Genomic DNA, 51,172 nt, shown 5'->3' with positions numbered 1-51,172 from the left:
CGGATCGTCTCCACCAGGTCCTTGGTCTTCTCGTCCGTGGGGCTGGTCGACGGGGTGGCCCGGAAGACCGCAGTGTCGCCCGCCTGGTTGAAGCGGGCCTGCGAGATCGACACGATGCCGTCCGTGTTGCCGATGCGGTCGCCGATGACGCGCACCGCGGCGCGCGGGTCGGCTGCTCCCCTCGCGTCCACGACGATGGTCAGCGGGCCGTTGAAGCCGGGGCCGAAGCCCTCGGCGAGCGCGTCGTAGGCCCGCCGCTCGGTGGTGGCGGTGGACTTGGCCTCGTCACCCGGCATGCCCAGCCGCAGCGACGCCATCGGCACGGCCAGTGCGCCCAGTCCCAGCACGCCGAGAATCAGCACCGCCACAGGACGACGCAGCACGAAACGAGCCCAGCGTGTGCCCAGGTTGCCCCGCCCGCCCGCGCCGGGCGCACCGCCGCTCGGGAGCACGACCCGGTCGCGGCCCCGCGTGCGTGCCTTGCGGGCCTTGCGGGCCAGCACCGCGTCGGGCCAGAACCCGAGCAGTGCGGGGACGACCGTCAACGCGACCAGTACGGCGACCGCGACGGCCCCCGCGGCGGCCAGGCCCATCTTCGTCAGCGTCGGGATCCCGACCACCGACAGGCCCGCCAGTGCGATCACCACGGTGACCCCGGCGAATACGACCGCCGACCCGGCGGTGCCCACCGCCATCCCGGCCGCCTCCTGCGGTGCCCGGCCGCGCTCGCGCTCCTCGCGATAGCGGGACACCACGAACAGGGCGTAGTCGATGCCCACCGCCAGGCCCAGCATCGTCCCGAGGGTGAGCGTGTCCGCGGACAGGCCCAACGGGCCCGCCGCCAGCAGGATTGCGAACAGGCTCACGGCGACACCCAAGACCGCGGTCAGCAGTGGCAGGCCCGCGGCCGCCAATGAGCCGAACGTGAACAGCAGCACGACCGCCGCCGCCGAGAGGCCGACGATCTCCGCCACTCCGCCGGGCCCGCCGCCGCTGTCCATCGCCGACCCGCCGGTCTCCACCGCCAAGCCCGCCGCCCGCGCCTGGTTCGCCGCCTTGTCCACCGCCGCCCGACTGGCGTCGGTGACCTCGGCGGACTCCACCTTGTAGGTGACGGTCGCATAGGCCGTCGAACCGTCCTTGCTGACGGCCTTCGACTCGAACGGGTCCGCGACACCGGCCACTTGCGGGCCTGCGCCCAGCGAGCGCACCGCGTTGTCGACGGCCTTCCGCATGTCGCCCTCGGTCACCTTCCGCCCGCCCGGGGCGACGAAGACGACCTTGGCGGTGGCGCCGTCCGCAGCCGTTCCGGGAAAACGCTCCTCCATGAGATCGAACGCCTTCTGCGACTCGATCCCCGGCAGCGAGAACTCCTCGTCGGAGGGCCCCGACGCCTGCGCGGCGCCGACCGCGACCACCACCAACATCCCCAGCCACACCAGCAGTACCCGGCCGCGCCGCCGAAAGGCGCCGCGACCGAGCCGATACAGAAAAGTCGCCACGTCAGGGTCTCCATATCCACGAGCGATGACCGCTCAAGGCTCGCCCGGGAAGACCCGTTCCGTCGTCATGCGGCTACAGACACCGCGACCTACCGAAACCACACGACCGACTACTGAAATTGCAGTAGGCGCCCACCGCCGACGGCATGTCCCCGGGACACCGGCGAACGCCACACTTCACCCACCGCGGGCGACCTGAGGCGGCCATGTCACATCCAGCCGGCGAGGCGATGCCGCGGGTGGGCTGTTGTGGCGGTGTGGGAAGACCCGGTCGGCCCGGTTGCCCCGCCGGGCCGACTCGGCGGGTTCGGGTGGCCTGGGGGCGGAGGTCACCCGGGGGTGTCGGGCGGGGGGAAGGAGTGGTCGAGGAAGGACGTCCAGGCCGACTGGACCCTTTCGTGGTGGTCCCGGGTGGTGGCGGCCAGGTGGTCGAGGAGGAGGCCGCGGAGGACGGCGAGGACCAGGGTCGGAGGAACCGGGTGGTCGGCCAGGACGCGCCGGAGTGGGGGGAGCCAGTCGTTGAGGGACTTGCCCGCGAAGTCGGACCAGGGGCCTTCGGGGCTGTCGAAGGAGCGGACATAGCCGTCGAAGAACAGGCGCAGTGCGCCGCGGCGTTCGGGGGCGATCAGCCAGGTCCACAGCAGGTCCAGGGTCTGCCGGGCGGTGCCGCGGTGGCCGTCGGCGCGTTCGACCAGGGCGAGTTGTTCGGCGCGGCCGACGTCGAGGATCTCCCGGATCAGGCCCTCCTTGGCGCCGAACAGGTAGAGCAGTACGCGCGGACTGGAGCCGATCGCCTGAGCCAGTGGGCGCAGCGAGAGTTCGGCCAGCCCGTGCTCGGCCACGTAGGCGACGCTCGCGGCGAGCAACTCGGCGCGGCGGGCGGAGGTGGGGGGTTTCGCGTCGGCGGCCATCCGCATATCCTCTACTGAAACGACTGTTTCAGTGAAGGGTATCGAGAGCATGACCTCGACACCGAGCCCGCGCGCTGTGACCATTCGCGACGCGACCCGTCCCGGCGACCTGGGCGCACTCGCCGCGCTGCACGGCGTGCTGTACAGCCGCGAATACGGCATGGACACCACGATGGAGGCGGGCGTCGCCGCGGGTATGGCCGAACTCGTGTTGGCCCGTGCCCGGGAGGGGGACGACGGACCCGGCCGGATGTGGGTCGCGCAGGACGGGGAACGGGTGCTGGGCGGCGTCGGGTTGACCCGTGAGCAGGACGGGTGGATGCGGCTGCGCTGGGTGATCCTGGACCCGGCCGCGCGCGGTCGGGGTGTGGGCGGTGCGTTGCTCGACACCGCGCTGGCCGAGGCCCGTCGGCGGGACGCGGTCGGCGTGTACCTGTGGACCATCGCGGGCCTGGGCGCCTCCAGGCACCTGTACGACCGGGCCGGTTTCACGCTGACCGAGGAACGCCCGGCCCGAGCCTGGGGGATCGACGCCGTCGAGCAGCGTTTCGACCTGAAGTTGTGATCGGCGCCGATCCCGGGACCACTCCGGGATCGGCGCCGCGATGCCGGGTCAGCCGACGATCGTCACCTCCGTCTCGCGCAGGTGATCGGGGTCGGACAGTAGGTCGATACCGACGATCAGGCCGTCCACGACGGTGAAGCCGAAGATCACCCGGGGTTTGCCGCCCGGTGCCCAGACGGCGCCGACGATGCCGTCGATGAGCGCGGTCCGTGCGCCCCGGGCCCGGCCGGCGAAGATCTCCGCGACCGCCGTCGCGCCGCGCGCCTCGGTCGTCGCGCCCGCCCGGGCCGCGGCCCCGTCGGCGCGTGCCACCACGTCCGGGTCGAGCAGGGCCAACAGCGCCTGGAAGTCGCCATCGCGCGACGCGGCGAGGAAGGCGTCGACCACCTCGCGCTGCCGGGTGGGGTCGACGTCCGGGTCGCCCGGCGAACCCTGGACCCGGCGGCGCGCCCGGCTGGCCAACTGCCGAGTGGCGGTGGGGGTGCGGTCCACGATCGTCGCGATCTCGTCGAAGGGCAGCGCGAACATGTCGTGCAACACGAAGGCGAGGCGCTCGGCGGGCGCCAGGGTCTCCAGCACCACCAACAGCGCGAGGCCGACCGAATCGGCCAGCACCGCCTCGTGCTCGGGATCGGTGCCCTCACCGGGGTCGACCACCGGGTCCGGGACGTGCGCGTCCAACGGGTCCTCGCGACGGGTCCGGCGCGACCGCAGCATGTTCAACGACACCCGGGCGACCACCGTGGTCAGCCAGCCGCCCAGATTGTCGATCTCGCTCACGTCGGAGCGACTGAGCCGGATCCAGGTCTCCTGGACCGCGTCGTCGGCCTCGTTGAGCGAGCCGAGCATCCGATACGCCACCGCCCGCAGATGCGACCGGTGCTCCTCGAAGCGGCCCGCCAGGAACTCGTTGTCGTCCATCGGTCTCACATTCCCGTCGTGTCGTGTCACAGCCCTGACCGACGAAACCCGATGGATGTGACCGACCCGGCGATCACCCGGACGACCGATGGCGTCCGGCCGCCCCGCGCCGACCGACCCGCGCCGACCGCGACTCGACCCGCCCGACCACAACTCGACCACGCCCGCCTCAACGCAGCGGCAGCGTCACCCACACCGTCTTGCCGCCGGCCGTGTCCGGCTGGATCCCCGCGTACCCGCCGGCCTCGGCGACCAGGGCCTTGACGATCAGCAGGCCGCGTCCGCTGTCGTCGTCGACCGTCTCCAAGAGCGCCTTGGGGCAGAACGGATGTCGATCGTGCACCCCCACCTGCACGCCACCGTCGTCGGTGCCGCACACGGTGACGCCGATGGCCGGCGTCAGCACCCCCGCGTGCCGGATCGCGTTGGTCACCAACTCGGACACGACCAGACGCAGCGTGTCCACGAGATCGCCGTGGGCCGGCATGCCCCACTCGACGGCGATCGCGACCACTTTGCGCCGGGCCGCGGACACTTCCGCCTCGTGCGGCGGCAGATCGAACCGACACACCGGATGAGCATCGTTGAGCACGGTCATACCGCGCCTCCCGATCCGGTGGTGGTCACGCGATGGACGGACACGGCACCGTGACGGCGCCCGGTGTGGCTCATGATGTCCCCGATGGCGGGTGTACGGATCTTCCGAGGGAATTCCCTCGGAGCGTACCGATTCCGGCGCCCGGTGCGTCCAGTTTGCGACACTTCACACTCCACTCGGCGGGGCGTTCGGGGGCGTGCGCGCGCGAAACGCCCTGGCGAGCGCGCCGTTCGCGCCCGACGCGCGCCAGGGGTGACCGACCGGGGTCCACCCGTACGCGTGACACCCGCTCCCGCGCGTCCACCCCCGGGTTCGGCGCCGGTTCCGCCTCCGGGCCCGGCGCCGGCCGAGTCCGCCGCTACGCAGTGGCGGGATGTACGCCCGAGCCTTCCAGGTGCGGTCGGACCAGAACCTTGACGTGCTCGTCCGGCCGGCCCAGCGTGTCGATCGCGGCGGCCACCCCGCCGAAGCCCACCTGCCCGGTGACCAGCGCCGCCGCGTCCACGCTGCCCGCGGCGATCCGGGCCAGCGTCTTGGGGTACTCCTCGGGCGGATAGGTCAGACACATCTTGACCGTGAGGTCCTTGTAGATGCCCACCACGGGTCGGAACGTGTCCTCGGTCATGCACACTCCGATCAGCAACACCGTCGCGCCCCGCGGTGCGGCGTAGGTGATGCGATCGAACATGCCGGCCTTGCCCGAGCACTCGAAGACGGTCAGCGGTTGCCCCGGCTCGGCGATCTCGCGCCACGCGACGAACGGGTCCCGCTCGGCCGGGTCGACCACGACGTGGGCGCCGAACGCGCGGGCGAGTTCGCGGCGCCGCGGCGAGGGTTCGGAGACCACCACGGGCGCCACGCCGCGCTCGATCAGGCCGGCGATCGCGCCGAGGCCGATCGGCCCGGCACCGATCACGATCGCCGCGCCGCCCTTCTCCGCGCCGGAGCGGGCCACGTTGCCGAAGCCGACCGCGAGCGGCTCGGTCAGCGCGGCGATGTGCGCCGGCACGTGTGAGGGCACCTTGACCAGGGCCGCGGCCTGCATCACCATGCGCTCGCCGAAGCCGCCGGGGAAGGCGTTGGAGTAGCCGATGGTGCGCAGTATGCCGCCGCCGTCCAGTGCCCAGGGCAGCCCGACCACGACCTCGCCCTCCTCGAAGCCGGTCACGCCCGGGCCGGGCCGCACCACCCGCGCGGACAACTCGTGGCCCATCACCAGGTCGGCGTCCGGGTCGAAGACGAACGAGGGCGTGTCGGAGTCGATGGACGCCTGGAGGAACTCGGCCGTGTGTTTGTACGCGGACAGGTCCGAGCCGCAGATCCCGCAGGCCACCGTCTCCACGAGGACCTGCCCCTCGCCGGGTTCGGGTGCCGCGATGTCCTCGACCGTGAACGCGCCGCCGCGCAGTACCGCTGCTCGCATGATGGGCAATCTCCCTGTCGGGTCGACGGGTCGACCGATTCACCGGGTACCGGGTTGCCGGGCCGTCGAACGAACGTGTGTCGGTGGGTTCAGGAGGCGGCGGGCGGCGTCATCGCGGCGACGACCGCCTGACGCAGCGCGCCGATGAAGCGCTCGCTGTTGTCGTTCGCCCAGGCCATCGAGTCCTGTCGCGGGCGGTTGGCGCCGGTGAAGTGCGGGACCACGTACTCGGCGAACAGTTCGTAGCTGCGCCGCTTGTCCGCGGGCCGCGCGATCGGCAGGTCGAGCAGGAGCAGCGTGCCGAAGCCGCCGGACCGCTCGGCCATCGCGGTGATCCGTTCGATCGCCTGCGCGGGTGTGCCGATCATCGCCACGCCGAAGGTCGGAAAGCCCTCGCCGGTCCACTGCGCCACGGCCTGCCCGGGCGTCGCGCCCCAGGGCATGGTCATCCCGGACAGCCCCTGGATGTAGTCGACCAGGTGGTGCACGCCGTACTCGGCCTGCTCGCGCGCGGCCTCGGTGGTCTCGGCGAGGTGCATCGGCACGACCAGGCGCCAGCGCTCGCGGTCGGCGACGTGGCCGTGCTCGGCGCAGGTCTTGGCGTACACGTCCCAGTTGCCGGCCAGCGCCGCGAAGCCGGACGGGTCGGCGGCGGCGAGCGAGAGCAGGCCCATGCCGTGGGTGCCGGCCTGTACCGACCCGGACGGCGAGACGGTGGAGGCGCATACGGTCTCGATGCCGGCGCGCGTGTACGGGCCCAGGTGCAACCGGGCCTGGTCCAGGGTGAACCAGTCGGTCCGCATGGTCACCGTCTCGCCGCGCAGGAGCGGGACGATCGCGGCCAGCGCCTCGGCCATCATGCCGCGTTGGCGCATCGGGTCGATGCCCATCATGAAGGCGTCCGAGGCCAGTTGGCCGGGCCCGGAGCCGAACATCACCCGCCCGCGCGATTGCAGGTCGAGCTGCACGATGCGGTCCGCCAGGACCAGCGGGTGGTGGTACGGCAGCGAGTTGACGCCGGTGCCGAGCCGGATCCGGGTGGTGCGTTCGGCGGCGGCGGCGATGAACACCTCGGGCGAGGCGATCGTCTCGTAGCCGGCCGAGTGGTGCTCGCCGATCCACGCCTCCTCGAAGCCGAGCGCGTCCAGGTGTTCGACCAGGTCGAGATCCCGGCGCAGTTGCAGCGCGGGGTTGCCGTCGATGCCGTGGTAGGGGGCGATGAACGCGCCGAAGCGGGTCGGCGGGGCGGCCTCTGACACGGGCGACCTTTCATAGGACACAAGAACCTGCTTGGATGAGTTATGTCCTACATGGAGGATGACGAGGAAACAAGGGGTACGCCCGCCGGTCGCTCGGCCCCGCGTACCCGGCGCACCGCCGACGGCGGGCCCAGCGCCCGCACGTTGTTGTTGACCGTGCTGGGGGAGTACGTGCGCTGGCCCGGGCACGACGGAGTGTGGTCGCCGACGGCCGTGGCGGCGCTCGGCGCGCTGGGTGTCCCGGAGGCGGCCACCCGACGGGCGATCACCAGGCTGACCCGGGAGGGGTGGCTGGTGGCCCGGGCCGAGGGGCGCTACACCCGGCTGACCATCGCGCCGTCGCTGTATCGGCTGCTGACCGGGTGGACCGAGCGGCTCGCCCGGGCGACCCGCGAGACGCCCTGGTCGGGGCAGTGGCAACAACTGCTGTTCCGCCCGCCGGCGGCGCTGCGCGAGGCGCGCGCGGTGGTCGAGGAGCAACTCGCCTTCGAGGGCTTCGGCGATCTGGGTCGGGGGGTGTGGATCGCGGCGGACCCGGGTGGGGTGGGCGCGCTGCGGTCGCTGATCGCCGAGCGCGGCCTGACCGGGCACGCGACCTGGATGACGTCGAGCGTGAGCGACGCGGAGCGGGAACGGGCCCTGGTCGAGCAGGCCTGGGATCCGGCCGCGATCCGGGTGGTCCTGGAGGCGTTCGTCGACCGGTTCGCCGGTGCGCGGGCGAGCACCGACGCGGAGGCGTTCGAGCTGCGCACCCGGCTGGTGCACGCGTGGCGGCTGACCTTCGAACGCGACCCGCGCCTGCCCGCCGCGCTGCTGCCGGCGGATTGGCCGGGTGCGGCGGCGAGCGACCTGTTCGTGGCGACGTGGCGCGAGATCCACGAGCCGGCGCAGCGGTGGTGGGCGCGGCTTGATCGGGATCCGCGGCTGGGCTGAACCGGCGTGGCGCGGTTGCGTGTCGATACCCCCTGCCCCTATCTTCATCTCATGCTCGTATGAAGAGCTGTTCAGACGTTACGATGTCCGAGTCGAGACGACGGTGGACGGGGACGGGCCCGACGGTCAGGTGGGCCGGACGCGGGCGTGGACGTGAAAGTGGAGGTGACCCGGTGGCGCAGCCGGTGGACGCGGACCTGGTGGACTCGGTGCGATCACGCCTGCCGGACGGCCCGCACCTGGCCGAGACCGCGGACGTGTTCGCGCTCCTGGGCGACCCCGGCCGGCTCACCCTGCTGGTCGCGCTCCTGGAGGGCGAGCTGTGCGTACGCGACCTGGCCGCGGCATGCGGTCAGGGCGAGTCGGCGGTCTCGCACCAACTTCGGCTGCTGCGCGCACACCAGGTGGTGACGGTGCGTCGGGCGGGCCGGTTGGCCTACTACCGCCTCGCGGACGCGCATGTGCGCCTGCTCCTGGACGTGGCGCTCGCGCACATCGGCCACGCCCCCGCCACCGATCACACCGGCTGCGCGAACGAGCTTCCCGGAGGGACTCCATGACCATCCGCGACCACGACCACGGCCCGGACGCGCCCGGGTCGGCGGCGCCGACCCGCGAGCCATCCGCGGCCCACGGCCGTCACGACGGGCACGACGGGCACGACCACGGGAGATCCGGGCACGCCGGTCACTCGCACGGCGTGGCCGCGGACGCGGATCGGCGCTACCTGACCGCGGCGCTCGTGCTGATCGGCGCGTTCATCGTGGTCGAGGTCACGGTCGGCATCCTGGCGAGCTCGCTCGCACTGATCACCGATGCCGGCCACATGGTCACCGACGCGTTCGCGATCGGCCTCGCGCTGGTGGCGATGCGGCTCGCCGCCCGGCCGGCGCGTGGGCGCTGGACGTACGGATTCAAGCGCGCGGAGATTTTGTCCGCGCAGATCAACGGCATCACGTTCCTGGTCCTGGCGGCGTGGTTCACCTACGAGGCGGTCCGTCGGCTGATCTCGCCGCCCGATGTCGAGGGCTCGTTGGTGATCGTCACCGCCGCGGTCGGAATCGTGATCAACGTGATCGCGGCCTGGCTCATCTCGCGCGCCAACCGCTCCAGTCTCAATGTCGAAGGCGCCTATCAGCACATCCTCAACGACCTGTGGGCGTTCATCGCCACTCTGATCTCCGGCATCGTGGTGCTGGCCACCGGCTTCGCCCGGGCGGACGCGATCGCGTCGCTGATCGTGGCGGCGCTGATGCTCAAGTCCGGTATCGCGCTGGTGCGCGAGTCGTGGCGGATCTTCCTGGAGGCGGCCCCCGCCGGCATCGAGCCGGACGTGGTCGGGGCGGACCTGGCCTCGGTCGAGGGCGTCACCGAGATCCACGACCTGCACATCTGGACCATCACATCCGGCTTCCCGGCGCTGTCCGCACATGTCCTGGTCGAACCCGGGGACGACTGCCACCGGGTGCGCGACCGGCTCCAGGAGCGGCTGCGCGAGCGGTACGCGATCACCCACACGACGCTTCAGGTCGACCACGCCGACCCGGCGGTGCTGGCGATCGGCGCGACGCGTGGGCACTGCGAGGATCCGCACGGGACGGTGCACACGCCCTGACGGTCGGCGCCGACAGCCGGGGAGCCCGCACACCGCTCGGCGGTGTGCGGGCTCCCCGGTTTCGGTGCCTCGTCAGTTCGAGGCGGCGGCCCGGACCGTGCGCAGGCGCTCGGAGCGGAGCTGCTCGTGCCAGTGGTCGCCCAGCGGGGTCAGCGGCACGCCGGTGGCCCAGGTGAGCAGCAGGTCGGCGAGCGCCGGGTTGCGCGACATCACCGGACCGTGCATGTACGTGCCGATCACCCGACCCGCGTACGCGCCCTCGGTGCCGTCGCCGGTCCCGTTGCCGTTGCCGTGGGTGACCCTGGCCAGCGGCTTGGCGCCGGGGCCCACGTGGGTGACGCCCTGGTGGTTCTCGAACCCGGAGAGCACCGGCAGGCCGAGCGCGGGGTCGACCTCGGCCAGCACCTCGCCGACGCAGCGCTTGCCGGGCGCGCCCCGGCCGGAGCGTACGTCCAGCAGGCCCAGGCCCGCCTCGGACTGGTCCAGGTCGTCGATGAACTCGTTGCCGATGATCTGGTAGCCCGCGCACACCGCGAGCAGTGCGGCGCCGGCGCCCACGGCGGTGGCCAGCCCCGGGTCGCGGCGCAGGCGCTCGGCGGCCAGCCGCTGCGGCCGGTCCTCGCCGCCGCCGATCAGGTAGATGTCCCCGGAGGTGGGGACGGGCTGGTCGGAGCGCACGTCCACCCGCTCGACCTCGATGCCGCGCATCAGCGCGCGGCGCTCCACGATCAGCGCGTTGCCCTGGTCGCCGTATGTGCTGAGCAGGTCCGGGTAGATCCAGACCAGGCGCAGCCTGCTCTCACCGATCATGCCTGTGCCGCTTCCTTGATCGTCTTGCGCAGCTGTTGGAACGCCGTGTAGTTGGCGATGACCTCGATCTGGCCGGGCGGCGAGGCCGCGACCGCCTGAGCGAGCGTCTCGAAGACCTGGAACTGCAGGCCCGCGACCTCCAGCCGGACGGCCAGGTCGAGTCGGCGCTGACCCAGAACGAACAGCGGGCGGCCGGCGAGCTGGGTGAAGTCGACGTCCCAGATCCACGAGGTGTCCTTGCCGTCCGCGTCGAGCGCGTTGACGGACAGGATGACCGGGGTGGGCGGCGGGTCGATCAGCGAGAACGTCTCGACCCAGCCGGCCGGGTTCTTCGCCAGCAGCAGTCGCAGCTTGCGACCCATGTAGTCGACCACGTCGTAGCGGCCGGCGACGGCGGTGACGTGCTTCATCCGCTCCAGCGCCGCCTCCACCGGCACGCCGAACAACGATGCGATCGCCGCGGCGGTGACCGCGTTGGCGCGGTTGGCCCGGCCCGGCAGTTGCAGGTGCAGCGGCCACACCCGACCGTCCGGGTCGACCATGCGGTCGCCGGCGAGCGACCAGGTGGGCGAGGGACGACGGAAGTCGCACTGCGAGCAGAACCAGTCGTCGCCCGGACGCTGCATCACGCCGCCGCACTGCGGGCAGGACCAGGAGTCCTCCTGCCAGGTCTGCCCGGCGGCGACCCACAACACGTCCTTGCTGGAGGACGCGGCCCACACGATCAGCGGGTCGTCCGCGTTGGCGACCACGATCGCGTCGCGTCCGCTCAGACCCTCGCGCCATTTCTCGGCGAGCATCCGCGTCTCCGCGGCCCGGTCGAGCTGGTCGCGGGAGAGGTTGAGCAGCGCGATGGCGACGGGATCGGAGTCGCGGGCGACACCCGCGAGGTACTTCTCGTCGACCTCGATCACGCCGTAACGAGCCTCGTTGCCCGCGCCCGCGAGGGCGGAGGTGATCCCCGCCGGCATGTTCGCGCCCAGCGCGTTGGACACCACGGGACCCGCGGCGCGCATCGCCTCGGCGACCAGGCGCGTGGTGGTGGTCTTGCCGTTGGTCCCGGAGATCAGCACCACCTGCAGCCCCACCGACAACTGCGCGAGCAGGTCCGGGGCGAGCCGCAGCGCGAGCTTGCCGCCGATGACCGAACCGCTGCCCTTGCCGGCGCGTCGCGAGATGGCCGCGGTCACCCGACTCGCGGTGATCGCCAATTTGGAACGCGGCGGCAACGCCTCGGAGGTGCGCTGCGGCGCACCCCCCTGGCCGGGAACGCTATTGCCTGACATCGAAGAAGGTTCCTCCAAGCGACGGCCCCGACCGGCGGTGGCCCATGACCGGTTGTACCGGCCGCCACCCTATAGGCGTGGACGCGCGGGGTGGTTGTCGTGGTTGCGCCCCCGGTCGGGTCGGGCGGACGTGCCCGCCCGACCCGCCGGTTGCGCGGGCTGTGGGAGTTGGGGTTTCGCGGCAGCCGGATGAGCCCGCCCCGGCCTCGTGGCCCGGACGGCCTTGTTGGTGCTTTGGGGTTACGGGAGGCGCCAGTCCACCGGTTCGGCGCCCTGGGCGACCAGGAGGTCGTTGGTGCGGGAGAACGGGCGGGAGCCGAAGAAGCCGCCGGCGGCCGACATGGGGGAGGGGTGCGCCGACTCGACCACGGCCGCGCCGGGGCCGAGCAGGGGACGGGCGTTGCGGGCGTCGCGGCCCCACAGGATCGACACCAGCGGGGTGCCCCGGGCGGCGAGCGCCTTGATGGCCTGCTCGGTGACCTCTTCCCAGCCCTTGCCGCGGTGCGCCGCGGGGCGACCGGGGGCAGTGGTCAGGGCGCGGTTGAGCAGCAACACGCCCTGGGCGGCCCACGGGGTCAGATCGCCGTTGGTGGGCATCGGCAGGCCCAGGTCGCGGTTCATCTCGGTGAAGATGTTGATCAGCGAGCCCGGTAGCGGCCGCACCTCCGGGGCGACCGAAAAGCTCAGCCCCACCGCGTGTCCGGGGTTGGGATAGGGATCCTGGCCCACGATCAGCACGCGCACGTCCGCGAACGGTTGGGTGAACGCCCGCAACACGTTCGCGCCGGCCGGGACGTAACGCCGTCCCGCGGCGATCTCTCCTCGCAGGAAGTCGCCCATGGCGGCCACTCGACCCGCCACCGGTTCCAGGGCCTTCGCCCATCCTGCCTCGACAATTTCGCCCAACGGCCGCGCCACCATGGGAGTTGAGCATAGGGCAAGCGGGTGACAGCCCCGGCACGCCTGCCGCGCCGACCGGGGTACGGGCGTGCGGGCGGGGGGACTTGATCCATTTCGGGGGGAGACACGGGGAGATGGGAGAGCGTCGTGGGGCGGTCGGTGCCGGCCGAGTCGGCGGATCGCGGCGGCGTGGACCGAGTCCGGTGACGGGTGGGTGGCCGCGGGCACCCGGCGCGGCGGGGCCGTACGGGCGCCCGAAGCGGTTCGGCCCCACCCGCCGCCACTCAGTCGATCAGGCCCGTCACCGTGTCCCAGGCATCCTCGGCGTCCGTACCGGCCAGCGCCAGGGCCACCGCCGCCTCACCCGCGGCCAACGCGAACACCGCGGCCACCCACGTGCGTTCCGCCGGGGTCAGGCGGCGCCACTCGATCGCGCCGCCCGCCCCGTCGACCAGATCCGAGGCCACCACCAGCCAACCCCACTCGGCGCCGCCTCGGCCGTTCGCCAGGGCGCGCAGTACGCCCGTGCCCAGCAACACATCCCGCGCGCCCAGACCTCGGCCGAGCAACGACGCCTCCCGCGCCGCGGTGGGCCGCAACCACACCCCGCCACGCGGAGCCACCATGGCCACCACTCCGGCGGCGACTCGTCCCGCCGCCAATATTGCCGCCACCCGTCCGGCCGACCCGGATATCGCCCCCGAAACCGCCACCGCTGCCCCTTATCGACACTTGCTCGCACCCCCCGGCCCATCGACCGGCGGCCCACACCGTAGCGGTGCCCCGGATCGCGGCCCTCGCACCCCCACCACGCAGACGACCCCCACCGCGGTTTCCACCCACCGCCGAACCCGGCCCACCGGGGCAAGCCGACGGCGAGCCGGGCGAGTTGGTTCGGATGAGGCACGAGCGGCGGCGGAGCGCGATGGGACGCGAACGTGTGGTGGGACGGGGTCCGTGGGTGAGCGGGCGTGGTCGACGCAACCCGGCCGCCGCGCCGAGGAGGGGGCATGGTCGACCGCGTCGCGGTGGTCCGCCTGCTCGGGCGGCCGGGTCGGCGGCCGCCTTCGAGATCGATCCGGGCCCGGTCCCACCAGGGGACCGGGCCCGGATCGAGGCCGCGTCAGTCGCGTACCGCTCCCTCGGGGCGGTAGACCATCAGGCGGCGGCCCTTGGCGATGCGGAGTTGGGAGGCGCCGGGGCGGACTTCGCCGTCGACGGCCAACTCGGCGCCCTCCTGTATCTCGGACAGGCGCACCGTGCGGGCCGTGGACGCCTCGTAGACGCGGGAGGTGCCGAGTGTGCCGGACAGGACGGCGGCCACCAGGCGGGTGCGGGCCAGCGGGCGGGAGGCGTCGACGATGCGCACGTCGAGGAGGCCGTCGGTGAGGTCGGGGCGGTAGGTGGGCGCGAAGCCCTCCGGGGCGTATTGGCCGTTGCCCAGGAACAGCAGCCACAACGAGCGCGGGCGGCCGTTGACGCGCATCTTGACCGGACCCGCGTCCCGGAGCACCCGGACCAGGCCCACCAGCATGGCCGGCCATTTGCCGATCTTGCCCTCCAACTCCTCGCGGAAGCGCACCAGGTCGGGGTAGACGCCGAGCGAGAAGGTGTTCAGGAACAGCTCCGGACCCAGTTCCTCGCCGTTGTCGGAGAAGGGGTGCGAGTGGTCGCGCTGCAACTCGGCGACGTCCACCAGCACCGCCTCACCCGCCGCGAGCGCCAGCGCGGTGTCGTCCAGCCGGGCCAGGCCCAGGTCGGCGGCGAAGTGATTGAGCGTGCCGGCCGGGAAGACCGCGAGCGGCATGCCCCGCTCCAGGGCGATCCGCGCCGCGCAGTTCACGCTGCCGTCGCCGCCCGCGACGCCCAGCACCTGTGCGTCCCGGGCCGCCTCGCACAACAGCGCGACCAGGTCGCCGTTCTGGCCGCGCTCGACGACCTTGGCGCCGGGCAGCAGTTCGCGCAGGCGCTGTGCCGTGTCGCCCTCGGGGCCGGCCGAGGAGTTGACCACGACCACCAGGCCGTCACCCTCGACCAGCGCCGGCACCTTCCCGCGCGGCTGCGGTGCGGATGCCGCCTCCACCGGCCGGGTCGGCCACCAGCGCAGCGTCACCGCCGCCAGGCCCGCGCCGAGTGCCGCGCCCGCCAGTACGTCACCCGGATAGTGCACGCCCGTGTACACCCGGGAGAAGGCCACCGACCCGGCCAGCGCGCCGGCCGCCACACCCAACGGACGTGACTCCAACGCGACGCCGGTGGCGAAGGCCGCCGCGGACGCCGCGTGCCCGGACGGGAACGAGGTCGTCCACGGCTGCCGGCTGAGCCGGCGGGCCATCGGCACCGCGTCGATCACCGGCCGGGGCCGGCGTACCCAACTCTTGAGGACCACATTGGTCACGGTCGACGCGAGCGCCACCGAACCCAGCCCGCGCAAAGCCGCCCGGCGCCCGCTGCGTCCACCGGAAAGCGCCATCCCCGCACCGGTCACCGCCCACAGACGCGAATGGTTGGCCGCGCGAGACAAGGCGGGCAGCGCCTTGTTCGCCCACGGCACATGATGCGTTGCCACCCACGCGAAGGCCGCCCGGTCGGCGGCATGGATCTTTCCCATGGCGCCATGAGTACCCGCAACCGGTCGCGCACACCACGACCTGCGTCACATCCGGAGAGCCTCGGACACCTCGGACAGTTCCGCCCGATACTCGATGCGTTCGAGCCACTCGACGGGCCACCCGGCCAGGCCGTGTACGGCGCCGATCATCGCGCCCGCCAACGCGGCGATCGAGTCCGAGTCGCCGGAGGTGGCGGCGGCGCGGGCGAGCGCCGATCTCGGGTCGTCCGGATACAGCGCGACACACAGCACGGCCGTGGCCAACGACTCCTCCGCGATCCAGCCGGCGCCGGTGACGTGGCACGGATCCGAGCGCCGATCCCGCTCCCGCAGGGCGCGGTCCAACCGGTCCAGGACGCCCAGGCATTCGTCCCAGCCGCGCGCGATGAAGCCCTCCGGCGTGTCCGCGAACGGGCCGCGCCACAGGTCCTCGCCGAGCCAGTCGGCGCGGTAGACCTCGCGCTGCGCCTCGGCGTGCGCACGCAGGTGGGCGGGCAGTTCGGCGATCGGCACACCGGTACGCAGCGCGTACACCGCGGTCGCGGTCAGGTCCGAGGCGGCCAGTGCGGTGGGGTGGCCGTGGGTGACCGCCGCCTGGAGTTGCGCCGCGCCGCACCGGGCGGCCTCGTCGAGGTGGTCGACCAGGCCCAACGGGGTGACCCGCATGTTCGCGCCGCAGCCCTTGGAGCCGCGGCGGGTCGCGTCGAGCCAGGTTCGACCGGCGGCCAGCTCCGCGCACGCGGACATGCACGTGTGCCCCGGCGCGCGGGTGTTGTCCGGGGAGTCCCACCAGGCCAGGAACCGCTCGATGACCAGCGGTGCGAACCGGTCGGCGGTCAACGCCGGCGCGCCCGCCCGCGCGTCGATCAGCGCGTGGGCCACCGCCAGGCCCATCTGGGTGTCGTCGGTGACCAGGGCGGGTGTGCCCTCGAGGTCCATCGGGCCGGGCAGTTCGTACCGGCGCACGATCTGCGCGTAGGACAGGAACTCCGTCGGCGCGCCCAACGCGTCCCCGTACGCCAGTCCGAACATGCTCCCGCGCACTCGCTCCGCGTTCCCCGCCATGTGGCACCACCCTTCGTCGAGGTACAGCCTGCCGGCCGGACGGATCCTCATCCGGGCCGGGCAACCGGGGCAGGGGGCGGCGAGACGCGGTGGGCCGGCGGCGGGTGCGGCGATCGGGCGCGGCGTGGGCGCGAGGGCCGCGCGGGCGGGGCCGCGGGTGAGGCTTGCCCGAGCGGACCGGTGGCGCGGGGGTGAGGCGGCGGGTGGCGTGATGGTCGGGCTCGGCGCGGACGCGGGAGCCGGCGGAGGCGGCCGCCGGGGCGTGGTCGCGAGTGCGTGCGCGAGTGGGGCATACCCTCCCGGGAGGGTTCGAAATGGTTGCCCCGGGGCGAAGCTTGAGGGCATGGACGTACTCTCCGGCCGCATCCTGTTGCGCCCCATCGACCTCGATCGTTCGCTGGCCTTCTACCGCGACGTGCTCGGGCTCGCGATCGCCCGCGAGTTCGGGACCGGGATCCATCGCGGGACGGTGTTCTTCCTCGGCGGCGGCTTCCTGGAGGTCTCGGGCACCGCGGCGGAGGCCGGGCCCGGGTGCGCGGACCTGCGGTTGTGGCTCCAGGTACGGGACTTGGTCGCCACCCACAAGGAACTCCTGGGCAGGGGTGCCACCGTGCTGCGCGAGCCGCGTCGGGAGGAGTGGGGGTTGGACGAGATGTGGATCGCCGATCCCGACGGTGTGCGGATCTGCGTGGTGCAGGTTCCGGACCGGCACCCGATCCGCTATCGGCCGGGCATCTGAGCGGTCGCCCGCAGCCGGCGCGCGCACCGTGGGACACGGCGGCGGATGGCGCTCGCGAACCCCGATCGGCCCGTGCCCCCGGGCCTCTTGACGCCCCCTGGCGGCGACGACACACTCAAGCTACCAGCGGGTAACCATTCGACGATGTCCGGGGGCCCACCACCCATGACCGCCTTCAACCTCGCCCTGAACGAGGACCAGACCACCATCCGCGACTGGGTGCACACCTTCGCCGCCGACACGATGCGCCCGGCCGCCGCGGAATGGGACGAGCGGGAGGAGACCCCCTGGCCGATCATCCAGGAAGCCGCCAAGGTCGGACTGTACTCCCTCGACTTCTTCACCACCCAGGCATTCGACCCCACCGGTCTGAGCATGCCGCTGATCATGGAGGAACTCTTCTGGGGCGACGCGGGGTTGGGCCTGTCGCTGACCGGCACCGCGCTCGCCGCGGCCGGCCTGGTGGCCAACGGCACGCAGGAGCAGATCATCACGTGGGCGCCGGAACTGTTCGGCACCGCCGACGACATCCGGGTCGCCGCGTTCTGCTCCTCCGAGCCCAACGCCGGCTCCGACGTCTCCTCGATGCGCACCCGAGCCACCTACGACGAGGCGACCGGCGACTGGATCCTCAACGGGGTCAAGACCTGGGCGACCAACGGCGGCATCGCGCACGTGCACGTCGTGGTCGCCACCACCGATCCCGCCCTGGGCTCGCGCGGCCAGGCGAGTTTCGTGATCCCGCCGAATACGCCCGGACTGTCCCAGGGGCAGAAATTCAAGAAGCACGGGATCCGCGCGTCGCACACCGCCGAGGTGATCCTGGACAACGTCCGCGTTCCCGGCGACTGCCTGTTGGGCGGCAAGGACCGGTTGGACGAGCGGCTCGCGCGGGCCAGGTCCGGTACGTCCGCGCGCTCGAACGCGGCGATGGCCACCTTCGAGTCCTCGCGCCCGGCGGTCGCCGCGCAGGCCGTGGGCATCGCGCGCGCCGCCTACGAGGTGGCCCTGGAGTACGCGCAGGTCCGCGAGCAGTTCGGCCGGCCGATCATCGACAACCAGGGCGTCGCGTTCACCATCGCCGACATGCGCACCCGGATCGACGCGGCCCGGCTGCTCACCTGGCGGGCCTCGTGGATGGCGGCGACGAACCAGCCGTTCACCGCGGCCGAGGGCTCGATGTCCAAGCTGTACGCCGGCGAGACCGCCAAGTGGGTGACCTCCGCCGCGATGCAGATCCTCGGCGGCAACGGGTACACCCGTGAGTACCCGGTCGAGCGCATGCACCGGGACAGCGCGATCTACACGATCTTCGAGGGCACGAGCGAGATCCAACGGCTGGTCATCGCGCGGACGTTGTCCGACGTGCCGATTCGCTGAGTCCGAGCGCGGGCGGCGCCACGCGCCGGCGCGGCGCCCGACCCGTGCCGTGGCCGGGCGCCGCGCCGAGCGTTTCGGCGGGCGTGCTGCTCGGCCGGTCAGCGAAGTGGTCCCGGCTCCGGCTCCGGGTGCGGCTCGTCCGGGGCCGGCGGCGAACCCGGGTCGGGCGGCAACGGTTCGGGGCCGGGCTCCGGCAGCGGGTGCGGCGTGGGCATCGGCGGCACCGGGGGCAGTGGGTCCGGCCATGGGTCGGTCACGGCGACCTCCTGGACAAGGGTCGGTTCCGGGCGGGCCCGGACACGTCGCGGCGGCGACGTCACCTTGCGAATACCCGCGCCGACGCCGACCCACCTCCGGCCACGTCGAGCATGCCGGCGAACGCGCCGGCGAGCGCGCGTTCCATCGCGTCGCCCCGCGGTCGGGTCATCCGACGAAATCCACCCACGACGCCCTCGACGAAGCGCCGCAAAGCCGGGCGGAAGCCGCATCGGTGGGTCAGGAAGAACGTCGAGCATCCCCTGGTTGCACCTAATCTGAAGGCCCTCGTTCGAACAGGAGAACCCCATGGGCGGCCAGGTCCCGATCAGCGAAACCCCCCTCCCGGGCATCGGTACGCAGTACACGCTGTCCACCGTCGCCGGCCGTGCCATCTCCGTGGTCGCCGGGCGGGACGGGGTGCGTCGGATCGCCTTCTACAACGTCGACGACCCCGACGCCTGCGGGCCGGGCGTGCGGTTGACCCGGGCCGAGGCCGTGGCGCTCGCCGAGCTGCTCGCCGAGGACTGACCCACCGGCCCGCGGACCCCCCTCCCCCCGCGTTCGAGCCGCAGACCGTCCTGCCCCTGCGAACACCGCGAGCACAGCCCCACCATGCACCCAGCGACACTGCTCATCGAACTCGGCGCCATCATCCTGGGCCTGTCCATCCTCGGTCGGGTCGCCACCCGGATGGGGATGTCACCGATCCCCTTCTACCTGCTGGGCGGCCTCGCCTTCGGACACGGCGGCGTGCTCGACCTCTCGCAGAGCGACGACTTCATCGAGATCGGCGCCGAGATCGGCGTGGTCCTGCTCCTGCTGCTGCTCGGCCTGGAGTACACGGCCGGCGAACTGGTCACCAACCTGCGCGCGGCCGCGCCCGCCGGAGCGATCGACGCGCTGCTCAACGCGGTCCCCGGCTTCCTGGCCGGGCTGCTGCTCGGCTGGGGGCCCACCGCCGCGCTCGCCCTGGCCGGCGTCACCTGGATCTCGTCGTCCGGGGTGATCGCGAAGGTGCTCGGCGACCTGGGTCACCTGGGCAACCGGGAGACCCCGGTCGTGTTGTCCGTGCTGGTCATCGAAGACCTCGCGATGGCGCTCTACCTGCCCATCCTCACCGCGCTGCTGGCCGGCGTCGGGCTGCTCGGCGGCTCGCTCACCGTGGCCATCGCGCTGGGCACGATCAGCATCGTGCTCTTCCTCGCGCTCAGGCACGGCGGCCGGATCTCCAAGGCACTCTCCAGCGAGGAGCCGGAGTTCCTGCTGCTCGGCGTGCTCGGCCTGACCCTGCTCGTGGCCGGCGTCGCGGACAAGCTCCAGGTCTCCGCGGCCGTCGGCGCCTTCCTGGTCGGCATCGCGATCTCCGGCGACGTGGCCGAACACGCGCAAACCCTGTTGGCGCCGCTGCGCGACCTGTTCGCGGCGGTCTTCTTCGTGTTCTTCGGCCTGTCCACCGACCCGGGCGCGCTGCCGGGCGTGCTGCTGCCCGCCGCGGCGCTGGCGGTGGTCACCGCGCTGACCAAGATCGCCACCGGCTACTGGGCCGCCGCCCGGGCCGGCATCGCCAAACCCGGCCGCTACCGGGCGGGCGGCGCACTCGTCGCGCGCGGCGAGTTCTCCATCGTGATCGCCGGCCTGGCCGCGACCTCGGGCGTCGAACCCCGGATGGGGCCGTTCGCCGCCGCCTACGTCCTCATTCTGGTGGTCGCCGGCCCCTTCACCGCGCGCTACGCCGAACCCGTGCTGCGCCGGCTGTTCGGGCCCAAGCCCGTGCCCGCCCCGATCGAGGAGGACGACGACGATCTGACGCCGCGGTAGCCGCGGGTCCCGCGCCGGCCCCGACCCGGATCACGCCGTCAGGGTGCCGCCGACCACGTGCACCGATCGGCCGATCCAGGCGTCGGCGCGGATGGACGCCAGTACGTCCGGGTGCGTCGACGTCGCCACCGACCGCACCCCGCCCGTACCCTCGACGACCGCGATCGCCACCGCCGGTTCGCCCTGCTCGAACGCCACCGTGCAGCCCACCACCTCGGCCGCACCCGCGTAGTCCGCGTCCACCGGGCGGCTCGGCAACTGCGCGCGCACCTCGATCGCGCGAAAGCCGCCCGCGGCCGGGCGGTCCGACCACAGCGCGCCGGCCTGCTTGGTGACCATCCCGGACACGCTCGTCACCAGCCCGTCGCCGCCCGCGAGCACCCGTCGGGTCACCTCGACCGTGGCCTGCAACGCGTAGTTGTTCAGCGGCCCGCCGGCGAACGCCATCCCGCCCGTCACGGTCAGCTCCCGGCCGGCGCGCCCGGTCAGGCCCAGCTCGTGCCGCTGGATCCGGACCGCGGCCGGGAAGCAGCTGTACAGGTCCAGGTGCGTCGCGTCGAACACCCCCGCGCCCAGTGCCGCGCCGACCGCGGCGAACCCGGGCGAGCGGTCCAGGTCCGGTCGGGCCACCAGCGGCACCATGGTGTTCGCCTCGGCCGCCGCCGTCGGGAACACCCACCGGTCGCGGGCCACCCCGAACCGGCGCGCGGCCTCGGCCGAGCACAGCAGCAGCGCGGCGGCCTGGTCGACGTTCATCTGCGAGCAGTGCCACTTCGAGTACGGGCTCGCCAGCCACGCGTTGCGCCCGGTGGGTGCCAGGAGTTCGTCCGTGTGCGCCGCGCGGCCCCGGACCGAGTGCCCGGCGTCGGCGGCGACCGTGGAGAAGTCCGCCCACAGCGCGGCGATCTCCCGCGCGTCGTCCGCCGGCGATCGGCCCTGCGCGGCGCCGATCGCCGACTCCATCACCGCGTACTGCCGCGCCGGCACCGCCAGATGGCGGTCGATCTCGACCCGGGCCAGGATGTCCGCGCCGGGCGCCCAGACCGTGTCCGGGACCCCCTCCGCGACCGGATCCGCGAGTTCGAGACCGGCGATCCTGGCGCGCAGTCGCCGATGCGCCGCCTCGCCGCCCACCACGAGCACCACCTCGGCCCGTCCGGCGGCGATCTCGGTGCAGGCCCGGGTGATCAACGACTGTTGCAGGACCCCCAGTTCGGCCAACGTGCTGTGCGCGTCCACGATCTTGAACCGGTCCGCCAGCCAGCGCCCCGGATCGCCGTGCCGCCAGGTCCCGCGCGGTACGAGCACCTGCCGCACCGCCCGCAACAGCGCGCCCGACCCCGCCGCGGCGTCCTCGACGGCCTGCGCCATCAGCTCCAACTCGCCGACCCCGGCCCCGGCCTCGGCCAGGCGCTGCCGCGCCACCCCGGCCCCGACCAACACCGGCGTCCGCGGATCGACCGCCTCCAGCCCCATCGCCGCCCCTTGCCGCAACCCATCCGCCCCGGACCACCCGGCGCGCGCCGACGTTAGTCGCGGATCCCGACGATCACCAGTGCGTCCGTCGTCGGGTCCGCGGGGTCGGCCACGGTTGTGGGTCACCTTTCGGCGGGCATAGGACAACCTTCGGCCGGTGGTGCGAGGAGCGGTGTGATGACCGAGCACGATCCGTATGTGCGGGTGCGTGGTGCGCGTGAGCACAACCTGCGGGACGTGGACGTGGACATCCCGCGCGACACGTTCGTGGTGTTCACGGGGGTGTCCGGATCGGGCAAGTCCTCGCTCGCGTTCGGCACGGTGTACGCGGAGGCGCAGCGGCGGTACTTCGAGTCGATCGCGCCCTATGCCCGACGGCTGATCCAGCAGGTGGGCGCGCCGCGTGTGGACGAGATCAGCGGGTTGCCGCCGGCCATCGCGTTGCGTCAGCAGCGGTCCGCGCCGACCTCGCGTTCGACGGTGGGCACGCTGACGACGCTGTCCAATTCGCTGCGGATGCTCTTCTCCCGGGCCGGCGCCTACCCGCCCGGGGCACAGCGGGTGGACTCGGACGCGTTCTCGCCGAACACCGCCGCCGGCGCCTGCTCGAACTGTCACGGCCTGGGCCGGGTGCACGAGGTGAGCGAGGAGTCGCTGGTCCCGGACCCGAGCCGGTCGATCCGGGACGGGGCGATCGCCGCGTGGCCCGGTGCCTGGTACGGGAAGAACCTGCGGGACATCCTGGCCACGCTCGGCTACGACGTGGACCGGCCGTGGCGCGAGCTGCCCAGGGCCGAGCGGGAGTGGATCCTGTTCACCGACGACCAGCCGGTGGTCACCGTGCACCCGGTGCGCGACGCGAGCCGGATCCAGCGCGACTACCAGGGCACCTACAGCAGCGCGCGGCGCATCGTGCTGAAGACGTTCGCGAGTTCCAAGAGCGCGACGCAGCGCAGGCGGGTCGAGCGTTTCCTGCGCAGCGGGCCGTGCCCGGTGTGCCACGGTCGGCGGTTGCGGCCCGCGTCGCTGGCGGTGACCTTCGCGGGCTACGACATCGCCGCGCTGGTCGCGCTGCCGCTGGTCGAGGCGGCGAAGGTGCTGGCCGGCGCGGAGGCCGACGGCGAGCCGGCCGCGACGATCTGCGCCGACCTGGTGGCGCGGATCGCGGTGCTGGTCGAGTTGGGCCTGGGATATCTGAGCATGGACCGGGAGACGCCGACGTTGTCCTCGGGCGAACTGCAACGGTTGCGGCTGGCCACCCAGTTGCGGTCGGGGCTGTTCGGTGTCGTGTACGTGCTGGACGAGCCGTCCGCCGGGCTGCACTCGGCGGACACCGAGGCGCTGCTCGTGGTGCTCGATCGGCTGCGCGCGGCGGGCAACTCGCTGTTCGTGGTGGAGCACCGGATGGCGGTGGCGCGCCGGGCGGGCTGGCTCGTGGACGTGGGGCCCGGCGCGGGCGAGGGCGGTGGTCGGATCCTGTACAGCGGGCCGCCGCACGGGCTGCGCGAGGTGGCCGATTCGGCGACCCGCCGATTCCTGTTCCGGGCCGGCCCGCCGCCGGCCCGGGAGCCGCTCTCGCCGACCGGGTGGCTGACGCTGACCGGGGTGACCCTGCACAACCTGCGTGACCTGGACGTGCGTCTGCCGCTGGGCGTGTTCACCGTGGTCACCGGCGTCTCCGGCGCGGGCAAGTCCAGCCTGGTCGGCGGGGTGGTGGCGGAGGTGACGGCGGAGCATCTGGGCGCCCGGGCGCAGGAGGACGAGGAGCGGCGGCAGGAGTCGGGCGAGATTCGCGCGGTCGAGGGCCTGGATCCGATCGACCGCCTGGTGCGGGTGGACCAGAAGCCGATCGGGCGCACACCGCGCTCGAACCTGGCCACCTACACCGGTCTGTTCGATACGGTCCGCAAGCTGTTCGCGGACACCGACGCGGCGCGCGAGCGCGGATGGACCGCGAGCCGGTTCTCCTTCAACGTGGACGGCGGCCGGTGCGAGACGTGTTCGGGCGAGGGCTTCGTCGCGGTCGAACTGCTGTTCCTGCCGGGGACGTACGCGCCGTGTCCGACCTGCCGTGGTGCCCGCTACAACCCGCGAACGTTGGAGGTCGCCTACCGCGGGCTGAGCGTCGCGGACGTGCTCGGGCTGACCGTGGACGCCGCCGCCGACTTTCTCGCCGAAGTGCCGACCGCCGCGCGCAGCCTGACCACGCTGCGCGAGGTGGGCCTGGGCTATCTGCGGTTGGGCCAACCGGCGACCGAGCTCTCCGGCGGCGAGGCGCAGCGGATCAAGCTGGCGAGCGAGTTGCAACGGGCCCGGCGCGGGCACACGTTGTACCTGTTGGACGAGCCGACGGCCGGGCTGCACCCGGCGGATATCGAGTTGTTGATGCACCAGTTGCACGGACTGGTCGCGGCGGGCAACACGGTGGTGGTGGTCGAACACGACCTGGATGTGATCGCCGGTGCGGACTGGATGATCGACATGGGCCCCGGCGGCGGTGCCAACGGTGGCCGGGTCGTGGCGAGCGGGGTGCCGGCCCACGTGGCGGCCGGGGGTGTGGGGGTGACCGCGCGGTTCCTGGCGGCGCACTGACGGGGCGGCCCGGGCGGGGCCCGAGGAACCGTCGCGGAGCGGGAGGGCGCGGCCCTGCCCGGTCAGCCGGCGTCCGGTCCGGCCAGGAAGGCGAGGATGGCGGCCGGATCCTCGCTCGCGCACGCGGCCCGCACGGCCGACTCGTGGGCCTCGGCCAGTGCGTTCAGCCGGGCCAGGCGATCGTGGCCGCGCCGGGACAGATGGGCCGCGATCCGACGGCGGTCGATGCCGGACTGGCGTCGGTAGATCCAGCCGTTGTCCACCAGCGCGTCCACGATCCGGGTCAGGCTGGCGTGCGGGATCACCAGGCGCTGCGCCAGATCGCCCATCTGTCGGCCCTCGCCGTCGCCCAGGGCACGCAGCACGAGCCACTGGTCGAGGGTGCAGTCCTCCTCGGCCAACGCGTGGGTCAACGTGCGGGTGAGGCGGCGTTGCGCGATGGTGAGCATCTCGATCAGGGGCGGCTGCGCGACGGCCCGCTCCGCGAGTTCGCCGGCGGACATGCCCATCACCCCTTCACCAGGCCCTTTCCAGGAGCATACTTACTCGCCTGATGAGCGTCGAGACAGTCTTGATCGAGCCGCTCGACGCGCTGTATTCCGACCGGAATCCCCAGGTGCTTCGAGTGGGACTCGTGGTGCCCCAGTCCGGTGCGCTGGGGATCATCGGGCCCTCCGCGGTGGATGCGGCGCTGCTCGCGGCGCACGAGATCAACACGGCCTGCGGGGTGCGCGACCGCCCGCTGGAGCTGGTCCTGGTGGACGCCGGCGGCCCGCCCGACGAGGTCGCGGCCCAGGTCGCGATGCTCGGCGACGCCGGGGCGGTGGACGTGTTGGTCGGCTTCCACACCAGCGACGTGCACCGGGCGATCGAGTCGGTGGTCAGCGGCCGGACCCCGTACATCTTCACCCCGCCGCACGAGGGCGGAAGCCGGCTGCCCGGGGTGGTCTGCACGGGGGTCGACCCGATGCGTCAGCTCCGCGAGTCGATCGGCCGGCTCACCGAGCATCACCGGTTGCGGCGGTGGGCGCTGATCGGCAACGACTACATCTGGCCCCAGGCCATCCACGCGGCCGCCACACGGTTGATCGCGGACGCGCGCAGCAGCGTGGTGTACGAGCGGCGGGTGGGCTTCGGCGCGGTGCGCGCGGGGTTGGACGAGTTGTTCGCGGGCCTTCGGGCCACCCGGGCCGACGCGCTGCTGCTCAGCCTGATCGGCCGCGACCTGGTCGACTTCAATCGGGCGTTGCGGCACGCCGGACTGGATCGCATCCTGGTCCGGCTGTCCGGCTCGCTGGAGGAGAACGGGCTGCTGGCCTATGGCGGGGACGACACCGGCGCGATGTACGCGGTGATGCAGTCGTTCGCGTCGCAGACCGATGATCGCCGGTTGGGTCTGGCCGAGCGGCATCGGTCGTTGTTCGGGCCGCAGGCGCCGGTGTTGGACGCCTACGCGGAGGGTCTGTACGACGGGCTGCACCTGGTCGCGGCGTTGGCCGCGCGCGGCGCGCTCGCGCCGAACGGGTTGGCGGCTGCGGTGCATCGCCTGCTGGACGGGGGGCCGGACGCCGCGCGTGGGGCCTGGGCCCGCTCGCCGCTGGGTCCGCCGCGCCGGCAGGTGTTCCTGGCTCGGGCGGAGGGGCTGGATTTCGCCGTGATGCCGCGGCCGGAAAGTACTTCCATTTGGAAATAGTTGGTTCTAGGGTCTTTCCGAGACCCCTCGGGGTCGTCCCGAGGAGAGACCGACATGAGCGAAGTCCCCGCGCCCGAAAAGATCGGCAGACCCGAGTCGACCGGCAGACCCGGCTCGACCGGTGGTCCCGAATCGATCGAGAAGTACGGCTACAAGCAAGAGCTCCGCCGCTCCCTGAGCTTTCGTGACCTGCTCGTCTACGGCCTGGTCTTCATGGTCCCGATCGCGCCGTTCGGCATCTTCGGCGGCGTGTTCCAGGGCTCCGGCGGCATGGTCGCGCTCGCCTACGTCATCGGCATGGTCGCGATGATGTTCACCGCGCTGTCCTACGCGCAGATGTCCCAGGCGTTTCCGATGGCCGGATCCGTGTACTCCTACGCGGGCCGCGGCATCGCCGCCCCGGTGGGCTTTTTGGCCGGCTGGATGATCCTGCTCGACTACATCCTGGTCCCCGGCCTGCTCTACCTGATCGCCGCCGTCGCGATGAACTCGCTGGTCACCTCGATCCCGGTGTGGATGTGGGTGGTCGGCTTCGTGCTGCTGAACACGGCGGTCAACTACCTCGGCGTGGAGATGACCGCCAAGGTCAACAAGATCATGCTGATCGGCGAACTGATCATCCTGGTCCTGTTCATCGCGATCGGCGTGGTCGCGCTGATCGACGGCAAGGGCCGCGGCTTCGACTTCACCCCGATCTACAACAGCGACACCTTCTCCTGGAGCCTGGTCTTCGGCGCCGTCTCGATCGCGGCGTTGAGCTTCCTCGGCTTCGACGGGATCTCCATGTTGTCCGAGGAGAACAAGGACTCGGCCAAGGCCATCGGCAGGTCGATGGTCGCCGCGCTGCTCCTGGCCGGGACGCTGTTCATCGTGCAGACGTGGGTGGCCTCGCTGCTGGTGCCCGACCCCAAGGCGCTGATCGACAACGGCGACCCGGACGGCACCGCGTTCTACGACGCGGCCCGGGTCGCGGCGGGCGGCTGGCTGGCCAAGCTCACCGCCGTGGCCACCGCGATCGCATGGGGTTTCGCCAACTCGCTGGTGGCCCAGGCCGCGACCTCCCGGCTGCTGTACGCGATGGCCCGTGACCGGCAACTGCCGTCATTCCTGGCCAAGGTGCACCCCAAGCACCGGGTCCCGGTCAACGCCACGCTGCTCACCGCCGCGATCTCGCTCGCCCTGGGCCTGTACACCAGCACCCGCGACGACGGCATCACCACGCTGAGCAGCCTGGTCAACATCGGCGCGCTCACCACCTTCCTGGTGCTGCACGTGTCGGTGGTCGTGCACTATCTCGTCCGGAACAAGAGCCGGGACTACTGGCGGCACCTGATCGCGCCCTCGCTCGGCTTCGCGATCCTGGCCTACGTCGTCTACAACGCCGACGGCGACGCGCAACGACTGGGCACGATCTGGTTCGCGATCGGCCTCGCCCTCCTCGCCGGTCTGGTCCTGGCGGGCCGCCGGCCCAAAATTTCCGCCATCGACCAGGTCGAGGAACCCGTATGACCCTGCTCGAAGTCGTCTCCCTGAGGCCGACCTACCACCAGTACGCCTACACCTTCGGCGGGCGCCGCCCCCTTGTGACGGTCCGCCCCGGCACCATCGTCGAGTTGTCCACCGAGGACTGCTTCGGCGGGAACGTCAGGGGCGTCGACGACCTGCCCAGCGCGGTGTGCACCTTCCCCTACCTCAACCCGGTCACCGGGCCGATCGCGGTCGAGGGCGCCGAACCCGGTGACACCCTCGCGGTGCACTTCGTGGACATCACGCCCGCCCGCGACTGGGGCATCTCCAGCACCTTCCCGCACTTCGGCGCGCTGACCGCGACGCCCACCACGGCGATGCTGCACGCTCCGCTGGAGGAACGCGTGTGGGTCTACGACCTGGACGTCGAGGCCGGCGTCTGCCGCTTCCGGGCCCGCAGGAGCGACTTCACGGTGGAGATGCCGCTGGACCCGATGCACGGCACGGTCGGCGTCGCACCGGCCGGCGGCGAGACGCTGATGTCGATCACCCCGGGTGCGCACGGCGGCAACATGGACACGCCCGAGATGCGGGCCGGCACCACCGCGTACTTCGGCGTCAACGTCGCGGGCGGCATGCTCTCGATCGGCGACGGCCACGCCCGACAGGGCGAGGGAGAGGTGTGCGGGACCGCGGTCGAGGCGGCGATGCGCACGGTGATCGTGGTCGACCTGATCAAGGGCGGCGCGCCGGTGTCGCCGCGCCTGGAGAACGACGACCACCTGCTCACCACCGGGTCGGCCCGGCCGCTGGAGGACGCCTTCCGGATCAGCCAGCGCGACCTGGTGGACTGGACGGCGGGCCTGCTCGACCTGGAACTGCTCGACGCCTACCAATTGGTCAGCCAGGCCGGCCTGGCCCCGGCCGCCAACGTGTGCGACACCAACTACACGATGGTCGGCAAGTTGCCCAAGGCCCTGCTCGGCCGACACCGGGCCTACGAGGGGCGGCACGACCACCTGCGGGCGGTTGCGGCGGCCTACCTGGCCGAGCGCTGAGGCCCCGGCACCGGCCGGGACCGGCGAGGTCCCAAGTCCCGTCCCGGTGCCCCGACTCCGGGACCGGAGGGGCCACCGGTTCCCGGTGCCCGGCGGCGGCCGACCGGCCGCGCCGGGCGGGCTGGGGGACACCCCCGGGAAGGACGCGTCCGCCGACGCGGATCCCCTCAGGGGGGCCCGGGGATGCCCGCCACAGGCGGGCCGGCGGCCGGCACCTCTCGTCCCGGGGTGCCGGCCGGGTGAGCCGGTGCGGCGGGAATTCCCGGCCCGTGTGGGTGTTGCCACTCGTGTGAACGTGTTGCCACCGGGTGTCCGGTTCTCCGTGCTCGACAGGTCGCTCACCCTGGAAGGGGAGCACCCCGCCTCGGCGCTGCGCCACGCCGTGGCATTCGCGCGCGACGTGGAGCGTCTGGGGTACCACCGCTTCTGGGTCGCCGAGCATCACAGCGTGCCGGGCGTGGCCGGGTCGGCCCCCACCGTGCTGGCCGCAGCGGTGGCCGCGGTCACCGAGCGGATCCGGGTCGGCACCGGTGGGGTGATGCTGCCCAATCATCAACCGCTCGTGGTGGCCGAGCAGTTCGGCGTGCTCGAATCGTTGTACCCGGGACGGATCGACCTGGGCGTGGGTCGGTCGGTGGGCTTCACCGACGGGATCCGGGCCGCGCTGGGCCGGGGCAAGGACGCGGCCGAGGACTTCCCGGACCGCCTGGCCGAACTGCTCGGCTACTTCCTGGGCACCCAGGACGTGCACCCCGGAGTGCACGCCCGACCGGCCGAGGGATTGCGCCCGACCCCCTTCGTGCTGGCCACCGGGGCGGGCGCGGACCACGCGGCGTCGGCCGGAGTGCCGCTCGTGGTCGCCGCGGCGATCGGCGAGGAGCGCATGTCGAGCGCGATCGAGCGCTACCGAAGCGCCTTTCGCCCGTCCGAGTGGTCGGCGCGGCCCTACGTCGTGGTGGCCGGCACGATCGCGGTCGCGGACACCGAGGAGGCGGCCCACGACCTGCTGCTGCCCGAGGCATGGGCCGCCGCGTACTCGCGCAGCCGGGGCACCTTCCCGCCGCTGATCCCGGCGAAGCGGATCCGCGCGACCGCGATGAGCCCCCGCGAGCGAGAGCATCTGGAGGCCGCGCTCCGTGATCAGATCCACGGCACCGCCGAGACCGTGGCCGGCGAACTGGCCGCCCTGTTCGCCCGTACCGGCGCGGACGAATTCCTGGTGACCACGAGCTCCTACGACCGGGCCGGCCGACTGGACTCGGCCCGACGCCTGGCCGAACTCGCGGGCATCGTGCCCCGGATCGGCGCCGGCGTCACCCGTTGAGCCCGCCTTGCGGACAGGCCCGCGTGGCAGCGGGCGCGCGTTGCTAACGTGGTGCGGCCCGAGCCGGTCGTTCTGCGGGGAGGTTCCGACCGATGGCCCATGCCGGCCAGCACGCACACACGCTTCCACACCCATACACACCCGGGCACACGCCCGCGCACGCGGCCGTCGAGACACCCGCGCAGATCGAGCGACGCTGGATCGCCAACGTCGCCTCGGTGGTCGTCCCCGGCGTGCTCGCGCACCGGATGTTGCGCCCGGCGCACCGGATCGGCAAGCCGGACGGGCTGATGGGCAACCTCAACCGGGTGCGCGCCTGGCTCGGCCTGACGATCGTGCTGGCCGTGTTCCTGCGCGGGCTGTACCAGGAGCGCACGCACACCTCCGGCGAGGCGGCCGGCACCACCACCAAGGTGCAGGGTGCCCAGGTGGTCTCCGAACTGGCGTCGGCGATGGTGCGCCGGCTCGTGCTGCTGCCGCTGTACGGCATCGTCGGCATCCTGCTGATGGGCTTTCTGCTCGTGCTCTGCGCCCGGCCGCACCTGCGCTCGCTGACCATGCGGCAGTTGATCCATCCGATCCGCTCGGTCGGGCTTTTCCTGATCGTCCCGATACTGGGCATCGCACTGGCCTGGGGTTGCCGCAAGGGCGCGGGCCTCGGCGCCGACATCAACACGCTGCGCACGGACGGGACCACGGTGCAACTGGTGTTGTCGTGGGTGTCCATGGTCGCCGGAATCTGGGTCTTCGGGTTCGCCCTGGTGGCCATCTGGCAGGTGGCGCAACATCTGTTCTCGGCGGCGGACGGGCACCCGATCCTGCCCGCGCTGATGGCGATGTGGCTGGCCTGGACGTTCACGCTCACCGACATGCTGGTCAAGACCGACAACCCGCTGTTCGCGGGCTCGAACATCGTGCCGGACAACATCAAGGCCGTCGTCGGTGTCGGCGGTTCGGCGATCATCACCGCGCTGAGCATCTGGGAGATTCGCCGACTCGGCCGCTGGAACGGGATCACCTGGCGCAGCGGTCCGTGGGGTTCACGGTCGCCACAGACCCGCGACGCGGTTCGGGGACCGAGCTGAGGCTCGGCGCGGATAACGGACCGCGACGCGGTCCGGGGATGGAGCTGAGGGCTCGGCGCGGATGCCGGTTCACCGGACGTGCGCGCCGAGCCTTCGGGCACCCGTGTCGGGCCCGCATTCCCGGGACCGGCTAGGGCTTGCTTCGCGCGCCGGCGATCAGGCGGTAGCCGAGGCCGGCGGTGCTCTCGTCGACCAGGAACAGTCGGCCGTCGTGCTCGAAGGGCCTGGGCATCGCGTCGGCCAGGGAGACGCCCAGCCGCAGCGGATACTCGTCGAGGACCCGGATGTGACCGGTCTCCGGGTCGAAGCGGACCAGGCGCGGCGGCTTGCTGCCTCGGGCGTTGACCCACACTCGCAAGCCGCCGTCCGGGTCTATCGCGATCGGCGCGGCCTTGCTGTCCACGCTCAGGCGCACCAGTTGCACGGCGGCGGGCAGCGCGGAGATCCAGCGCACCCGGCCGCTCGCCCGGTCGACCGCGATGATCTGGTTGGCCCCGGGCGCGTTCGACGCATGCACGGACTGCCCGTTGTTGCCGGGCACGTAGATCGTGCGTCGGTCGGCGAGGATGCGCGGCGCGGCGTCGTGCGTGTCCTTGTGTGCGTCGTCGCGCGCGTCGCCGATCAGCGGGCCGCCCGCCTCGATCGGGAAGGCGGGCTCACCGCGGTCGGACAGCACGATCAGCCGGGCCGGCCCGCCCGGCGTGTTCGGCTCGTCGACGATCACGGGGGAGGTGGCGACCACCGGCGATCCGCCCTGGGGGACCGTGCCGTCCTTGGGCAGTTTGTGCACCCAGGCCGGCTTACCGGTGAGCGGATCCACGGCCCAGACCGCGTCGGTGGTCCCGCACAGTCCGTTGGCGACGAGCGCGGGCCCGCCGCGGAAGCCGGTGACGTGGCAGCCCGCCGCGAAGGTGCGGTCGGCGACCCACAGTTGGGCGCCGTCCTTGATCCGGAACGCGGTGTCGCCGCTGACCGCGACGCCGCGCGAGACGGCCACGCGCTCGCGGGCCGGGGCGTCCTTGGCGGCGCGCGGCTTGCTCCACACCTCGGTGCCGGAGGTGATGTCGATGCCCGCGATCCGGTCGCAGGCGGTGCCGACCCCGTAGACGACGACGGCGATCGGTCCGTCGGTCTCGGCGCCCGCGGCGCACATCGCGGCGCCGTTCGGGAGCGGTTTCTCCCAGACGGTGGCCCCGCTGTCCACGCGATACGCGACCACGCGGGCGCGCTCCGAGCGGACCACGGTGTCGCCCTGGAACCAGGTGCCCTCCAGTGTGCGCGGGTTGCCGGCCGCGACCCCGGCGGGCTTGGGACCGTCCCGACCCTCCTTCAATGCCCAGGCGACCGCGACGCGTTCGCCGGTGTTGTCGTAGCCGTTGGGGTGGCGGACGGCCTGGCGGACCGCGCCGACGCTCGCGATCGCGAGTACCACCAGGGCCCAGATCGTGCTGCGGAGCAGGACCGGCCGATCGCGCGCGGGCCGGATCCGGCTCGGGTCGAGCGGCGGGCCGAAGACGAAGTGGTGTGTCGAGGGCGTGGGTTGCAGCGGCATCGGGGCCGGTGTCGGCGGGAACGGTGAGCCGGCGCCGGCCGGCCCGGCGTACCCGGGTGGATGCGGCTGCGGGTAGGGCGCGGGCTGCGGATACGGATCGTGCAGCGGCAGGTTGGGGTTGGCGACGAAGCCGCCGCCCGAGGCGTTCGGGAACGGCGCGGGGCGTGGCTGTGTCTGCGCCGGGGGTTGTGCCTGCGGTTGCGGCCCGGCCTGGGTCGGGATGTGCGGTTGGGGCTGCTGCCGTGCCCGATCCGGCGGTGCGAACGCCGGAGGCGTCGTGGCCGACGGAGGCGGCGCGAACGGCGGGGGCGTCCCGGCCGCCGCCGGCGGTGCGAACGGCGGCGGCGTGGACTGCCCGGCCCGGGCCCGCCGTTGCTCCTCCCACGGGTCCCGCGGGTCCGGGACGCCGTCGGGAGCCTGCGGGTGCTGCGGGGTGCTCACGCGACACCTCCCGAAGTGCCGGGTATCACCGGAGCGCCGAGGCCGACGTTGTGCGGACCGGGCAGGTCCTTCTTGAGGTCGCTCCGGTCCACCGGGCCCACCGACTGGCCGAAGTTGTGCAACCACAGCACCAGGAACACGATCGCGGTCGCCGACGCCAGGGTGATCAGCACGCTCACCGCGATCACCAGGCCCTTGCGCGGCGCGGCCGGCCCGCTCGCCGGCCGCGGCTGCGCGGCCCCGCCCCATGGTTGGGGCGCCGGCCCCGGGCCCCGACCCTGCGGTGGCAATGAGTGCGTCATGACGATCGCGCCCCCCGTGTTCCTGTCCCGAATTCACCCCGTGCCGTGACCGCCGTCCGGCACTCTCGACGCAACGCCGCGTCGATCACCGTACCGACCCCGGCCCGCTCCCGCCGACAATCGCCCCCCTGCCCGGGGGCGAACCCTCGCCGTCACGAGGGAAGATCCGACCGGGCGCCGGGGGCGGCGAGGGCTCGACATCCGGCTCCGGGAGGTGGGCGGACCACCCTGTGGGTGGTTTGTGGAGGTGCGGCAGGATGGCGTTGCGTCGATCGACGTCGTTGTCGTAGCGGGGAAGTGGATCGTGTCGTTTCAGCAGCCGGCGGGAGGCGAACAGCCGCCGCCGCCCGGTGGTGGGCCCTATGGACCGCCGCCGGGATCGTACGGGGCACAGCCCCATGGCCAGTCGTACGGTGGGCCCTACCCGCCGCCCGGGGCGCACCAGCCGGGCGCCCACCCCTACGGGGCTCCGCCGCCGTTCGGGCAGCCGATGTACGGGCCGCCCGGATACGGCATCCCGCAGCCGCCGCAGCGGCGCGGGCCCAAGGTCGGGGTGATCGTGGCGGCCGTGGTCGGTGTGCTGGCGGTGGGTACCGTCGCCGTGCTGGGGGCGACCGGGGCGTTTTCCTCCGACGACAAAAGCTCGGTGGCCGAGCCCACTTCGTCGGCTTCGGCGTCGGTGACCGGTCGGCCCACCTCGGCGCCGCCGGCGCCGCCGGAGCCGCCGACCCGGCCGACGAGCACGCCGTCGACGGCCAAGCGCGGTGTGGACACCCCCGCGCGGGCGGGCGGTCTGGACCGGATGGGCGACGACGCCTATCCGCTCCAGACCACCATCCGGCGGCAGGCGGTGGCCGGTTCCAAGGTCGCCGCCTACGGCCCGGCCGGGGCCGGCACGCCGACGGCGCTGGTGATGGTGATGGCCAATCCGTCGCCGCAACTGTCGCCCGCGCTGGTGATGGATCAGATCATCGCGGGCATGCAGGACGGCGCGCAGGAGAAGTCGGCCGACGTGGGCAACGTACGGCAGATGGACCCCGGCACCCTCGGTGGCGTGTTGCGCTGTACCAGCATCCGGTCGGGCGGGAAGGCGCTGCCCACGTGCGTGTGGGCCGACCCCGACACCGTGGGAGTCGTCTACGCGATCAACGAGACGTCGTTGGACGCCGCGTCGGCGCTGACCCTGCGGGTACGCCCCGATCTGGAGAAGTGACCGACGGGCGACGCGTGCGTATCCGGCGGGCCGGCTCGTGCACCGAGTCGGCCCGTTCGCATTTCCGCGCCCGCCGTCGCCATCCCCGAGCGACACCGGGTTTCGGGAGCCACGGCGGCCCGGTGAACACCTTCGGGCCGGCCGACGACTGCGCCGACGGGCCAATTTCGGCCGGAGGTCTTGGTGGCTCGTCCCAACGCGGCGCTCAGAGTGCTCATTATGCTTCGAGGAGTGGCTACTCGAGGAGTCGGTTATGGTTGCCCCGTTCGACCCGACGGATTTCCGGCGCGCCCTCGGACACCTGCCGACCGGGGTAACGGTAATCACCACCACCGATCCCTTCGGCCGGCCCGTCGGTATGGCGTGCAACTCGTTCATGTCGGTTTCCCTGAAACCCCCGCTGGTTATGGTGTGCGTCGGAAACACGTCGTCGACACTCGTCGATCTTCGGCGGAGTGGCGGGTTTTGCGCCAACATTCTCGGCAGCGGTCAAGGGCAGTTGTGCCGGCAGTTCTCGGTCAAGGAGATCGATCGGTTCGCCGGTGTCCGGTGGACCGATTCGGCGGCCGGGCCGGAACTGTGTGACGCGATCGCCTGGATGTCGTGTTCGATCGACGTCGAGCATGTCGCCGGAGATCACGTCGTCATCATCGCCGAGGTGACCGGCCTGCGGGTGAACCCGGACGAGCCCGAGCCGCTGGTTTTTCACTGCGGCACCTTCGGGTCGTTTCGTGAAATCGTCGAACCGCTCGCCGCGGGGGCGGCTTCTCGGCCGGGGGTCGGCGGCTATTCCCGGGCATCGTCGGCCGGACCCGGTACCGCCGGACAGGCGGCTTCGTAGAGCAGGCCCACAACCCTGGGCGCACGCGGGTGGATCCCCGCACCCGCCCGAGCCCCGGACCCGCGCCCCGAGCGCACCGCGGCGGTCAAACCGCCCGACGGCCGTGGCTCGCCACCGGCATCAACAAGCCACGGGTACGACTCGGCGGCGCCGGCGCTCCCGGATCGTCCGCCGCCTCGGCAACCCCGTGCGCGTGGCAGGTCCACCGCCGTCCGGTCTGGTATCGGCACGCCGCGCGCGTCATGCTTGCCCCCACCTTCCGTGCCGCCGCGAGCCGTCGTGCCGCTGCGGCGAAGACGGAAATGGCGGAAAAGGGGTCGCGGGAACGGTCTTTCCTCTCGCATATCGCTCACTGCGGCGGAGAATGACTCATTAGGGGTCAATTTTTATAAACCGGCGTATTGGTAGAAACATCGAACACCGCTCGGGTATCCTCCCGGAAGGTAAATGGAAGGAATGCATAGTTCACTGGGAGTGCCTTTGTTTCCCGAGCCGGTTGCCGGAATCTTCGAAGTCTATGAATGGAGTTTAGGCAGAGAGGGATTCGCCGTCGACGACGTGGCGCACGAGTTCGGCTTCGAGAGTCCCGGTCAGGGCGAGCGGATCGTCGCCGAACTCCTGGAGCTCCGGCTCATTCAACCGTCCCGTCGGCAGGACGCGTGGTTCGTCCCGGCGGATCCGAGTATCGCCTCCTCGCGGCTCCTGACCCGAAGCGAGCGGGAGTTGCTCGGCTGGAGAATGGCGACGGGTCAGCTCCGGAACGAACTCGCGCGTCTTTCGCTGCTGTTTCGGTCGAGCAAGTTCGGCGGTCGGGAGGCCAATTCGTTCGACGTCGTGAAGGAACCCGAGACGATCAGACTGCTGCTTTCCGAGGCGGCGGCGAACAGTTCCCACGAGGTTGTCTGTATGCAGCCCAGGAGCGGGGGACTGCTCGACGAGTCGGGCGAGGCGCAGAACCGGGATTTCCAACTGCTCGGCCGGGGCGTGCGTTTGCGTGTCCTGTACCAGCATGCCGCGCGGTTCGACATACCGATCCGCGAGTATGCGGGGAAGTTGGTCGACTCCGGTGCCGAGATACGGACGGCGGGGGCACTTTTCGGCAGGATATACATCTTCGACCGCACCGCGGCGTACATCCTCGCCGGCGGCGAGGACGGCGGTGCGGTGGTCGTGCAGGAAAGCGCGCTCATCGACTTTCTCTACTCGTGTTTCGAGCATGTCTGGGCGACGGCGAAGGACTTCGACAGCCGGCGCACCGAAACCGAAGTCATCAGCAGCGACATGAAGAAGGAGATCGTCAGGATGCTGATCTCCGGAGCCAAGGACGAAGCCATCGCCCGGCGTCTGGGCGTATCGGTCCGCACCTGCCGTAAACATATCGGTCAGGTCATGCAGATGTTCGGCGCGACGAGCCGGTTCCAGTTCGGCTACCTCGTGAAGGAGGCGAACCTGGTGGAGGACGTGTAGCGGCGGCCGGTTCCCTCGCCCTCCCGGCCGGCCGCCGCGCGGCCGCGCCCTCCCCCGGCCCGCGCGTCGGCCCGCGCGTCGGCTCGGTCCCGGCGCGAGGACCGTTCGCCGCATGCGGTGTCCGCGCGCTGGTCAAGTGCCGGTCGCGTGAGTTTCCTCAAGTGGAAGTGCAACTTGATGAGCGGGTCGGGGGGTGGAGTCCGCAGCCGTTCTGTCACACACTGTAGGGAGTCGCAACCGCGCGACGGCGGGTACGTCCGCCGAACATCAAGGGGGCCGCGTCGATCCGTTCATCCCTCACGTCACCGGTCTGCCCGAGCACGTCTGCCGGGTTTCGGGGCCACGACGGCGAGGTAGGTTGCGCTCGGAGAATTCTGTAGGAATTCATCTCGTGTCATTCTCCTCGGCTTCGGGGTGACGTAGGAAGTCCGCACCGGGGACGGCCTTGCAGTCGGCGTCGCAAGGATGCGACTCGGTCTACCCGACGCTTCATTCTTTTTGTGTTCGCTTGCATCGGGCGAGCACTGTTTTGATGTGCACAATTCCTTCCGAGGCTTCTTTCCGCACGCAACCTTTCCGTACGCAAACTTTCCCTATGCAAACTTTCCCTACGCAAACCTGGGGTGGTTATGAGCGGGTCTGTCGTTCGTGATATCGGTCGGGGGTCGAGAAAGCCCTTTGCCGTTGTGGAGCGGCCGGGTGTGGTCGGCCGATGACCGAAAACGGGGGCGCGCCGCGGCTTGCGGTGTTCGGCGCGGGAGTAATGGGGATCGGCATCGCGACTCTCGCCATCGGGCGAGGCATGTCGGTCGTGCTCGTGGACGTGGACCCGGCACGGCTGAGTACGGCACGCGAGCGGGTGCGGGGCGAACTCCGGCTCGCCCACATGATGGGTGCGCTCCCGCGAGGCGGACCGATCGGTGAGCTGCGGCTCGCGGACTCCGCAGTGGCGGCGGCGGACGCGACCTGGGTGATCGAGGCGATCACCGAGGTCGCCGAGCTGAAGGCCAAGGTGCACCGGGAGATCGCCTCCGTGGTCGCGCCGGGGACGCTGCGGGTCACCAACACGTCCTCGATCCCGGTCGACGAACTCGCGGGGGAGATTCCGGCACCCGAGTGCCTGGTGGGCATCCACTTCATGAATCCGCCCTACCTGATCGGGACGCTCGAGGTGGTTCGGGGGCCGCGCAGCGGTGACTCGGCGATGTCGGGGGTGCAGGACCTGCTGTCCGCGTTGGACCGCAAGGCGATCGTGGTCGGCGACGGGGCCGGCTTCGTTACCAGCCGCCTGCTGCACCGCATGATCAACGACGCGGCGAACGTGGTGGAGGAGGGGCGGGCCACCGTCGAGGACGTCGACGCCCTGATGGAAGGCTGCCTCGGGCACCCGACGGGCCCGCTGAGGACCGCCGACCTGATCGGCATCGACAATCTCGTCGACTCCCTGTCGGTGCTGTACGAGCGCACTGGAGACGAGGGCTGCCGCCCGAGCGAACTGCTGGTGCGCAAGGTCGCCGAAGGCAACCACGGCCGCAAGACCGGACGTGGCTTCTACGAGTACGGCGTGCGCTGATGGCCGGCCAGGTGGAGCTGAACGAGCGTCTGCTCGACTACGTGCGGTCGGTGTCCCTGCGCGACGACGAGATCCTTCGCGACCTGGTCGCCGAGACGGCGTCCATGCCGGCGCTGAACGCCATGGTGACCATGCCCGAAGAGGGCCAACTGCTGGCCATGCTGGTCGGGTTGACCGGTGCCGGTCGGGTGTTGGAGATCGGCACCTTCACCGGCTACAGCACGCTGTGCATGGCACGCGCGCTGCCGCCCGGCGGGCGGATCGTCACCTGTGACATCAGCGAGCGCTGGACCAGGGTCGCCCGGCGGTACTGGGAACGCGCCGGGGTCGCCGACCGGATCGAGCTGCGGCTCGGGGACGGCGCGCAGACCATGGTGGAACTGCTCGCCGAGCACGGGCCGGAGACCTTCGACCTGGTCTTCGTCGACGCCGACAAGACCGGTTACCCGCGCTACTACGAAGAGGCGCTGACCCACCTGCGGCCCGGCGGCCTGATCGTGCTCGACAACACGCTCTACTTCGGGCGGGTCGCGGACCCGGAGGCGGACGATCCCGACACCCGGGCCATCCGCGAGCTCAACGCCTCGCTCCTGGTCGACAACAGGGTGGAGCTGTCCATGCTCGTCATGGCGGACGGAATCACGTTGGTGCGCAAGAACAAGACGCAATAGGAGGGGACTTCTCCCATGACGGACTCGACTACGGATCTGACGGTCGCCGACATCGAGCAGCGAGTCGGCGAATTTCTCGAGGCGAAGACCAGGATGACCTGGGAGCCGGAGGTGGACCTGTTCGCCTCGGGCGCGGTCTCCTCGCTCTTCGCGATGGAGTTGGTGGTGTTCGTGGAGAGCACCTTCGGCGTGGCCGTTGAGGGCACCGACCTCGCCATGGACAACTTCCGCACCGTGCGGACCATGAGTTCGCTGGTGACCCGGCTGCGTACCGGAGGTGACGGTGGTGCTTGACGCCTTGAGCGCGTTGGTGACCGAGACCGTCGCCGACGCCGCGAGCGAGTGGGACGTGGCGGGCGAGATCCCGATCGACGTTCTTCGGGGGCTCGGCGCCAAGGGTGTGCTGTGCGCCGAGGTGAACCCGAACTTCGGCGGTCTGGGCCTGTCCGGCACGGAGAACGGCGAACTCACCGCGCGCACCGGCGCGTTGTGTAGTTCGCTGCGCAGCGTGATGACCTCTCAGGGGATGGCCGCGTGGACGATCCAGCGGTTCGGTGACAAGGCGCAGCGGACGGAGTACATCGGCCGGCTGACCAGTGGGGAACTGGCCGCGGTGGCGTTCAGCGAGCCGGGTGCCGGCAGCGATCTCGCCGCGATGGCCACCGAGATCCGGCGCGACGGCGAGGACATCGTCGTCGACGGCAGCAAGACGTGGATCACGGTCGCCGCCTACGCCGACTGGATCGTCGTATTCGGCCGCTACCAGGGCGGCGGCGCCGTCGCGCTGGTGCCGACGTCGGCGCCCGGTGTCGGGGTGACCCGGGTGGCCGACCCGCTCGGCTGCCGTGCGGGCGGGCACGCCCGCGTGGTGCTCGACAACGTGCGGTTGCCCGCGGAGAACCTGCTCGCGGTGGCCGGCCAACCGTTGGTCATGCTGACCACCATCGCGCTCACCTACGGCCGGCTGTCGGTGGCCTGGGGATGCGTGGGAATCCTGCGCGCGTGCCTGACGGCCGTCGCCCGACACGCCGCCGACCGTGAGCAGTTCGGCAAACCCCTGCTGCGGCATCAACTCGTCGCCCGGCACCTGGCCGAGCTCTATGCCGGGGAACGCACGGCGACGTTCGCATGCGAGCAGGCGAGCCGCAGTTGGGACGAGGGTTCACCCGAGCAGGTGCCGGCGTCGGTCCTGGCCAAGCACGTCGCGGCCGGGAACGCCGCTCGTGGCGCGGCCTCGGCGATGCAGGTACTCGCCTCCGCGGGGGCGGCGGGCGGGCATGTGGTGGAACGGGCGTACCGGGACGCGAAGTTGATGGAAATCATCGAAGGCAGCAACGAGATCTGCCAGTTGATACTCGCCGAGCACGCCGCCATCGCGGCGGGCTGAGCGGTCGTAGGAAACGGGGGCGGAGATGTCCGAAACACCACCGGTCGTGAAGTGCCTGGTCTGGGATCTCGACAACACGCTGTGGAACGGCACGCTCGTCGAGGACGGCCACGTCGAGGTCGACGACGCCGTCCGCAAGGTGATCGTGGAGCTCGACGCGCGTGGCGTGTTACAGGCGGTGTCCAGTCGCAACGACCACGACGAGGCGTGGGCACGGCTGGAGGAGTTGGGCCTCGCCGAGTACTTCGTCCTGCCGCACATCGGCTGGGGCCCGAAGTCGGAGTCGGTGCGCAGGATCGCCGAGCAGTTGAACTTCTCGCTCAAGACGATCGCCTTCATCGACGACCTGCCGACCGAACGCGCCGAAGTCGAGTACCACCTGCCGGAAGTCCGGTGCTACCCGGCCGAGCAGGCCGACGCGTTGCTCGGACTGCCCGAGTTCAGCCCGCCGGTGGTCACCGTCGACGCGCGCCGGCGTCGGCAGATGTACCAGGCCGGGTTCGAGCGGGACCAGGAGCGGGAGAAGTACCAGGGCGCCGACGAGGAATTCCTGCGCTCGCTCGACCTGGTGATGCGGATCGGGAAGGCCAGGGACGAGGAGATCACCCGGGTCGAGGAACTCACCCTGCGGACAAGTCAGATGAACGCGACCGGCGTGCACTATTCGGATGCCGCGCTGCGCTCGTTCCTGTCCGAGGAGAACCACGACGTGCTGGTGGTCTCGATGACCGACCGCTTCGGACCGCACGGGGCGGTCGGGGTGATGCTGATCGAGAAGGCCGCGCGGGCATGGCGCATCAAGCTGCTGGCGACGTCGTGCCGGGTCGTCTCGTTCGGCGCGGGGGCAGTGCTGCTGCGCTGGCTCACCGACGCCGCCGCGCGAGCCGGGGTGCACCTCGTCGCCGACTTCCGACGCACCGAACGCAACCGGATGATGGAAGTGGCCTACCGGTTCGCGGGATTCACCACCGCGCAGTGTCCCTGCCTGACCTCGTTCTCGCCGCCCGAGGGAACCGAGTGCCTGCACCTGGAGCCGGTCCGGCAGGACCCGCCGACGACCATGCGCGTCATCACGCCCGAACCGCACGTCGCCGGCCCGGAAGCGGAATGGCTGTAGGCGGGATTCGTCGTTCGGTTGAACGCTGCTCGGTTGAACGCTGAACAGGAACGATCTACGGGGGATCTCTTGCAGTTCTTGGTGCTCGGCCCGTTGAAACTGTTGGACGACGAGAAACCGATCGCGATCGGCGGCGACCGGCGCCGCGCGACGCTCGGCCTGCTGCTGCTCAATGCCAACCGCGAGGTGGCGACAAGCAAGCTCCTCGAAGGACTGTGGGGTACCGAGGAGACGCCGGCGACGGCACGCAAGATCCTGCAGAACGCGGTACGCGGCCTGCGGGTGATGTTCGCCGAGCACACGCGGGGGGACGCGCGACCGCCGGCCCTGCTGACCTGCTCGCACGGATACCAGCTGCAGGTCGACCCGGAACAGGTCGACATGTTCCGGTTCCACCGCCTGGCGCAGGCCGGTCGCGCGCAACTGGCGGCCGGCCGGCCAGCCGCCGCGGCGATCTCCCTGCGGGAGGTGCTCGCGCTGTGGCGCGGGCGCGCGCTGGCGGACCTGGTGGAGACCGGGCACTCGTGGGCGGAGCTGACCGCGCTGCAGAACGCCCGGCTGGACGTGATGGAGGACTACTACGAGGCCGAGTTGGCGAATGGTCGCCATCAGGCCGTCCTGGGCGACCTGGAGGCGATGGTCGAGGCCGAACCGCTGCGCGAGCGGGCGTGTCACCAGCTGATGCTCGCGCTGTACCGCAGTGGTCGGCAGGCCGACTCGCTCGCGGTCTACCGGCTGGTACGGCTGCGGCTGGCCGAGGAGTTCGGACTCGAACCGGGCCGGGAGCTGAGGCTGTTGCAGCACTCGATCCTGGTGCACGACCCGTTGATCGCAGCCCCCGCGGGGCCCGCGCGGCCGGTGGCGATCTCCGGGCTCGGGCAGGAGGCGGAGCACCGTGAGCGGCCGGTTCGCCGGCCGGTCCAACTGGTCTCGCCGCCGACCGCCGGCGGTCGCAGCACGGTCAGCGCGGTGCTGATCCGCACCGACTTCGGGGCCGGCCGCCGGGGCAGCGACATCGGCGAGTCCCTGGAACGCACCGCGACGACCGTGCGCGAGGAGGTGGAGCGGCTCGGTGGGGTGGTCGCCGGGTCGACCGGTTCGGTCACGCTGGCCGTATTCCGGCCCGCCTCGCCGCAGGAGGACGGTACCGAGCGGGTCGCCGAGCGGGCGGTCGACGCCGCGATGTCGCTGCGGCAGCGGATCTGCTTCGACGCGCCGGAGGGCGAGCGGCCCGCGCTGCGGGTGGCGGTGTCGACCGGTGAGATTCCGGTCCGTCCCGGTGCGATGTTCCTGGAGCCGCTGCCGGTCAACGGTGCGCTGCTCGCCGACTGCGAGTCCCTGCTCCAGCTGGGCGAGGACACGGAGATCGTGGTCTGCGGCCGGACCAAGAGGCTGACCGGGTCGGCGATCCGGTACGGCCGCGAGGGCGGCCTGCGGCCGCGGTGGACGGTCGAGGGACGCGGTCGCGACCCCTTTGCCCAGTCGGTATCGGAGGTCTTCGACCGCGAGCCCGAACTGGACGTGCTGAGCAGCCTGTTGGAGCGCGTCCGGCGTCGGGCCAGGCCGCATTTGGTCCTGGTCCTGGGTGCCCCGGGGATCGGGAAGTCGCGGTTGCTCACGGCGTTCGAACGCCGTGTGCAGAACGCGGCGACGGTGCGGCTGGATCCCGACGGGCCGCTGACCACATCGAACGTGGCGAAGCTCGCCGAGCACCGCCCGCTCGTGGTGTTCGCCGACGATCTGCACCTGGCCGACAACGCGGCGCTGGAGACCATCGAGAAATTGCTGGACCTGCCGGAACCGATGCCGCTGCTGGTGGTCGCCGCGGCTCGGCCCGAGCTGTTCCGCAGGCGCCCGGGGTGGGGCGACGGTCAGCGGCACGCGAGCTGGATGACCCTGGATCCGGTGACGCTCGACCCACCCGTCGAGTCACCGCAGGACTGCGACATGTCGAGGCTCTGCCACGCCGCCGGCTGAGCACGGATCGATTCGTTGGTTCGCGGAGCCAGATTTGCGGCCCGCTATGGGTTTCCTGAACCCGGCTGCCCACCACCCCCGCAGGGTTGACTGGCCCAGTTGAGAGTACTCGGCCGGAGGAGTGACGAGACGATGGAGAACGAGGGCAGGCTGCGGAACTACCTCAAGCAGGCGGTTGGGGAACTGCAGGACACACGTGAGCGCCTGCAGGAACTGGAGCGGGCGGCCGGCGAGCCGATCGCGATCGTCGGCATGGCCTGCCGCTTCCCGGGCGGTGTCGTCACGCCCGACGGGTTGTGGGAGTTGGTGGTCGAGGGGCGGGACGCGGTCGGCGACTTCCCCACCGACCGCGGCTGGGACGTCGACGGCCGGTACGACCCCGACCCCGACGTGCCGGGCAGCTTCTACGCCCGCGGCGGTGGATTCCTCCACGACGCGGCCGAGTTCGACGCCGACTTCTTCGGGATCTCGCCGCGGGAGGCGTTGGCGATGGACCCGCAGCAGCGCCTGCTCCTGGAGACCTCCTGGGAGGCGCTGGAGCGGACCGGGATGGACCCGCAGTCGCTGCGGGGCAGCGAAACCGGGGTGTTCGTCGGGCTGATGGGACATGGCGGGCAGCGGTACGGGCTCGGCGCGCAGGAGTCCGGACAGGGCGGTGACGGGTTCGGCGGGACCGGTAGCGCGGCCAGCGTCGCCTCCGGCCGGATCGCGTACCTGCTCGGCCTGGAGGGGCCGGCGCTGACGGTCGACACGGCGTGCTCGTCGTCGCTGGCCACGATGCACCTGGCGAGCCGGGCCCTGCGGGTCGGGGAGTGCTCGCTGGCGCTGGCCGGCGGCGCGTCGGTCATGGCGACCCTGGACACGTTCGTGGATTTCTCCCGCCAGCGCGGGCTGGCCGAGGACGGCCGGTGCAAGGCGTTCTCGGCGTCGGCGGACGGTACCGGGTGGTCCGAGGGCGTCGGCATGGTGGTGTTGGAGCGGCTCTCCGACGCCCGGCGGCTCGGGCACCCGGTGCTTGCGGTGATCCGCGGCAGCGCGGTGAACTCCGACGGCGCCTCCAACGGCCTGACCGCACCGAACGGGCCGTCCCAACAGCGGGTCATCCGCGCGGCACTCGCCGACGCGAACCTGACCCCGGCCGACGTGGACGTCGTGGACGCGCACGGCACCGGCACCCGGCTCGGCGACCCGATCGAGGCGCAGGCGCTGCTGGCGACCTACGGCGGAGAACGCCCGCAGGGGCAGCCGCTGTGGCTGGGATCGCTGAAGTCCAACATCGGACACACCCAGGCCGCCGCCGGCGTCGGCGGTGTGATCAAGATGGTGTCGGCGATCCGGCACGGTGTGCTGCCCCGGACGCTGCACATCGACGAGCCGACCCCCGCGGTGGACTGGGCGTCGGGCGCGGTGGAACTGTTGACCGAGGCGCGCGCCTGGCCCGAGACCGGTCGGCCGCGCCGGGCCGCGGTCTCGGCGTTCGGGATCAGCGGCACCAACGCCCACGTGATCATCGAGCAGGCCCCGCCGGAGCCGGAGCAGGAGCAGGAGCCGGAGCCGGAGCCGGTGCCCGAGTCGGGCCCGGCGGCCGGGCACCCGGCCGTGCCGCTGTTGTTGTCCGCCTCCTCGACGACGGCGCTCGCGGCCAGGGCCCGGCAGTTGCACGGCCACATCATCGCGAACCCGGACGCGCCCGTGGCCGGCGCGCTGGCCACCCGGGCACCTCGATTGGTCCACCGCGCGGCCGTCACCGGCGACGACCCGTCGGCGGGACTCCTGGCACTGGCCGAGGGGCGGCCGTCCCCGGACGTCCTGCTCGGCGTCGCCCGCGCACGCGGCAAGACGGTGTTCGTCTTCCCCGGCCAGGGTTCGCAGTGGTCCGGGATGGCCCTGGACCTGTACCGCGAATCGCACGTCTTCCGCGCCCGACTGGACGACTGCGCCGACGCGTTGAGACCCCATGTCGACTGGAACCTCCTCGACGCGCTCGCCGGGCCACTGGACCGGGTCGACGTGGTGCAACCAGCCCTGTGGGCGGTGATGATCTCGGTCGCCGCGCTGTGGCAACACCACGGCGTGGCCCCCGACGCGGTGCTGGGCCACTCGCAGGGCGAGATCGCCGCCGCGTACGTCGCCGGCGCGTTGTCCCTCGCGGACTCCGCGGCCGTCGTCGCCTTGCGCAGCAGGGCCATCACGCGACTGGCCGGCACCGGCGGCATGGCGTCCGTGCAACTGCCGGCGGCCGAGGTGGCACACCGGATCGAGCGGTACGCGGGCGCGGTGGAGATCGCCGCGATCAACGGGCCCGGCAGCACGGTCGTCTCCGGCACGCCCGTCGACCTGGCCGACCTCGTCGCGTCCTGCACGGCCGAGGAGATTCGCGCGCGGATCATCCCGGTGGACTACGCCTCGCACTCGGCGCACGTCGAGGCCCTGCGCGAGGAGATCGTGACGGCCCTGTCCGGCATCCGGCCGCGACCCACCCGCGTCCCGTTCCACTCCACGGTCACCGACGCGGTGGTCGCCGGCCCGGAGCTGGACGCCGAGTACTGGTTCGGCAACCTGCGCCGGACCGTCGGCTTCGCCGCGGGCACGCGCGCGCTGCTGGACCAGGGGCACCGGGTGTTCGTCGAGGTCAGCGCACACCCCGTGCTCACCACCGCCATCGGCGAGACGGTCGAGGAGGCGGAAACGTCCGACGCGGTCGTGTTGGAGTCGCTGCGCCGTGACGAGGACGGGCCGGCCCGATTCCGCGCCGCACTGGCCAAGGCGTACGTGCACGGCGTCGACATCGACTGGCGAATCCCGCCCGCCGTCGCGCAGTTGCCGACCTACCCGTTCCAACGCCGGCGCTACTGGCTGAAGGAACTCGCCGCGGTCGGCGACACCTCGGCCCTGGGCCTGCAACGAGCCGACCACCCCCTGCTCGGCGCGGCGCTGCGCCCGGCGGACGCGGAAACGCTGGTCCTCACCGGGCGGTTGTCCCGCGCTGCCCAGCCGTGGCTGGCCGACCACGGGCTGGTCGATCGCGAGGGGGGCGAATCGGTGCTGCTGCCCGGTGCGGCGATGGTCGAACTCGCCCTGCATGCCGGGGACCGGATCGCCTGCGCTCACCTGGCCGAACTGACCATCCAGGCACCGGCGGTCATCGACGCCGACCTGGACCTGCAGGTGCTGATCGGCGCGGAAGCCGACGGCGGCCGGCCGGTGAGCGTGCACACCAGTCCCGGCGGGCGAAACGACTGGACCCGGCACGCGACCGGCCTGTTGACCGCCGACGGCCCCGCGGTGCCCGGCGACCTGGCCGCCTGGCCGCCGCCGGGCGCGGTCGCCGTGCCGTTGGACGGGTTCTACGAGTCGTTGGCCGAGCGGGGCTACTCGTACGGTCCGGCCTTTCGCGGCGTGCGCGCCGCGTGGCAGGACGGCGATGTGATCTACGCATCGGTCGTGCTGCCGGAGGATCAGGACGTTGCCGGTTACGGACTGCACCCCGCGCTGTTGGACGCGTCGCTGCACGCGGCCGGCCTGGCCGGGACGGACGGCCTGCACCTGCCGTTCGGCTGGACCGACGTGCGTCTGCACGCCACCGGCGCCCGGGCCGTCCGGGTGCGGCTGACCCCGGTCGGGTCGAATTCGATGGCCGTGCTCGTGACCGACGAGGCCGGGCAGGTGGTTGCCTCGGTGGGCGAACTGGCGCTGCGGCCGGTGGAGGCGGGCGCGTTCGGGCGGACGCGCGTGGACGACTCGGCGCTGTTCGGCCTGGACCTGGTACCGGTCGAGCTGCCGGATCCGCCCGCGGAGCAGGGCTGGGTCACGCTTTCGGAGGGAGAGGACCGCCCGGCCTCGCCGCCGTCGGCGACGGCCGTGTTGTGGACGTGCCCCACCGGCGAGTTGGAGGAGGTCGTCGCCCGGACGTTGCGTTTTGTGCGGGAGTGGGTCGCGGAGCAACACCTCGCGGATGTCCCGCTCGTCGTGCTCACCCGGGCGGATGAGCTTGCGCACCGAGCGGTGGCCGGACTTCTGCGCACCGCGCGCACCGAGCATCCGGGCCGGCTCCGGCACCTGGACGTCGACGACCATCCGGACACGCAACGGGCCCTGCCGGCCGCGATGGTTGCCGACCACCCGGAGCTGATCATCCGCGCCGGAGTCGGCGCGGTGCCTCGGCTGGTCCGTGCGTCCGCGTCGCCGGCGCTGTTGGCGCCCGAGGATCAGCCGTGGCGGCTGTCCCTGACCTATCGCGGTGAGCTGGACGGATTGTCGCTCACCGGGTGCCCCGAGGTGCTGCGCCCGCTGGAGGCGGGCGAGGTGCGGATCGCGGTACGCGCGGGTGGGCTGAACTTCAAGGCCGTGCTGCTGGAACTGGGCATGGTGGCGCGGGACGGATGGTCGTCCCTGGGCGAGGGCGCGGGGATCGTGCTGGAGGCCGGTGCCGATGTCACCGGACTGGCCCCCGGCGACCGGGTGATGGGTCTGTTCACCGGCGGTCTGGGCTCGGTCACGATCACCGATCGCCGGCTGGTCGTGGCGATGCCCAAACGTATGTCGTTCGCACAGGCCGCGGGTGTTCCGGTGGTGCATCTGACCGCCTACTACGGTCTCGCGGACCTGGCCGGGCTCCGGGCGGGCGAGTCGCTGCTGCTGCACGCGGCGACCGGGGGCGTGGGTTTCGCGGCCCTGCAACTCGCCAGGCACTGGGGCGCGGAGGTGTTCGGCACCGCCAGTGCCGGCAAACGGGACGTGCTGCGTGCCTGGGGTTTCGACGACGACCACCTCGCGGATTCACGCAGCCTGGGCTACGCCACGCGGTTCGCGAACACCACCGGCGGTCGCGGCGTGGACGTCGTGCTCAACGCACTGGCCCACGAGCATGTCGAGGAGTCACTGGCCCTGTTGCCGCGCGGTGGGCGATTCGTGGAGATGGGCAAGACCGACATCCGCGATGCCCAGGAGGTCGCGGAGATGTATCCCGGGGTGCGGTACCGGGCGTTCGACGTGATGGAGGCCGGGTTCGAGCGCATCGGCGAGATGCTGGAGGAGATTCGCGTCCTGTTCGACGAGGGCGCGCTGCGGCCGATGCCGCTCACCACGTTCGCCGTGCACCGCGCACCGGAGGCGTTCCGGTATCTCAGCCAGGCGCGGCACGTCGGCAAGATCGTGCTGACCCTGCCCGCGCCGCTCGACCCCGACGGCACGGTGCTGGTCACCGGCGGGACGGGGGTGCTCGGCGCACTCGTCGCCCGGCACCTGGTGGCCGAACACGGGGTGCGCAGGCTGCTGTTGACGAGCAGGCGTGGCCCGGCGGCCGAGGGTGCGACCGAACTGCTCGCGGACCTGCGTGCGGCGGGCGCCGAGGTGTCCGTGGTGGCGTGCGATGTCTCCGACCGGGTCTCGGTGGCGGAACTGGTGCGTTCCGCGCACCGGCTGACCGGGGTGATCCACGCGGCCGGGGTGATGTCCGACGGCGTGCTGGAGGCGCTGACCCGGGAGGACCTCGACACCGTGCTGCGGGCGAAGGCGCAGTCGGCATGGCATCTGCACGAGCTGACCCGCGATCACGACCTCTCGCTGTTCGTGCTGTTCTCCTCGGCCGCCGGGGTGTTGGGCAACGCCGGGCAGGGCGGGTACGCCGCGGCGAACGCCTTCCTCGACGGTCTCGCCGAACATCGGCGCGGGCTGGGGCTGCCGGGCACGTCGATCGCGTGGGGTCTGTGGGCGCGGGAGAGCGCGATGACCGGCCACATGAGCGAGATCGACCGGCAACGGCTGGCCCGGATGGGTCTGGGCGCGATCACCGACGAGCAGGGCCTGGCCCTGTTCGACGCCGCGCTCTCCCTGCACCGTTCGGTGGTGGTGGCGGTGCCGGTCGACGCGGCCCGGCTCCGCGAGAGCGGCCGGCCGGTGCCCGACGTGCTGTCCGCGCTGGACCCGGCCGCGCCGACCCGGCGACGGGTGGTGCCGGCGGCGGCAGCGGCGACCCACGCGGACCGGCTCGTCGCGTTGCCCGAGCGGCAGCGGCGCAAGGAACTGCTGGATCTGGTACGGGAGTCCGCGGCGGTCGTGCTCGGCCACAGCGCGGCTGCGGCGGTCGACGCGGACAGCGTGTTCAAGGAACTCGGGTTCGACTCGCTGACGGCGGTGGAATTGCGCAACCGACTGGGCAACGGCACGGGGCTGCGCCTGCCACCGACCGTCGTGTTCGACCACCCGACACCGGCGGAGCTCGCCCGGTTCCTGGACGAACTGCTCGTGCCCACCGAGGAAACGACCGTGCGCTCGATCGTGGCGGAACTCGACCGGCTCGTTGTGGCGCAGCTCGACGAGAGCGAGCGAGGTGAGCTCGCCGGGCAGCTGCAGGAGGTGCTGCGCCGGCTCGCGGCACCCGCCGACCCAGGTGAGGAGCGCGACTTCACCGCGGCCTCCGACGACGAACTTTTCGACTTTATCGACGGCGAACTCGACACCGCGTGATCTCGCACGTCCGAACGGAAGGGGGCTGCCCGGGATGTCCAACGAGCAGAAGCTTCGAGAGTATCTGAGGCGGGTCACGACGGACCTGCAGCGAGCACAGCGGGAGCTGCGCGACGCCGAGGCCGTCGCTCGCGAGCCGATCGCGATCGTCGGAATGGCGAGTCGCTTCCCGGGCGCCGCGCGCACCCCCGAGGACCTGTGGGAACTGCTTTGCGACGGCGGGGACGCCCTCACCGAATTCCCGACCGACCGCGGCTGGGACATCGACCGGCTGTCCGACCCGGATCCCGACACGCCGGGCACCACCTACCTCACGCGGGGCGGCTTCCTGTCCGACGCCGGTCGGTTCGACGCCGAATTCTTCGGGATCTCGCCGCGCGAGGCGCTGGCGATGGACCCGCAGCAGCGGCTGCTGCTGGAGACCTCGTGGGAGGCGCTGGAGAACGCCCGCATCGACCCGGCGTCGCTCCGGGGCAGCTCGGGCGGCGTGTTCGTCGGCGTGATCCCGCAGGAGTACATGCCGCGCGCGGGGGAGACGCCCGCCGAACTGGAGGGCTTCGTGCTCACCGGCGGCACCACCAGTGTCGCGTCGGGTCGGATTTCCTATGTGCTGGGTCTGCTGGGCCCGGCGGTGACGCTGGATACGGCGTGTTCGTCGTCGTTGGTGTCGATACACCTGGCGGAGCAGTCGCTGCGGAGCGGGGAGTGTGACATCGCGCTGGCGGGCGGCGCCACCGTGATGGCCGGCCCCAGCGTGTTCGTGGAGTTCTCCCGGCAGCGCGGGCTCGCTCCGGACGGGCGCTGCAAGGCGTTCGCGGCCGCGGCGGACGGCACCGGCTTCTCCGAGGGCGTGGGTGTGCTGGTGCTGGCACGG

At 72.0% G+C, this 51,172-nt stretch carries 40 protein-coding genes and 1 pseudogene; 25 read left to right on the top strand and 16 right to left on the bottom strand.

Annotated features, from left to right (window positions below; translation table 11 throughout):
* Nucleotides 1–1,502, bottom strand: a 1,502-nt coding sequence (locus A3IC_RS0140305) for an MMPL family transporter (RefSeq protein ID WP_020555737.1), incomplete at its 3' end; no start/stop codon positions are given.
* Between the two features lie 329 nt (nucleotides 1,503–1,831).
* Nucleotides 1,832–2,413 (bottom strand): TetR/AcrR family transcriptional regulator, encoded by a 582-nt coding sequence (locus A3IC_RS72760; protein ID WP_063744945.1) that lies wholly within the window; start codon nucleotides 2,411–2,413, stop codon nucleotides 1,832–1,834.
* 49 nt (nucleotides 2,414–2,462) lie between these two features.
* On the opposite strand from A3IC_RS72760, the gene A3IC_RS0140295 reads away from it, so the two are divergent.
* Nucleotides 2,463–2,978, top strand: coding sequence for a GNAT family N-acetyltransferase (locus tag A3IC_RS0140295; protein WP_026219296.1), 516 nt, complete (start codon nucleotides 2,463–2,465; stop codon nucleotides 2,976–2,978).
* A gap of 48 nt (nucleotides 2,979–3,026) precedes the next feature.
* Here A3IC_RS0140295 and A3IC_RS0140290 read toward each other — a convergent pair whose 3' ends face one another.
* From A3IC_RS0140290 to A3IC_RS0140275, 4 genes are all read right to left on the bottom strand, one after another.
* Nucleotides 3,027–3,899, bottom strand: a complete 873-nt coding sequence (locus A3IC_RS0140290) for a sigma-70 family RNA polymerase sigma factor (protein WP_020555734.1) — start codon at nucleotides 3,897–3,899, stop codon at nucleotides 3,027–3,029.
* A gap of 169 nt (nucleotides 3,900–4,068) precedes the next feature.
* Nucleotides 4,069–4,497, bottom strand: a complete 429-nt coding sequence (locus A3IC_RS0140285; protein WP_020555733.1) for an ATP-binding protein — start codon at nucleotides 4,495–4,497, stop codon at nucleotides 4,069–4,071.
* A gap of 358 nt (nucleotides 4,498–4,855) precedes the next feature.
* A complete protein-coding gene (locus A3IC_RS0140280; protein ID WP_020555732.1) occupies nucleotides 4,856–5,920 on the bottom strand; it encodes a zinc-binding dehydrogenase in 1,065 nt (354 codons plus the stop codon).
* 89 nt (nucleotides 5,921–6,009) lie between these two features.
* The gene (locus tag A3IC_RS0140275; RefSeq protein ID WP_020555731.1) at nucleotides 6,010–7,179 is read right to left on the bottom strand and encodes an LLM class flavin-dependent oxidoreductase; all 1,170 of its coding nucleotides are present in this window, start codon (nucleotides 7,177–7,179) and stop codon (nucleotides 6,010–6,012) included.
* A gap of 42 nt (nucleotides 7,180–7,221) precedes the next feature.
* Between A3IC_RS0140275 and A3IC_RS59365 the strand changes: the two genes are divergently transcribed.
* From A3IC_RS59365 to A3IC_RS0140260, 3 genes are all read left to right on the top strand, one after another.
* Nucleotides 7,222–8,112, top strand: a complete 891-nt coding sequence (locus tag A3IC_RS59365) for a PaaX family transcriptional regulator (RefSeq protein WP_052174033.1) — start codon at nucleotides 7,222–7,224, stop codon at nucleotides 8,110–8,112.
* A gap of 173 nt (nucleotides 8,113–8,285) precedes the next feature.
* Complete coding sequence (locus A3IC_RS0140265) at nucleotides 8,286–8,672, top strand: ArsR/SmtB family transcription factor (RefSeq protein ID WP_020555729.1); 387 nt, start codon at nucleotides 8,286–8,288, stop codon at nucleotides 8,670–8,672.
* Nucleotides 8,669–9,727, top strand: a complete 1,059-nt coding sequence (locus A3IC_RS0140260; protein WP_020555728.1) for a cation diffusion facilitator family transporter — start codon at nucleotides 8,669–8,671, stop codon at nucleotides 9,725–9,727. Before A3IC_RS0140265 ends, A3IC_RS0140260 begins: the two co-directional genes overlap by 4 nt.
* A 72-nt stretch (nucleotides 9,728–9,799) precedes the next feature.
* On the opposite strand, the gene A3IC_RS0140255 is transcribed toward A3IC_RS0140260, so the two are convergent.
* The 6 genes from A3IC_RS0140255 to A3IC_RS0140230 form a co-directional block, all read right to left on the bottom strand.
* A complete protein-coding gene (locus A3IC_RS0140255; RefSeq protein ID WP_026219294.1) occupies nucleotides 9,800–10,534 on the bottom strand; it encodes a type 1 glutamine amidotransferase in 735 nt (244 codons plus the stop codon).
* The gene (locus A3IC_RS0140250) at nucleotides 10,534–11,823 is read right to left on the bottom strand and encodes a MurT ligase domain-containing protein (RefSeq protein WP_026219293.1); all 1,290 of its coding nucleotides are present in this window, start codon (nucleotides 11,821–11,823) and stop codon (nucleotides 10,534–10,536) included. The genes A3IC_RS0140255 and A3IC_RS0140250 overlap by 1 nt, the downstream gene beginning before the upstream one ends.
* Before the next feature lie 240 nt (nucleotides 11,824–12,063).
* Nucleotides 12,064–12,744, bottom strand: a complete 681-nt coding sequence (locus A3IC_RS0140245) for a uracil-DNA glycosylase (protein ID WP_020555725.1) — start codon at nucleotides 12,742–12,744, stop codon at nucleotides 12,064–12,066.
* A 263-nt stretch (nucleotides 12,745–13,007) separates the two neighbouring features.
* The gene (locus A3IC_RS0140240) at nucleotides 13,008–13,436 is read right to left on the bottom strand and encodes a hypothetical protein (protein WP_158696298.1); all 429 of its coding nucleotides are present in this window, start codon (nucleotides 13,434–13,436) and stop codon (nucleotides 13,008–13,010) included.
* A 410-nt stretch (nucleotides 13,437–13,846) separates the two neighbouring features.
* On the bottom strand, nucleotides 13,847–15,334 hold the full coding sequence (locus A3IC_RS0140235; protein ID WP_020555723.1) for a bifunctional phosphatase PAP2/diacylglycerol kinase family protein: 1,488 nt from the start codon (nucleotides 15,332–15,334) through the stop codon (nucleotides 13,847–13,849).
* A 45-nt stretch (nucleotides 15,335–15,379) separates the two neighbouring features.
* The gene (locus tag A3IC_RS0140230; protein ID WP_020555722.1) at nucleotides 15,380–16,399 is read right to left on the bottom strand and encodes an ADP-ribosylglycohydrolase family protein; all 1,020 of its coding nucleotides are present in this window, start codon (nucleotides 16,397–16,399) and stop codon (nucleotides 15,380–15,382) included.
* A 343-nt stretch (nucleotides 16,400–16,742) separates the two neighbouring features.
* Here A3IC_RS0140230 and A3IC_RS0140225 point away from each other — a divergent pair, with 343 nt between their 5' ends.
* The 4 genes from A3IC_RS0140225 (at nucleotide 16,743) to A3IC_RS0140205 (ending at nucleotide 20,594) form a co-directional block, all read left to right on the top strand.
* On the top strand, nucleotides 16,743–17,138 hold the full coding sequence (locus A3IC_RS0140225; protein WP_020555721.1) for a VOC family protein: 396 nt from the start codon (nucleotides 16,743–16,745) through the stop codon (nucleotides 17,136–17,138).
* Between the two features lie 165 nt (nucleotides 17,139–17,303).
* Nucleotides 17,304–18,518 (top strand): acyl-CoA dehydrogenase family protein, encoded by a 1,215-nt coding sequence (locus A3IC_RS0140220; RefSeq protein WP_020555720.1) that lies wholly within the window; start codon nucleotides 17,304–17,306, stop codon nucleotides 18,516–18,518.
* 564 nt (nucleotides 18,519–19,082) lie between these two features.
* Nucleotides 19,083–19,304 carry a cation:proton antiporter regulatory subunit gene (locus A3IC_RS59360; RefSeq protein ID WP_020555717.1) on the top strand — a complete coding sequence of 74 codons (222 nt, stop codon included), beginning with the start codon at nucleotides 19,083–19,085 and terminating at the stop codon, nucleotides 19,302–19,304.
* Between the two features lie 84 nt (nucleotides 19,305–19,388).
* Nucleotides 19,389–20,594 carry a cation:proton antiporter gene (locus A3IC_RS0140205; protein WP_020555716.1) on the top strand — a complete coding sequence of 402 codons (1,206 nt, stop codon included), beginning with the start codon at nucleotides 19,389–19,391 and terminating at the stop codon, nucleotides 20,592–20,594.
* A gap of 30 nt (nucleotides 20,595–20,624) precedes the next feature.
* On the opposite strand, the gene A3IC_RS0140200 is transcribed toward A3IC_RS0140205, so the two are convergent.
* Complete coding sequence (locus A3IC_RS0140200; protein ID WP_020555715.1) at nucleotides 20,625–22,070, bottom strand: hypothetical protein; 1,446 nt, start codon at nucleotides 22,068–22,070, stop codon at nucleotides 20,625–20,627.
* Between the two features lie 177 nt (nucleotides 22,071–22,247).
* Here A3IC_RS0140200 and A3IC_RS0140195 point away from each other — a divergent pair, with 177 nt between their 5' ends.
* A complete protein-coding gene (locus A3IC_RS0140195) occupies nucleotides 22,248–24,662 on the top strand; it encodes an ATP-binding cassette domain-containing protein (protein ID WP_020555714.1) in 2,415 nt (804 codons plus the stop codon).
* A 62-nt stretch (nucleotides 24,663–24,724) separates the two neighbouring features.
* Here the strand turns inward: A3IC_RS0140195 and A3IC_RS59355 are convergent, their stop codons facing one another.
* Complete coding sequence (locus A3IC_RS59355; RefSeq protein ID WP_245599797.1) at nucleotides 24,725–25,165, bottom strand: MarR family winged helix-turn-helix transcriptional regulator; 441 nt, start codon at nucleotides 25,163–25,165, stop codon at nucleotides 24,725–24,727.
* Between the two features lie 50 nt (nucleotides 25,166–25,215).
* Here A3IC_RS59355 and A3IC_RS0140185 point away from each other — a divergent pair, with 50 nt between their 5' ends.
* The 5 genes from A3IC_RS0140185 (at nucleotide 25,216) to A3IC_RS0140165 (ending at nucleotide 31,289) form a co-directional block, all read left to right on the top strand.
* The gene (locus A3IC_RS0140185) at nucleotides 25,216–26,355 is read left to right on the top strand and encodes an ABC transporter substrate-binding protein (RefSeq protein ID WP_020555712.1); all 1,140 of its coding nucleotides are present in this window, start codon (nucleotides 25,216–25,218) and stop codon (nucleotides 26,353–26,355) included.
* A gap of 54 nt (nucleotides 26,356–26,409) precedes the next feature.
* The gene (locus A3IC_RS0140180) at nucleotides 26,410–27,864 is read left to right on the top strand and encodes an APC family permease (protein WP_020555711.1); all 1,455 of its coding nucleotides are present in this window, start codon (nucleotides 26,410–26,412) and stop codon (nucleotides 27,862–27,864) included.
* Nucleotides 27,861–28,880, top strand: a complete 1,020-nt coding sequence (locus A3IC_RS0140175; RefSeq protein WP_020555710.1) for an acetamidase/formamidase family protein — start codon at nucleotides 27,861–27,863, stop codon at nucleotides 28,878–28,880. The genes A3IC_RS0140180 and A3IC_RS0140175 overlap by 4 nt, the downstream gene beginning before the upstream one ends.
* Before the next feature lie 289 nt (nucleotides 28,881–29,169).
* A complete protein-coding gene (locus A3IC_RS0140170) occupies nucleotides 29,170–30,204 on the top strand; it encodes an LLM class flavin-dependent oxidoreductase (RefSeq protein ID WP_020555709.1) in 1,035 nt (344 codons plus the stop codon).
* 92 nt (nucleotides 30,205–30,296) lie between these two features.
* Nucleotides 30,297–31,289 carry a hypothetical protein gene (locus A3IC_RS0140165; protein ID WP_020555708.1) on the top strand — a complete coding sequence of 331 codons (993 nt, stop codon included), beginning with the start codon at nucleotides 30,297–30,299 and terminating at the stop codon, nucleotides 31,287–31,289.
* Between the two features lie 130 nt (nucleotides 31,290–31,419).
* Here the strand turns inward: A3IC_RS0140165 and A3IC_RS0140160 are convergent, their stop codons facing one another.
* Both A3IC_RS0140160 and A3IC_RS69240 read right to left on the bottom strand, forming a co-directional pair.
* The gene (locus A3IC_RS0140160) at nucleotides 31,420–33,282 is read right to left on the bottom strand and encodes an outer membrane protein assembly factor BamB family protein (protein WP_020555707.1); all 1,863 of its coding nucleotides are present in this window, start codon (nucleotides 33,280–33,282) and stop codon (nucleotides 31,420–31,422) included.
* Entirely contained in the window at nucleotides 33,279–33,584 is a 306-nt protein-coding gene (locus A3IC_RS69240; RefSeq protein WP_158696297.1) for a hypothetical protein, read from the bottom strand. Before A3IC_RS69240 ends, A3IC_RS0140160 begins: the two co-directional genes overlap by 4 nt.
* A gap of 304 nt (nucleotides 33,585–33,888) precedes the next feature.
* Between A3IC_RS69240 and A3IC_RS69235 the strand changes: the two genes are divergently transcribed.
* From A3IC_RS69235 to A3IC_RS0140095, 11 genes and pseudogenes are all read left to right on the top strand, one after another.
* On the top strand, nucleotides 33,889–34,797 hold the full coding sequence (locus A3IC_RS69235; protein WP_158696296.1) for a hypothetical protein: 909 nt from the start codon (nucleotides 33,889–33,891) through the stop codon (nucleotides 34,795–34,797).
* Between the two features lie 253 nt (nucleotides 34,798–35,050).
* Nucleotides 35,051–35,638 (top strand): flavin reductase family protein, encoded by a 588-nt coding sequence (locus A3IC_RS0140140; RefSeq protein ID WP_020555703.1) that lies wholly within the window; start codon nucleotides 35,051–35,053, stop codon nucleotides 35,636–35,638.
* A 456-nt stretch (nucleotides 35,639–36,094) separates the two neighbouring features.
* On the top strand, nucleotides 36,095–37,105 hold the full coding sequence (locus A3IC_RS59350) for a helix-turn-helix domain-containing protein (protein ID WP_191864167.1): 1,011 nt from the start codon (nucleotides 36,095–36,097) through the stop codon (nucleotides 37,103–37,105).
* 712 nt (nucleotides 37,106–37,817) lie between these two features.
* A complete protein-coding gene (locus tag A3IC_RS0140130; RefSeq protein ID WP_026219291.1) occupies nucleotides 37,818–38,678 on the top strand; it encodes a 3-hydroxyacyl-CoA dehydrogenase family protein in 861 nt (286 codons plus the stop codon).
* The gene (locus tag A3IC_RS0140125) at nucleotides 38,678–39,349 is read left to right on the top strand and encodes an O-methyltransferase (protein WP_020555700.1); all 672 of its coding nucleotides are present in this window, start codon (nucleotides 38,678–38,680) and stop codon (nucleotides 39,347–39,349) included. Before A3IC_RS0140130 ends, A3IC_RS0140125 begins: the two co-directional genes overlap by 1 nt.
* A gap of 15 nt (nucleotides 39,350–39,364) precedes the next feature.
* Entirely contained in the window at nucleotides 39,365–39,643 is a 279-nt protein-coding gene (locus A3IC_RS0140120) for an acyl carrier protein (protein ID WP_020555699.1), read from the top strand.
* Entirely contained in the window at nucleotides 39,627–40,736 is a 1,110-nt protein-coding gene (locus A3IC_RS0140115) for an acyl-CoA dehydrogenase family protein (RefSeq protein ID WP_020555698.1), read from the top strand. The genes A3IC_RS0140120 and A3IC_RS0140115 overlap by 17 nt, the downstream gene beginning before the upstream one ends.
* A gap of 25 nt (nucleotides 40,737–40,761) precedes the next feature.
* A complete protein-coding gene (locus A3IC_RS0140110) occupies nucleotides 40,762–41,853 on the top strand; it encodes an HAD-IIIC family phosphatase (protein WP_040877940.1) in 1,092 nt (363 codons plus the stop codon).
* Nucleotides 41,854–41,886: 33 nt separating this feature from the next.
* Nucleotides 41,887–43,830 (top strand): ATP-binding protein, encoded by a 1,944-nt coding sequence (locus A3IC_RS59345; protein WP_158696294.1) that lies wholly within the window; start codon nucleotides 41,887–41,889, stop codon nucleotides 43,828–43,830.
* A 99-nt stretch (nucleotides 43,831–43,929) separates the two neighbouring features.
* Nucleotides 43,930–50,064: pseudogene (locus A3IC_RS0140100) on the top strand (SDR family NAD(P)-dependent oxidoreductase); the annotation flags it as partial.
* Between the two features lie 268 nt (nucleotides 50,065–50,332).
* A partial coding sequence (locus tag A3IC_RS0140095) for a beta-ketoacyl synthase N-terminal-like domain-containing protein (RefSeq protein ID WP_020555694.1) occupies nucleotides 50,333–51,172 on the top strand: 840 nt, incomplete at its 3' end.

The sequence above is a fragment of the Embleya scabrispora DSM 41855 genome, assembly GCF_000372745.1.
GTDB classification, from domain to species: Bacteria; Actinomycetota; Actinomycetes; order Streptomycetales; family Streptomycetaceae; genus Embleya; species Embleya scabrispora.
This window is presented reverse-complemented; position numbering and strand designations above follow the sequence as displayed.

What these genes read in the sequence shown, in the direction of transcription:
- A3IC_RS72760 (WP_063744945.1), bottom strand. Translation starts at nt 2,413, where the DNA reads ATGGCCGCCGACGCGAAACCCCCCACCTCCGCCCGCCGCGCCGAGTTG.
- A3IC_RS0140295 (WP_026219296.1), top strand. Translation starts at nt 2,463, where the DNA reads ATGACCTCGACACCGAGCCCGCGCGCTGTGACCATTCGCGACGCGACC.
- A3IC_RS0140290 (WP_020555734.1), bottom strand. Translation starts at nt 3,899, where the DNA reads ATGGACGACAACGAGTTCCTGGCGGGCCGCTTCGAGGAGCACCGGTCG.
- A3IC_RS0140285 (WP_020555733.1), bottom strand. Translation starts at nt 4,497, where the DNA reads ATGACCGTGCTCAACGATGCTCATCCGGTGTGTCGGTTCGATCTGCCG.
- A3IC_RS0140280 (WP_020555732.1), bottom strand. Translation starts at nt 5,920, where the DNA reads ATGCGAGCAGCGGTACTGCGCGGCGGCGCGTTCACGGTCGAGGACATC.
- A3IC_RS59365 (WP_052174033.1), top strand. Translation starts at nt 7,222, where the DNA reads ATGTCCTACATGGAGGATGACGAGGAAACAAGGGGTACGCCCGCCGGT.
- A3IC_RS0140260 (WP_020555728.1), top strand. Translation starts at nt 8,669, where the DNA reads ATGACCATCCGCGACCACGACCACGGCCCGGACGCGCCCGGGTCGGCG.
- A3IC_RS0140250 (WP_026219293.1), bottom strand. Translation starts at nt 11,823, where the DNA reads ATGTCAGGCAATAGCGTTCCCGGCCAGGGGGGTGCGCCGCAGCGCACC.
- A3IC_RS0140245 (WP_020555725.1), bottom strand. Translation starts at nt 12,744, where the DNA reads ATGGTGGCGCGGCCGTTGGGCGAAATTGTCGAGGCAGGATGGGCGAAG.
- A3IC_RS0140235 (WP_020555723.1), bottom strand. Translation starts at nt 15,334, where the DNA reads ATGGGAAAGATCCATGCCGCCGACCGGGCGGCCTTCGCGTGGGTGGCA.
- A3IC_RS0140230 (WP_020555722.1), bottom strand. Translation starts at nt 16,399, where the DNA reads ATGGCGGGGAACGCGGAGCGAGTGCGCGGGAGCATGTTCGGACTGGCG.
- A3IC_RS0140225 (WP_020555721.1), top strand. Translation starts at nt 16,743, where the DNA reads ATGGACGTACTCTCCGGCCGCATCCTGTTGCGCCCCATCGACCTCGAT.
- A3IC_RS0140220 (WP_020555720.1), top strand. Translation starts at nt 17,304, where the DNA reads ATGACCGCCTTCAACCTCGCCCTGAACGAGGACCAGACCACCATCCGC.
- A3IC_RS59360 (WP_020555717.1), top strand. Translation starts at nt 19,083, where the DNA reads ATGGGCGGCCAGGTCCCGATCAGCGAAACCCCCCTCCCGGGCATCGGT.
- A3IC_RS0140205 (WP_020555716.1), top strand. Translation starts at nt 19,389, where the DNA reads ATGCACCCAGCGACACTGCTCATCGAACTCGGCGCCATCATCCTGGGC.
- A3IC_RS0140200 (WP_020555715.1), bottom strand. Translation starts at nt 22,070, where the DNA reads ATGGGGCTGGAGGCGGTCGATCCGCGGACGCCGGTGTTGGTCGGGGCC.
- A3IC_RS0140195 (WP_020555714.1), top strand. Translation starts at nt 22,248, where the DNA reads ATGACCGAGCACGATCCGTATGTGCGGGTGCGTGGTGCGCGTGAGCAC.
- A3IC_RS59355 (WP_245599797.1), bottom strand. Translation starts at nt 25,165, where the DNA reads ATGTCCGCCGGCGAACTCGCGGAGCGGGCCGTCGCGCAGCCGCCCCTG.
- A3IC_RS0140185 (WP_020555712.1), top strand. Translation starts at nt 25,216, where the DNA reads ATGAGCGTCGAGACAGTCTTGATCGAGCCGCTCGACGCGCTGTATTCC.
- A3IC_RS0140180 (WP_020555711.1), top strand. Translation starts at nt 26,410, where the DNA reads ATGAGCGAAGTCCCCGCGCCCGAAAAGATCGGCAGACCCGAGTCGACC.
- A3IC_RS0140175 (WP_020555710.1), top strand. Translation starts at nt 27,861, where the DNA reads ATGACCCTGCTCGAAGTCGTCTCCCTGAGGCCGACCTACCACCAGTAC.
- A3IC_RS0140165 (WP_020555708.1), top strand. Translation starts at nt 30,297, where the DNA reads ATGGCCCATGCCGGCCAGCACGCACACACGCTTCCACACCCATACACA.
- A3IC_RS69240 (WP_158696297.1), bottom strand. Translation starts at nt 33,584, where the DNA reads ATGACGCACTCATTGCCACCGCAGGGTCGGGGCCCGGGGCCGGCGCCC.
- A3IC_RS0140140 (WP_020555703.1), top strand. Translation starts at nt 35,051, where the DNA reads ATGGTTGCCCCGTTCGACCCGACGGATTTCCGGCGCGCCCTCGGACAC.
- A3IC_RS59350 (WP_191864167.1), top strand. Translation starts at nt 36,095, where the DNA reads ATGCATAGTTCACTGGGAGTGCCTTTGTTTCCCGAGCCGGTTGCCGGA.
- A3IC_RS0140130 (WP_026219291.1), top strand. Translation starts at nt 37,818, where the DNA reads ATGACCGAAAACGGGGGCGCGCCGCGGCTTGCGGTGTTCGGCGCGGGA.
- A3IC_RS0140125 (WP_020555700.1), top strand. Translation starts at nt 38,678, where the DNA reads ATGGCCGGCCAGGTGGAGCTGAACGAGCGTCTGCTCGACTACGTGCGG.
- A3IC_RS0140120 (WP_020555699.1), top strand. Translation starts at nt 39,365, where the DNA reads ATGACGGACTCGACTACGGATCTGACGGTCGCCGACATCGAGCAGCGA.
- A3IC_RS0140110 (WP_040877940.1), top strand. Translation starts at nt 40,762, where the DNA reads ATGTCCGAAACACCACCGGTCGTGAAGTGCCTGGTCTGGGATCTCGAC.